The 57,671-nt window shown below is 72.0% G+C and carries 41 protein-coding genes (2 of these 41 running past the window's edge); 15 read left to right on the top strand and 26 right to left on the bottom strand.

Translation table 11 applies throughout. The features are described from left to right. Positions 1-630, top strand: the 3' portion of a protein-coding gene (locus BXU09_RS15010; protein ID WP_078305160.1) for a transposase. The gene continues 417 nt to the left of window position 1, outside the view; only the last 630 of its 1,047 coding nucleotides appear in the window; the start codon falls outside the window, past its left edge; its stop codon occupies positions 628-630. 85 nt (positions 631-715) lie between these two features. On the opposite strand, the gene BXU09_RS15005 is transcribed toward BXU09_RS15010, so the two are convergent. From BXU09_RS15005 to BXU09_RS20365, 6 genes are all read right to left on the bottom strand, one after another. Next, the gene (locus tag BXU09_RS15005; protein WP_078305159.1) at positions 716-1,582 is read right to left on the bottom strand and encodes a hypothetical protein; all 867 of its coding nucleotides are present in this window, start codon (positions 1,580-1,582) and stop codon (positions 716-718) included. Next, on the bottom strand, positions 1,579-4,422 hold the full coding sequence (locus BXU09_RS15000) for a hypothetical protein (protein WP_078305158.1): 2,844 nt from the start codon (positions 4,420-4,422) through the stop codon (positions 1,579-1,581). The genes BXU09_RS15005 and BXU09_RS15000 overlap by 4 nt, the downstream gene beginning before the upstream one ends. A gap of 154 nt (positions 4,423-4,576) precedes the next feature. Continuing rightward, positions 4,577-4,735, bottom strand: coding sequence for a hypothetical protein (locus BXU09_RS20990; RefSeq protein ID WP_158235810.1), 159 nt, complete (start codon positions 4,733-4,735; stop codon positions 4,577-4,579). 21 nt (positions 4,736-4,756) lie between these two features. Then, positions 4,757-5,314 (bottom strand): sulfocyanin-like copper-binding protein, encoded by a 558-nt coding sequence (locus BXU09_RS14995; RefSeq protein WP_168174628.1) that lies wholly within the window; start codon positions 5,312-5,314, stop codon positions 4,757-4,759. Positions 5,315-5,316: 2 nt separating this feature from the next. Continuing rightward, positions 5,317-6,819: a hypothetical protein gene (locus tag BXU09_RS14990; RefSeq protein ID WP_078305156.1), complete on the bottom strand. Its 1,503-nt coding sequence runs from the start codon at positions 6,817-6,819 to the stop codon at positions 5,317-5,319. A gap of 66 nt (positions 6,820-6,885) precedes the next feature. Next, complete coding sequence (locus BXU09_RS20365) at positions 6,886-7,359, bottom strand: cytochrome c (protein WP_144012268.1); 474 nt, start codon at positions 7,357-7,359, stop codon at positions 6,886-6,888. A gap of 91 nt (positions 7,360-7,450) precedes the next feature. Here BXU09_RS20365 and BXU09_RS14980 point away from each other — a divergent pair, with 91 nt between their 5' ends. Together BXU09_RS14980 and BXU09_RS14975 are read left to right on the top strand one after the other, a co-directional pair. Continuing rightward, a complete protein-coding gene (locus BXU09_RS14980; protein WP_078305154.1) occupies positions 7,451-8,128 on the top strand; it encodes a response regulator transcription factor in 678 nt (225 codons plus the stop codon). Further along, complete coding sequence (locus BXU09_RS14975) at positions 8,125-9,270, top strand: ATP-binding protein (protein ID WP_078305153.1); 1,146 nt, start codon at positions 8,125-8,127, stop codon at positions 9,268-9,270. Before BXU09_RS14980 ends, BXU09_RS14975 begins: the two co-directional genes overlap by 4 nt. Before the next feature lie 726 nt (positions 9,271-9,996). Here the strand turns inward: BXU09_RS14975 and BXU09_RS14970 are convergent. Next, positions 9,997-10,218, bottom strand: a complete 222-nt coding sequence (locus BXU09_RS14970; protein ID WP_144012267.1) for a hypothetical protein — start codon at positions 10,216-10,218, stop codon at positions 9,997-9,999. Between the two features lie 115 nt (positions 10,219-10,333). On the opposite strand from BXU09_RS14970, the gene BXU09_RS14965 reads away from it, so the two are divergent. Both BXU09_RS14965 and BXU09_RS14960 read left to right on the top strand, forming a co-directional pair. Next, positions 10,334-11,035 carry a CHAD domain-containing protein gene (locus BXU09_RS14965; RefSeq protein ID WP_078305151.1) on the top strand — a complete coding sequence of 234 codons (702 nt, stop codon included), beginning with the start codon at positions 10,334-10,336 and terminating at the stop codon, positions 11,033-11,035. Positions 11,036-11,353: 318 nt separating this feature from the next. Then, a complete protein-coding gene (locus tag BXU09_RS14960; protein WP_078305150.1) occupies positions 11,354-12,697 on the top strand; it encodes a hypothetical protein in 1,344 nt (447 codons plus the stop codon). Positions 12,698-12,717: 20 nt separating this feature from the next. Here BXU09_RS14960 and BXU09_RS14955 read toward each other — a convergent pair whose 3' ends face one another. From BXU09_RS14955 to BXU09_RS14900, 12 genes are all read right to left on the bottom strand, one after another. Next, positions 12,718-13,989: a hypothetical protein gene (locus tag BXU09_RS14955; RefSeq protein WP_144012266.1), complete on the bottom strand. Its 1,272-nt coding sequence runs from the start codon at positions 13,987-13,989 to the stop codon at positions 12,718-12,720. Next, positions 13,986-14,987, bottom strand: coding sequence for a hypothetical protein (locus BXU09_RS14950; RefSeq protein ID WP_144012265.1), 1,002 nt, complete (start codon positions 14,985-14,987; stop codon positions 13,986-13,988). The genes BXU09_RS14955 and BXU09_RS14950 overlap by 4 nt, the downstream gene beginning before the upstream one ends. Then, positions 14,984-18,160 (bottom strand): hypothetical protein, encoded by a 3,177-nt coding sequence (locus BXU09_RS14945; RefSeq protein ID WP_144012264.1) that lies wholly within the window; start codon positions 18,158-18,160, stop codon positions 14,984-14,986. Before BXU09_RS14945 ends, BXU09_RS14950 begins: the two co-directional genes overlap by 4 nt. A gap of 16 nt (positions 18,161-18,176) precedes the next feature. Beyond that, on the bottom strand, positions 18,177-18,587 hold the full coding sequence (locus BXU09_RS14940) for a response regulator (RefSeq protein WP_078305146.1): 411 nt from the start codon (positions 18,585-18,587) through the stop codon (positions 18,177-18,179). Next, positions 18,584-18,898 (bottom strand): STAS domain-containing protein, encoded by a 315-nt coding sequence (locus BXU09_RS14935; RefSeq protein ID WP_078305145.1) that lies wholly within the window; start codon positions 18,896-18,898, stop codon positions 18,584-18,586. Before BXU09_RS14935 ends, BXU09_RS14940 begins: the two co-directional genes overlap by 4 nt. Positions 18,899-18,945: 47 nt before the next feature. Beyond that, positions 18,946-20,535, bottom strand: coding sequence for an ATP-binding SpoIIE family protein phosphatase (locus BXU09_RS14930; RefSeq protein ID WP_078305144.1), 1,590 nt, complete (start codon positions 20,533-20,535; stop codon positions 18,946-18,948). A 9-nt stretch (positions 20,536-20,544) separates the two neighbouring features. After that, positions 20,545-20,862 carry an STAS domain-containing protein gene (locus BXU09_RS14925; RefSeq protein WP_078305143.1) on the bottom strand — a complete coding sequence of 106 codons (318 nt, stop codon included), beginning with the start codon at positions 20,860-20,862 and terminating at the stop codon, positions 20,545-20,547. Then, entirely contained in the window at positions 20,859-22,808 is a 1,950-nt protein-coding gene (locus BXU09_RS14920) for a glycosyltransferase (protein WP_078305142.1), read from the bottom strand. Before BXU09_RS14920 ends, BXU09_RS14925 begins: the two co-directional genes overlap by 4 nt. Then, positions 22,789-23,997 carry a hypothetical protein gene (locus BXU09_RS14915; RefSeq protein WP_144012263.1) on the bottom strand — a complete coding sequence of 403 codons (1,209 nt, stop codon included), beginning with the start codon at positions 23,995-23,997 and terminating at the stop codon, positions 22,789-22,791. The genes BXU09_RS14920 and BXU09_RS14915 overlap by 20 nt, the downstream gene beginning before the upstream one ends. A 113-nt stretch (positions 23,998-24,110) precedes the next feature. Continuing rightward, on the bottom strand, positions 24,111-25,154 hold the full coding sequence (locus BXU09_RS14910; RefSeq protein WP_078305140.1) for a GGDEF domain-containing protein: 1,044 nt from the start codon (positions 25,152-25,154) through the stop codon (positions 24,111-24,113). 90 nt (positions 25,155-25,244) lie between these two features. Beyond that, positions 25,245-26,636: an NAD-dependent succinate-semialdehyde dehydrogenase gene (locus BXU09_RS14905; protein WP_078305139.1), complete on the bottom strand. Its 1,392-nt coding sequence runs from the start codon at positions 26,634-26,636 to the stop codon at positions 25,245-25,247. Positions 26,637-26,699: 63 nt separating this feature from the next. Beyond that, positions 26,700-29,213, bottom strand: a complete 2,514-nt coding sequence (locus BXU09_RS14900; RefSeq protein WP_276205852.1) for a heavy metal translocating P-type ATPase — start codon at positions 29,211-29,213, stop codon at positions 26,700-26,702. A 464-nt stretch (positions 29,214-29,677) separates the two neighbouring features. On the opposite strand from BXU09_RS14900, the gene BXU09_RS14895 reads away from it, so the two are divergent. Beyond that, positions 29,678-29,887 (top strand): heavy metal-associated domain-containing protein, encoded by a 210-nt coding sequence (locus tag BXU09_RS14895; protein ID WP_078305138.1) that lies wholly within the window; start codon positions 29,678-29,680, stop codon positions 29,885-29,887. 97 nt (positions 29,888-29,984) lie between these two features. After that, on the top strand, positions 29,985-30,248 hold the full coding sequence (locus tag BXU09_RS14890) for a metal-sensitive transcriptional regulator (RefSeq protein WP_078305331.1): 264 nt from the start codon (positions 29,985-29,987) through the stop codon (positions 30,246-30,248). Positions 30,249-30,425: 177 nt separating this feature from the next. Here BXU09_RS14890 and BXU09_RS14885 read toward each other — a convergent pair whose 3' ends face one another. Next, entirely contained in the window at positions 30,426-33,392 is a 2,967-nt protein-coding gene (locus tag BXU09_RS14885; protein WP_078305137.1) for an EAL domain-containing protein, read from the bottom strand. Between the two features lie 40 nt (positions 33,393-33,432). Further along, positions 33,433-36,102, bottom strand: coding sequence for an HD domain-containing phosphohydrolase (locus tag BXU09_RS14880; RefSeq protein WP_078305136.1), 2,670 nt, complete (start codon positions 36,100-36,102; stop codon positions 33,433-33,435). Between the two features lie 318 nt (positions 36,103-36,420). On the opposite strand from BXU09_RS14880, the gene BXU09_RS14875 reads away from it, so the two are divergent. From BXU09_RS14875 to BXU09_RS14865, 3 genes are all read left to right on the top strand, one after another. Further along, positions 36,421-38,676 carry an EAL domain-containing protein gene (locus BXU09_RS14875; protein ID WP_078305135.1) on the top strand — a complete coding sequence of 752 codons (2,256 nt, stop codon included), beginning with the start codon at positions 36,421-36,423 and terminating at the stop codon, positions 38,674-38,676. A gap of 263 nt (positions 38,677-38,939) precedes the next feature. Continuing rightward, positions 38,940-40,085: a GGDEF domain-containing protein gene (locus BXU09_RS14870; RefSeq protein WP_078305134.1), complete on the top strand. Its 1,146-nt coding sequence runs from the start codon at positions 38,940-38,942 to the stop codon at positions 40,083-40,085. A gap of 323 nt (positions 40,086-40,408) precedes the next feature. Then, on the top strand, positions 40,409-42,754 hold the full coding sequence (locus BXU09_RS14865) for an EAL domain-containing protein (protein WP_078305133.1): 2,346 nt from the start codon (positions 40,409-40,411) through the stop codon (positions 42,752-42,754). A 96-nt stretch (positions 42,755-42,850) separates the two neighbouring features. Here BXU09_RS14865 and BXU09_RS14860 read toward each other — a convergent pair whose 3' ends face one another. Beyond that, positions 42,851-44,011: an acyl-CoA dehydrogenase family protein gene (locus tag BXU09_RS14860; protein ID WP_078305132.1), complete on the bottom strand. Its 1,161-nt coding sequence runs from the start codon at positions 44,009-44,011 to the stop codon at positions 42,851-42,853. Between the two features lie 301 nt (positions 44,012-44,312). Here BXU09_RS14860 and BXU09_RS14855 point away from each other — a divergent pair, with 301 nt between their 5' ends. Then, on the top strand, positions 44,313-45,113 hold the full coding sequence (locus tag BXU09_RS14855) for a hypothetical protein (RefSeq protein ID WP_078305131.1): 801 nt from the start codon (positions 44,313-44,315) through the stop codon (positions 45,111-45,113). 162 nt (positions 45,114-45,275) lie between these two features. Further along, positions 45,276-46,364: a hypothetical protein gene (locus BXU09_RS14850; RefSeq protein ID WP_078305130.1), complete on the top strand. Its 1,089-nt coding sequence runs from the start codon at positions 45,276-45,278 to the stop codon at positions 46,362-46,364. Here BXU09_RS14850 and BXU09_RS14845 read toward each other — a convergent pair whose 3' ends face one another. Beyond that, a complete protein-coding gene (locus tag BXU09_RS14845; RefSeq protein WP_078305129.1) occupies positions 46,365-47,711 on the bottom strand; it encodes a tetratricopeptide repeat protein in 1,347 nt (448 codons plus the stop codon). It abuts the gene before it with no gap. Positions 47,712-47,956: 245 nt separating this feature from the next. On the opposite strand from BXU09_RS14845, the gene BXU09_RS14840 reads away from it, so the two are divergent. Continuing rightward, complete coding sequence (locus BXU09_RS14840; protein ID WP_078305128.1) at positions 47,957-48,577, top strand: hypothetical protein; 621 nt, start codon at positions 47,957-47,959, stop codon at positions 48,575-48,577. Next, positions 48,574-49,086, top strand: a complete 513-nt coding sequence (locus BXU09_RS14835; RefSeq protein ID WP_078305127.1) for a hypothetical protein — start codon at positions 48,574-48,576, stop codon at positions 49,084-49,086. The genes BXU09_RS14840 and BXU09_RS14835 overlap by 4 nt, the downstream gene beginning before the upstream one ends. Before the next feature lie 21 nt (positions 49,087-49,107). Here the strand turns inward: BXU09_RS14835 and BXU09_RS14830 are convergent, their stop codons facing one another. The 3 genes from BXU09_RS14830 to BXU09_RS14820 all read right to left on the bottom strand — a co-directional run bounded on the left by BXU09_RS14830 (position 49,108) and on the right by BXU09_RS14820 (position 54,122). Next, positions 49,108-51,171: an HD domain-containing phosphohydrolase gene (locus BXU09_RS14830; protein ID WP_240501434.1), complete on the bottom strand. Its 2,064-nt coding sequence runs from the start codon at positions 51,169-51,171 to the stop codon at positions 49,108-49,110. Positions 51,172-51,691: 520 nt separating this feature from the next. After that, on the bottom strand, positions 51,692-52,966 hold the full coding sequence (locus tag BXU09_RS14825; RefSeq protein ID WP_078305125.1) for a S8 family serine peptidase: 1,275 nt from the start codon (positions 52,964-52,966) through the stop codon (positions 51,692-51,694). A 376-nt stretch (positions 52,967-53,342) separates the two neighbouring features. Then, positions 53,343-54,122, bottom strand: coding sequence for an EAL domain-containing protein (locus BXU09_RS14820; protein ID WP_078305124.1), 780 nt, complete (start codon positions 54,120-54,122; stop codon positions 53,343-53,345). A 171-nt stretch (positions 54,123-54,293) separates the two neighbouring features. On the opposite strand from BXU09_RS14820, the gene BXU09_RS14815 reads away from it, so the two are divergent. Further along, positions 54,294-57,671, top strand: the 5' portion of a protein-coding gene (locus BXU09_RS14815) for an EAL domain-containing protein (RefSeq protein ID WP_144012261.1). 726 nt of this gene lie beyond the right edge of the window; 3,378 of the gene's 4,104 nt are visible here — the first part of the coding sequence; its start codon is at positions 54,294-54,296; the stop codon falls past the right edge of the window.

Below are 57,671 nucleotides of genomic sequence, written 5' to 3'. Positions count from 1 at the left end.
GTCCAGGATTGCCTCACGGCCGGCATCCCCATGGCGGGTCTTCTGTTGGATGGAGAGTTCGGGAGGGATGCAGCCATGACCTTCAGTCGCCAGCATCAGATTCCGGTCCTGATCCGTGCCAAAGCCAATATGACGGTGCAGTTCGAGGGTGAGTCCCTCACCCTCAATGCGCTGAGCAAACAATTCCCTCCGGACCGCTGCCACCTGTACGCGGAGTTCGGATGGCGTGTCCGCCGCTTGCCGGTCGCCCGTGAGGTCGGTGGGTTCGATGTCCTGATCGTGTGGCGCAAAGTGCACGGTGAGTGGACGCGCTTTTTCCTGTTCAGCACGTTTGGTGGTGACGTCACGGTTCGCTCGCTGCTGCGGGCCTGGAAGGCCCGCTGGGGAATCGAGGTGATTCACCGGTTCTTCAAGCAGAACCTGGGGCTGGGACGTTGTCATTGCCGGACGATCCAGGCGCAGGAGAACTGGGTGTGGTGCGTGGTGGAGGCCTTTCACGCGGTGTTACGGGTGCGTCGGGAAGTACCAGGAGTGACGTGGAGGGCCGCACAACAGCAGGCGGCTCTGAATGCAGAAAAGTACGTCCTGACCGGCCTTGAGCAGGATGGACCCCTGCCTGAGGCCGCGTGACACGTCATCGGCAGTGAAATGGAAACTCTTGGTTGACCAAATCATATACATAAAAATATTCTGGCGAATGCAGCACTGCCCCTACTCAGCGCTCCCCGAACGGCAGCTCCTCGGCCTCCGGGCTCTCCGCTCCCGGCCACCCGACCGCCGCCTCCCCCGCCACGGGCGTGAGCGGCACCTGCACGTTCCAGCCGTCCTCCTGACCGGTCAGCACGGCCGCCTCGTTCTCGACCACGCGGTTCCCGAGGCGGTCGCGCAACTCCGACCAGCGCGCCACGCCCCCCAACGGCCCGGCCCCCCGCTGCCCGCCCTCCGGCCGCAGCTGGCTCAGGGGGCCGGGCAGCAGGTCCACCTCGCCGGACTCTCCGGCCGCGCCGCCCGTCACGGCGGTCACGGACATCAGGCCCGTCACGCGGCCCGGCGGCAGGAACACCCACGCGGTCAGGTGCTCGACCGGCACGACCCGGCGCAGCGTCACGCCGTCCGGACGCTCCATGCGGACCGTGACCGGAAGCCGCGTGACGTTCCCGTGCCGGTCCGTGGGGTGCAGCACCAGCGCCGGCGGGCGCGGCTGCGTGACCCGTACCGCCCGCCCCCCCACCTTCAGGGTCAGCGGCGACACCGGCTCGCCGGGCTCGCGGCGCACCTGCCCCGTGAACCGGTGCGGACCGACCCGGACCTCGAACGGCGTGACCCCGGCCCGCACGAACGGCACGCGCAGCGTCACCTGCCCCGCCTGCGTGCGGGCGCGGGTGACGGTCTCCCCGGCCGGGCCGAACAGGGACGCCTCGACCGGCTCGCCCGCTGGCAGGTCCGGCCCGGCCAGCGTGAAACGCAGGTCGTCCGGCTGCACGCTGACCGTCAGGGACGGCCGCGCGAACGGGCGGGGCGTCCCGGCGCAGGCGGCCAGCAGAACCAGCAGCGCCGGGACGCCCAGGAGGGCGCGCCTCACGGCGCCTCCGGTGACGCGGCGTCCGGCAGGACCTGGAACGTCAGTGTGTACGACCCGCCGGGCAGCACCGCATCCGGCAGCGGGAACGACCCCGGCGCCGTCCGGGCGGCCCGTACCGTCCCCGCGTCCGGCGGGCCGGTGATCTTCTGCACGCGGACGCGGGCGTTAGCGGGGGGCGCGGCAGGCAGACTGAAGCTCCAGACCGCGCCGGGCGGCAGGGCCGGACCGACCGCGCCGCGCACCCACGCGACCCCGCGCGCGTCGGACACCGCGAGCAGCGCCTGCGGGACCGCCAGGGTCCGGGTGGACACGTTGCGGGCCTCGACGATCACCCGGCCCCCCTGCACGCGGCTGCGGGCGGCGATGGGCCGCTCGAGGCTGCGGCCGGTCACCACGGCCCGCGCGGCGACCTCCAGCGTCAGGGTGTCCGGGTCCGTGCCGGGCGGCAGGGGCGGCAGGCGCACCAGCCACGGGGTCCGCTCGCCGGGACGGAGTTTGTGCAGGACGCTCAGGCCGGCGTTCTCGCTGAGCAGCACCTCGCCGTCCGGGCCGCGCAGCGTGGCGCTCAGGGTCAGGTCGGCGGGGCGGGCGTCGGCGTTCAGCAGCGACCCGACCGCCACCACGCGCCCGGCGAGCGTGACCGTCCGGGCCGACAGGACCTGCACGACCGGCCGGTCGAGGACGTCGGCGGGCGCGGTGGCGTTCGTGGTGATGCGGCGCGGCGCGCGGTCGTACGCGACACCCGCCTGCAGGGACGGCACGGCGCGCCGCAGGGCCAGCGCCTCCGCGTCTGGCGGCGTGACCACCCAGCGGCCCCCGCTGAAGTGCAGGCCCTGGGTGATCACGGTGCGCCGCTCGCCCAGCGGCGTCCACCAACGGGCCGTGACCTGCGCCTGCCTCGCCCCGAACGGCAACGCCCCGGGCGCGCCGCCGGCGGTCTGCGGGAGGCGGGTGAGGCGGTACTGCACCTCCTCGAGGCGCGCGAACTCGCCACGCAGGCCGCCGCCCGTCGTGCCCGCGCGGGCCTGCGCGGCCCAGGCGCGCTCCAGCGCCCAGCCCGGCGACAGGCGTAGCGCCAGCCCACCGGCCAGCACCAGCAGCGTGACGCCCGCCACCACCCGGACCGGCCCCCACGGCGCGCCGACTCCCGCGCCGGTGAGGTCCTCACCGGTCACGGCCCCGGTTGCCGCCCGTTCGCGCGGGGCCGCCCGGACGATCACCAGTCCCGCCGCCAGGAACGCCGCGAGCGGCCCCACGCCCCACAGCGCGGCCGCCCACAGCGGCAGGGCGCTGCGCGGCAGTCTCGCCGGGACGGGCGGCACGTCCTCGCGCTCCCACACGACCACGCCGTTCTCCAGCGTGCCGATGGAATGCCAGCCGTGCAGGAACAGCAGCGGATCGAGCGCCGGACTGGCCGCATACACGAACTTCAGGTGCGCGCGTTCCGGGTGGGTCAGCAGCTCCGACCACGACCCGGCGCCCGGCAGGTCCGCGCGTTCCGCCAGGGCCGCGAACGCGCCGGGAGACGCGATCGGTTGCGGCAGGTCCGGCGGCAGGTGCCACAGGCCCGCCGGGGTCGCCGCGCGCGTCTGCGCGCCCAGCAGGCCCAGCTGCCGCCCGAACCCGACCGTCAGGAACCGGTACCGCCAGTGTTCGTCCTTCTCGATGAAACTCAGCAGGGGCGCGAGGTTCAGGGCCGGTCCCTCCAGCGGACGGGTGCGCGGCAGGGCGTTCAGGCCGACCGTGACGATCAGCGTCAGCGCCGCCGCGAGCGCCAGCGGCAGCGGCCCCCGCCCGGACGGGGCGTGCGCGGCGTCCCAGGCGCGCAGCGCGACCCGCGCGGCGAACGGAATCAGCAGCAGCGACGCGGCGAACACCAGCGTCTCCGGGGCGGGCAGCCGCAGCGTCCTGGCTTCAGAAGCCGCGCCGACCGGCACCCACAGCAGCCCCGCTGCGGCCGGCAGCAGCGCCGCCCCGGCCAGCGCCAGCCGCCCCGCCGCTCCCCAGGCGCGCGGGCCGCGCCGCAGCAGTCCCGGCAGGGCCGGCAGCACCCACTGCACGCTCCAGAGCGGCAGCAGCAGGCACAGCCAGACGCTGCGGCCCACGCCGGGCGGCGGCGCGGCCGGCGGGCCCAGCCACGGGGACCACAGCCACCCGGCCCAGCCGGACAGGGCCGCCTGCGCCAGCAGCAGCGTCCCGCCCGCCGCGCGCCGGCGTCCGCGCCCGCCCGGCGCGGCCAGCAGCAGCGCGCCGCCCAGCAGCAGGGTCGTCACGGGGTCCGCCGGGCCCGCCGCGAGCAGCGGCAGCAGCGCCCGGCGGCCCGCGCGGGCCTCGCCGCGCAACCACGCCCACAGCGGCGGCGCGGCGTGCAGGGCCAGCCCGGCCGCGAACACCGAGCCCAGGTGTCCGAACACGTTCAGTTGCAGGGTCAGGGCGCTGCCCAGCGTGACGAGCAGCGTCGCCACGCCCGCCTCCCGCGCGGACGAGCAGGCCAGCGTCGCCCGGTACGCGCCCCAGGCCAGCAGCGCCGCCGCCAGGAACTGCGCCGCGCCGTACGCGCCCTCCAGGCCCAGCGCTCCGGACAGCAGCGCGATCAGCTGCGCGGCCAGCGGAGGCTCGCCGGTCAGGGGCACGCCGCCGTACCAGCGGTCGTCCCAGGGGTCCAGCGGGTGACGGGCGTACGCGCTCGCCAGGAACTGCAGCGCGCCGGCGCCGTCCGCGCCCCGGTACGCGCGGGTCAGGACCAGCGTGCCGTGGTACGACCCGGTCAGCAGCAGCGCCAGCAGCAGCAGGCGCGGCGCGCCCCGGCGCGCTGCGGGTTCCTCCTGGTGGTCCGGCACGCGCCCAGCGTAGCGCAGCGCGCCAGAAAGGGATGGGGGCGCCCGCCACAGGCACCTCCAGCGTGGCCGGCCGGTCCGCCAGGACTCCCCTGCACACCCGGTTCGCCCGCGGCGCGGTGAGGCGCCGGATGAGCCGCGCGGCTTACACGGCAGTTCATGATTCCGCCGGGTGCAGGATCTGCGCAGTCAGCTGCACCGCCCAGGGATCGAATTGCTGCCCGCTGAGCCGCTGCACCTCCGCCCAGGCGGCCTGGGGCGTCCAGGCCGCGCGGTAGGGGCGATCACTGGTCAGGGCGTCATACGTGTCGATCACGGCGTACAGGCGCGGGTGTTCCTACAACTTCGTGACGGGTACTTCCGTTAGGGTCGCCACCCGCGCCTGTACGTTCACGTGCAGTTTGAGGTACTGGCCCCCCATGGCGTGGCCGGTCACTCCACACGCGATCAGGTAGTCGCCTGCCTTGTTGGCGGTGAATCTCACCATTTCAGTGGGAACTGTGCGCCCCATACCCCCCGTCACGTTCTTGCTGTGGGCACCTGTGAAAGCGGCAGACGCTTCACTGAATTTCAGGGGCAGCTTCTGGGCCATCCCCTTGCTGGGCGCTTCCACCACCACCACGCTGTGAGGCATGGTTCCGGCGTTGCGGTAGTGCAGCTCTACCGTCCAGCCCAGCGGCACGGTGAGCGTACTCTGCTCACCGTGCTTGCCGTTGAAATTCAGGCCTGCGTTGCTCTGGTCGCTGCCTGCGACGAGGGACAGGGATGCCGTCTTCTTCGCGGCGTCGCTCCTGAGCAGTGGGGCGTGGGAGGTGGGCGGGTGGTTCACATGCGCGGCCCCAGTACCCAATCCCACCGCCGTCAGCAGGATCAGCGTGTTCACGGTTTTATTCATGATCATTCTCTGGGGGCGGGCATCAGCGTGAGGCCGCCCAGGCACATCTCGTCCCTGGTGCCCTCTCCCCAGACGATGTAGCGAGGTTCAGGGTTGAGGGTGGTGTCCCAGGTGCAGGTGATGCGTACCGTGTCCCCCTTCTTCAGCGTGATGGGCTCACGGTAGAAATAACTGCCCTGCCAGTGGAAGTCCCAGTTCGGGATCTCCAGCAGCACCTGTTCCCGGTTCGTACCAGGGTTGAGCTCCAGCAGCCCGCTGGTGCCCAGCGTATGCATGTGGAAGTTCACGCCCACCGCCAGGGCGTCCTCGCGTACCCGCATGTCACAGGTGCTCACAACCTGTTTCGGGTTCTGCCTGGCGTAGTCTTCCGGCTTCTTCTGACACAGGGCCAGCAGCGCGGCGGGCGTCATGGCCGCGCGGGGGCCGTCCTCGGCCGTGTTCTTGCGAATCAGGGCGTCGCGGTTGCACAGCTCGCCCGTGGCTCCTGCCGGGCAGGGAATCTCGACCGGCGCGACCAGACTCATGCCGGTCAGCGGCTGGAGCTGCGAACCTGCCGGGGCGAGTTGAAGCTGCACGCTGGTGCGGTCAGGCTCGCGGCCCGCCAGGGTGTTGTAGTGGACCTGCATCACCAGCAAGGTGCCTTTTTTCAGCAGTCTCCCGGTGCTCTCGGGGAAATGGGTGGGCACGCTGCCCGGCACCCATGACCCCACGCCGAACACGTCACCCAGCCCAGACGTGATCACCGTCATCGCGTCACCGCTTCCCGCATGTGCCCCGTCGCCCAGGCCGCCTGCGCCCAGCAGTCCCTCTGCCTGAAGGGCGCTCAGCAGTGCGGTCAGGTCACCGCCCGCCTGCTGGTACGCGGCCAGGGCTACCGGCACGTTCCCCCTGTGCTCTTGCAGGGCCTTGATCAACGCGTTCACGTTCACGCCGCGTTCCTGCAACTTCATCAGCGCGCCGAAACTGGCCGCTCCGCTCCCTAACTTCAGGCCGCCGCCCGGGCTGCCCATGCCGCCAATTCCGCCCCCCGGACCCGCCTGTAATCCGGTACCGCCGAAGCATGACCAGCCGTCCTGGCCGTCCTGGCCGTCCAGCTCGCGGATCTGACTGATCGCCTCGGGAGGCACGGCATTCAGGATGACGTGATGCACGACCTCCGGGTTGCCGGGCTTGACCTCGAAGCCGGTAAAGAAACGGTCTTCCGTGAGACCTGGGTCAAGCACGAAGCAGCGGTAGTCGTCGCTGAGCTTCTCGCTGGGAACGTAGGGTTGACGCATGGTCAACTCCAGATCCACCCGCAGGGGAGGTGCCGTCTCACGGACACGCGGTGACTGCTGTCCGAGCTGGCTGGCGGGATGGGGCCGTTCCGTGGCGGCCTGACTGGAGCCGCCATGGTCGTGCTGGGTGTGAGTGCTGTGCGTGGGTGGAGTCTGGGCTGGGGCGTTCTGGGCGAGGACCAGCCCCGCGCCGATGCTGACGCAGAGGGCCGCGCTCAGGAGAAGCATTCTGTTCATGGTGTTGCCTCGTGGGGTTGAACGGGTGGGGTCGAACGGGTGGGACTGGCCGGGTGTTCAGGGCTGACCGGGGGTCTGGGGGGTGCTGGGCGTCATGTCTCGCTCCTGCGGGGCTCCGGCTTCTGCCCAGGCGACGATCACACCGATCTCCTGGTCGGTGAGTTTGCGTTCGTAGCGCAGGGGTGGGGTGCGCCCGCCCGGCATCCAGGGGGGCATCTGGCCGCTGCGCACGGCTTCCGCCATGGCGGCCGCCATCGGGCGGGCCTGCTCGTAACTTTCCAGTGCAAAAGGCGCGATGCCGCCCGCCCGGTGGCACGAGGCGCAACTGGCCTCCACGGTGGGCGCCACGTCTGCCCAGCCGGGCGTGAAGTCCAGCGGCGCGGGTGTGCGCTCCGTCCCCGGACTGCTCTGTGCTGACCTGCTCTGTACCGGATCCTGCGGCGCCGGGGGGGAAACCGGAGTGCTCTGTGCCAGCACCAGGTTACCCGCGGCGGCGCTCAGCAGGGCGAAAGCGAGAATGGTTGGCTTCATGAGATCACCTCGGTGTCCAGCGTAGGCAAGCGCTGTGGAGAAGCTGTGGAGGTCCGGGGGGCCGGACGTGAGGCTGACCTATAGTGACCTCATGGCCCAGGACGCGAGCATTCTGATCGTGGAGGACGACGACGAGATCGCCGCCGCCCTGGTTGCCTACCTGGCGCGGGCAGGTTACCGGCCCCGGCGGGCAGCGGACGGCCCCGAGGCGCTGGCCGCCTATCACCGCGAGCGACCCGACCTGCTGCTGCTGGACGTGATGCTCCCGGGCCTCTCGGGATTCGAAGTGCTGCAACTGGTGCGTGAAGACGCCAGCACGCCCGTGATCATCCTGACCGCCCGCACGTACGAAGCCGACCTGCTGCACGGCTTCCGGCTGGGCGCCGACGACTACGTGACCAAACCCTTCCGCCCGCTGGAGGTGGTGGCGCGCGTGGACGCCGTGCTGCGCCGCGCCGCCCCTCACGCGGGGGTGCTGCGCGGTCACGGGGGCCTGTGCCTGGATCCCCAGCGCCATGACGCCCGGCTGAACGGCGCAGCCCTGGACCTCACTCCCAGTGAATTCATCCTGCTGCGCACCCTGCTGCGAGACCCCGGCCGGACCTTCAACCGTGACCGGCTCGCCGCTCATCTGACAGGAGAGGGCGCCTCGGAGCGGGCGGTGGACAGTCACATCAAGAACCTGCGCCGCAAATTGGGGCCTGTTCACGGCATTGAAACGGTGCACGGGATCGGCTACCGCTACGCTGAAGACATCAAGGACCGTTGAGCACTCCGCCCCTGCCCCCGCTGCGCCGCCTGTGGGCGCGGCTGGCACTGCTCCTCACGGTGACCGTGCTGCTGACGGCGGTTCTTCAGATCACGCTGCTGAGTGTGACGGCACTGCAACTGAGCAGGAGCCTGCCACCAGAGGCGCAGCGGGCGCTGCGGGCCGTCGTGTCGGCGGAACTCACCACCGTCCGGCTGCCCCTGGCCCGCTACTTCCGGCCCGCCGTGCTGACGGCGCTGACCCTCTCGACCCTGTTCTCGCTGCTGCTCGCCTTCACGGTCGCGCGGCGCTTCTCGCGGCCACTGGAAGACGTGGCGGCGACGGCCCGGCGCATCGCCTCCGGAGACCTGGCGGCGCGGGTTTCGCTCGCGCCCCGCGCGGCCGGAGCAGGCGTGAGCGAGTTGGGCCGCCTGATCTGCGACGTGAACAGCATGGCCGAGCAGCTTCAGCGGGCCGAGCGTGAACGCCGTTTTGAGAGTGCCGCCGTCGCGCACGAGTTACGCACACCCATCACCGCCCTGCACGCCCGGGTGGACTGCCTGGTCGACGGCGTGTACCCCCTCACGCCACAGGAAGTGGCCCGGCTTCGTGCGCCTCTCGCCCTGCTCGGCCGCCTGGCCGAGGACCTCCAGACCCTCACGGTCGCCGACGCCGGGGAACTCCGACTGCTGCGTGCCCATGGTGACCTCGCCGCGCTGGTGCGCGAGGTCGTGACTGATTTCCAGCCGCTGGCCACGGCCCGGTCTCTGACGCTGGAAACCCGACTGCCCCTGGAGGCCCCTGTGTTCCTTGATGCGGCCCGCGCACGTCAGGTTCTGAACAACCTGCTCGACAATGCCCTGCGGTACGCACGCACGCGGGTGACGGTCTGGCTGACCTGGGAAGGCGACTGGCGCCTGGAGGTCGGTGATGACGGCCCCGGCGTCACTCCTGGCAGCGAGGAGCAACTGTTCGGACGCTTCTACCGCGCTGAGGAATCCCGTGCCCGGCACCTGGGCGGCAGTGGCCTGGGCCTGGCGGTCGCCCGCGCCCTGACCGAAGCGCACGGGGGTCACATCAGCGCGGAGCCGGGAGAGTCGGGTGGACTGCGGGTGATCACGCGGTGGCCTGCCGGACAGCAGGTCCACAACCGGGAATGCTGAAGTTCTGGTGTGTTCACAGGACACTCCTTCAAGACAGACCAGCAGGTCAGCATTTCCATGCTGGCGGGCCGTCTGGTGCTGCCTTACGAGTAATACGGACTCCGATTGAATGGGCTGCAAAGCCCGTTCAATCCGAGCGAAGCGAGTGGGAGCAAAACGGGTTCCGGACGTGGAGCTGGCAATCCGGTGAAGTCCCGGATTGTCGGCGAAACAAACGGAATCCGTATAAGAGTTTCCACGTCTGCTGGAGTCCTGTGCCACATGACGTCATGACGGCACAGGGAAGGGGGAACGTCGGTCAGCACGTCATTTTTCCCGTTGCCCTTTGGAGGGGATTTCTGGCCGTGACAGGCTCTTCTCCGCCTGAACAGCCCGGAAACGAGCGCCTGGCGATCGAAGAACGAGAAGGCGGGAGCAGCTGGATGTCGCGTGGTGCGGGGCGGAGGGAACAGAAACGCGCAGACTGCTGTACTGACCGATGGAAACCTGTGTACGGCCATGGTCGTCAGCGTCCTGGCGCGCAGCTCGTGCCGCGTGGGAACTCCTGTTCCCACAGCTCTGCTCGGCTCACAAACATGTGATACGGGTTCCGTTTGTTTCGCCGACAATCCGGGACTCCACCGGATTGCCAGCTCCACGTCCGGAACCCGTTTTGCTCCCACTCGCTTCGCTCGGACCCAGCGGGCTTTGCAGCCCATTCAATCGGAGTCCGTATGAGTCGACCGATCAGGCGTCGGAATGCGCCAGCAGGGAGGCGCGAAGGTCAGCGCCGAAACCGGGTCGTTCCCGCCGCAGAATCTCCAGCACGCGCCAGTGGCCCAGCGTGTCGAGATGGACTAGGTCACCGGGCGCGGGGGTTCGGGTGTGCCAGCGTAGCGTTATGATGACGGTGGAGCCGTCTGCGATCAGGTCCGCGAGGTGCTCGTCCGGTAACCGCAGGATGCGCATGGGGACCACTATGCCGGACCAAATCCAACAATGTGTCAGCTGCGGCCTGGCGATCTGAATCTCCTGCCTGCGCAGGCCGTGAGGACACCGCAGTCTCTGCACTAGGATGGGTCGCATGGGGTCTGTACCAGCACACCGTCAGTACCGTGACCTGCGCGCCCTGGCGCTGCAGGGCGACGAAAAAGCCGTTCACCAGTTGCGTAAGCTGGCGCGCACGGCTGAAACGCACGCCCGGGTCGGAGAACTGCGGAAACGGGAACGGCGCGCCTGGCAGGAAGTGCGCCGCGCAGCGTCGGCGCTGCGCGACCATGACGTCACGGGTCCGTTGGTCCAGCAGGCGCTGCGGACTATGGACGTTCCGGAAGAGGAGGTGCAGGCCTTCGCCCAAGCCTGGTCTGCGCGGCGCGTCAAGCTGCTGGGGGAACTCACCCTCCCCGAACGGGTGCCCAGGTTGCCGGAAGCTCCGGGCCGCAAGCGCTGGGAGCGGTTCCTGGCGGTCGAGGCGGCCCGCGTTCAGGCGACGGTGCCGCCCCGCGACGGTCGGGTGCGGGCAGAGGAGTGGCATGACTGGCGCAAAGCCCTGAAACGGTACCGGGCGGTGCTGGGATTACGCCAGCGGTCGCCGGAGGCGCTGGTGACGTTGCTGAATTTGCTGGGCGAGGCGCAGGACGCGCAGACACTCTTGGAGTTGGCCGGGCGTGAACCGCTGCTGGCGGCGTACCGGCCCGGATTGGTCCGCGCCGCGCAGGTGCAGCGGCGGCTGGCACGTCAAGCAGCGTGGCAGCAATGGGGAAGCCTGGCCGAGGAACTGCCCTAAGGTGCCTGGGGCGGGCTCACCTGGCGACTCCAGGGTGGTGCGGTCGGGCGGCGCTCCCGCCTCTGCCGCGGGCAGACCGGCTGACTTCAGCGCTATGAAATGGTGCCTGCCCGCCTTGTCCGGTCAGGCTGTCGCTCCTGAATGGGAATGAGCTTCTGCCCGCAGGTGCCGGACGGTGAGGGGATGGCGCGCCGGCCGTGGCCTCTTCTGCGGGCGCGCCGCGCGGCCCTGGTCAGCTGCGCTGTCCTGCTCATGGGGGCGGTCCTGGGTGGGTGCGCACCGCTCCCCGGCACGGGCGGAAGTCCGGACGGTGGAGGAGTGGACGCCGCGACGGGCGCCGGGCCGCTCGGGGACGGCGCGCGGCTGCTGGCGTGGCAGGCGCCGGAGCGGGAGCCGGGACCGCGCGTCCTGACCACCGCTGAACGCGAGGCGATCACGGACGCGTACCTGCGCGGCCCGCGCGAGATGGCGTTCGCGGCCGGCACCGGGCAGCCGGGCGGGCTGCGGGACCTGTTTCAGGGCGCGGCGCTGCTGGACGCGCAGGACGTCGCGCGGGGCGGGGCCGCGCCAGTCGGCTGGGCGCACGCGCCGACACTGCACTTCTACGCGCCGGACGGAGCGACCGTGTCGTTCACGGACCGCTTCACGTACGCCACGCCCCGGCCCGACCCGGACGCCGCGCCGCGCGTCGCCCGGCGGGAACTGGACGTCGTGATGGAACTCGGAGACGGCAACTGGCGCGTGCATCACTGGCGGGTCCTGCGGGACGAACCGCTGCCGGCCGCGCCGCCCCCCGAGCAGCCCGCCCCATACCGCGCCGCGCGGGCCGCGCCGGACTGGCTGCAGCGCCCGGCCGACACGCTGCGGCGCGACGTGTCGGCCGTGACGGAACTGGGGCTGGACACCCTGATCGTGCCGCTGGCGGGCGGCGCGGCCGGGCCGCTGAACACCGGCCGCGCCGGGCAGACCGGACGGGCACTGAACGTCCTGCTGGAGGCCGCCGCCGCCCGGAACGTGACGGTCCTGCTCGACCTTCAGGTCGCGGCGCTGGACCCGGCGGGCCTGCGGGACCTGCACGCCGCGCTCGGCGCGGAAGCCGAGGGAAATCCCGCCTCGGTTGGGGCGCGGCTGGGCGGCGTGATCCTCTCCCCTGCCCGCTCGCCGTCGGCGGCGCAGCTGGGCGCGTGGCGGCAGACGGTCCGGGCGCGCTTCCCGGCGCTGCCGGTCGGGTACCGCGCGCCCGGCGGCTCGGCCGACGCGACCGTGACCCGGCAGGTGGATTTCGTGGCGGGCAGCGCGGACGCCCCGGTCTTCCGCGAGCGCCGCGCGCCGCTGGGCCGCCTGGGGGACGCGCGGCGCGGCTGGCAGCTGCGGGCGTTCCTGACCCGCCCCGGTCCGCTGGAGGCCGGCGTGCTCGGCCCGGACGGCGGCCGCGAGGGGCGGGGCGCGCTGCTCACGGCGGACGGGTCGTTCACGCCGCTCGCCCGCTGGGCGGACCCGGCCCGCCCGCCCCCCGGTCCCGGCGCGTGGCTGCTGGGCTGGGCGGCGGACCTGTGGACCCTCCCGGCGGGACTGCTGCTCGGGCACGCACTGCGGCTGGCCCTCTTGAGATCGGGCCTCTGGCGATCGGGCCTGCGCCGGGTGCGCGCACGGCGCGGGTAAGGACGAGCCGGACGGCCGTATCAGCGTCCCGGTGCGAGCAGGCGTTGCGCGGCGGGGGTGGGCTGGTCGTCCGGGCCGAACAGGTCGTCCAGGGGCAGCAGCCAGCCGCCCTGCCACGCGGCCAGGGTCAGGGCCGGTCCGCGCCGGTCCGGGCGGCCCGGCAGCGGCAGGCGCGGCGCGGGGGGCGCGGTCAGGAGCACCTGCGGCGCGGCGGGACCGGGGGCGGGCGCACGCAACTGCGCGGACAGCAGGGCGTTCAGGTCGGGCAGGTCCGGCAGGGCGGCCTCGCTGCCGGTCGTCTGGGCCAGCAGCGGGAGGGTCGGGTGGGTCAGGCGCAGGGCCAGCAGCGCGGCGCGGCTGCCGGGATCGTCCGCGCGGACCGGCCCGGTGAGCAGGGCGGCGGCGCCGCGGGCGTGTTCTGCGACGGCCGCGCGGACCGGCACGCTCTCCAGGGTCAACGGCGCGCTGAAGGCGACGGCGGCGGGCCGGGCGGCGGCGCGCAGGCGGGTCAGGGCGGCGCGCAGCGCGCCGAGTTGCTCGCGGGTGGGTTGCGCGGCGAGCGGCAGCACCAGCGGGCGCAGGTCGTGGCGCGCCGCGAGCGTCAGGGTGGCCTGCCAGCGGGCCGGGGTCCAGTCGGTCCAGTCGGCGGGGAGGGTCACGGCCCGCCAGGACCGCACGGGCAGCGCCGGGGGGGCGCGCAGGTCGGGGCGGGTGTCGGCGAGCAGCGTGACGTCGGTGGTGCGCCACACGCCGCTCTGTTCGCGCAGCGTGACCTGCGCGTCGCGCCGCGTGACGCGCAGGTCCGTCCAGCCGTCCGGGCCGGGCAGCGCGCGGGCGGTCCAGTACCGGACCTGCAACCGCCAGCCGCCGGCCGGGTCCGGGCCGAGCAGGCGGGCGCGGTGGTTCCAGTCGAGCAGCAGCGGGTGGCGTTCCTGGCGGGTCACGGCGAGCGCGCCGCTCAGGGCGTTCCCGGCGAGGCGTCCGCCCAGGCCGCTGGGGTCGCCGGAGCGGGCGGCGTACGTGAGTTCCGAGTGACCCAGCAGGTACGCCTGCCGCAGGTCCTCGAGGGTCACGCCGTCCGGGCGGGGCGTGCCGGGCGCGGCGGGCAGCCAGCGCAGCGGCGGGGCCGCCTCGGGCCGCCGGGCGAGGTTCAGGGCGCTCGCCTGACTGGAGGCGCGGCTGGCGCGTTCCAGCCCGCGGGCCGCGACGACCAGCGCCAGCAGTCCGCCCAGCAGCGCGCCCAGCAGCAGCGTCACGAACGCCGCGCGTTTCAGGACGGTCAGGCGGCTCACGGCCACGGCAGCCTCTCCTCGGCGCCCGCCACGCTCAGGCGCAGCGTGACCGCGCCGGTCAGGGCGGGAACGCGGGCGCGGGCCACGCCCTGGGCGGTCGTGACCTGCGCGGTCCACAGGACCCGGCCGCTGCGGTTCAGGGCCTGCAGGGTGACGGGCGTGCCGTCGTCCGGGTACGCACCGGTCGTCCAGCGCAGAGGCCCGACCTGCAGGTCCGGCCCGGCCCACAGGACCGGCGGGCGGCGGCCGAGCAGCGCGGGCCGGACAGCGGCGTCCGTGGCGGCCTGCCAGTTGCCGGCGCGGGCCTGCAGGCGGTACGGGCCGGGGACGTCCGGCGTGAGCTGCCAGGACGCCTCGCCGTTCACGGTGACGCGCGTGGCGCTCAGGCGCGCGCCGTCCGGGCCGGCGGCGCTCAGGAGGACGGGAGTGCCGTCCGGGGCGGGCGTGCCGTCGGCGCGGCGCAGCGTGACCTGCACGGCCCAGGGTTCCCGCAGGCCCAGGCGGACCGTGGCGGGCGTGACGCTCAGGCGGCCGGTCAGTGGGGCGGGGGCAGTGGCGGTAGCGGGCGTGGTCGCCGTGGTGGTGGCCGGGCGGGAGGCGGGCAGGGTCAGGGCCGCGCGGGCCAGGGTGGTCGGGTTGCCGGCGCCGGGCGGGGCGTGCAGGGTCGCCTCGCAGCGGCGGGCGTCCGGGCGGGGCCAGCGGGTCACGGCGGCAGCCTCCGGTCCGGACGCCGGGGGCAGGGTGCCCTCCCAGACGAGCGGTCCGGCGAAGGTGTCGCACACGACCTGCCAGCGCGCGCCGGCCGGGCCGCTGGCGCGCAGCTGCACGGCGGCTCCGTCGGCGTGCAGGGTCAGCGAGGCGGGCACAAGTGAGGCGGGCACAGAGGCAGCCTGGGCGGCGGACGCCGGCGGGTCGCTGGCCGGGCGGCAGGCGACGAACGCCAGCGCCACGAGCGGGACGCACAGTGGGACGCACCGCCGCCGGGCGGGGGGGGTCACGGTTCCTCCCGGCGGAAGGCGTCGGCGTACAGCGCCGAGCCGGTCAGCGGCCCTGACCGGCCGCCGGGCAGCAGCACGCGGTACCCGGCGGGCAGGACGCGGCCCAGCGGGGCGCTGCGGGACTGGTTGGGCGGCACGGCCTCCATCAGGAAGGTCTGCGTGACCCACGCGACGCCGGCCGGGTCGTTCAGGGCGCGCAGGACGTTCGTGATGGTCGCCTCGGCCGCGCCGCCGTTCTCGACGCGCACCGCGTCGCCCTGCGACCACACGTTCAGGCTGCGGTCCAGGCCGCGCGCCGTCACCCAGCCCTGCGCGCGGACCGTGAACGACCGGACCTCGCCGGGGCGGACGGTCATGCCGGGGCCGTCGAAGGTCACGCGGAACGGCGTGCGTTCCCCCGGCAGCAGCCAGTGCAGGGCGTGCGTGCCGGCGGTGTTGCGGGCCAGTTCGGTGCCGGCGGAGTCCAGCACGCCGGCGGTGATGTCCACGGCGGCGGGTTGCGTCCCGGCGTTCACGGCCTCCCCGACGACCGCCAGCCGCTCCGGTTCGCCGCTCTGCGGGCGGAACGCGACCAGCCGGGCGCCCAGGACCTGCACGGGGACCGGCATGTCGGCCGGGGTGGCGGCGCGGGTCAGGGTGGGCACCGGCCGGAAACGGCGCGGCGGGCGGACCGTCAGTTGCGGCTGGGCGCTCAGGCGCCACCCGGCGTCGGTGAGGCGCAGGTCCTGCCAGAGGGTTTCCTCGATGTTCCCGAAGGCCGTGAACCACGTCAGGTGCACCTGCGCGGTCGCGGTCGTGCCGGGGCGGTCGCGGTCGCCGGGCGGGGCGCTGTACGTGACGGACCGCACGTCCAGCCGGTCGAGTTTCGCGTACCCGGTGCGCAGGCCGCCCACGACGGACAGGTCCAGCTGCCAACGTTCCTCGGTCAGGCCGGCCTGCGGGTCGATCAGGCGGTAGGCGTCCCCGAAGCGTTTGAAGTCCACGGCGTCCCAGTAGGCCAGCACGGTCGCTTCCGGGCTGGGCGCGGGGCGCAGGCGCGCGGCGGTCACGGCCGCCCCGGCCAGCAGGGCCGCGAGCAGCAGCGCGCTGTTCAGCAGTCGCCGGGAGCGGCGCTGGCGGGGGGCGCGCAGGCGGGCGGTGCGCCACGCCCGGAACGGCAGTCGCCGCACCCAGCTGTCCCACCAGTGCCCGGCGCTGGGGGGCGGATCCAGACTGTCCTCGGCCAGCGCCCTGACCCACGGCCAGCGGGAACGGCGGGGCCGGGGGGGCGCGGCGGGCAGCGGGACCAGCAGGGTCAGGAGCGCCCCGGCGGCGGCGCCGCTGGGCAGCAGCGCCCACATCAGCCGCTGCCAGACCGGCAGTTCCCGGCGTGGCAGTCTCGGTTGCAGCGGCGGGATGCCCGGCTGTTCCCACACGACGATGCCGCCTTTCAGGGTGCCCAGGCGCGACCAGCCCAGGGCGTGCAGGGCCGGGTCGTAGAAGGCGTCGTTGGACAGCACGAAGCGCAGGTTGTAGCGGGCGGGGGTGGTCAGGAACTGCGTGAGGCTGCCCAGGCCCGGCACGCCGGTGTACTTGGCGCCCTCGAGCCGCTCGACGGGTGTGGCGGTCAGTTCCGGCAGGCGCCGCGCCGAGTGGTAGTTCCCGTCGGGCGTGGTGACGCGGGTGTTCGCGCTGAGCCACGCCATCTGATCCCCGAAGCCCAGCACCATGTAGCGGTAGCGGTCCCGGCCGCCGGATTCCAGGAACCGGACGATGGGGGCCACGTCGATGAACGCCGGCTGGAAGCGCCGGTAGTACGTCAGGGCGCTCACCAGGCACGAGAGGGTCACGGCGGCCGTGACGAGCCCCAGGCCCAGCAGGTGATGCACGCGCGCGCCCAGGCGGGCCTGCACGAACACCCGCCACGCGCCGTGCCGCCAGGATTCGATGACCAGTCCGGCCAGCGGCATCATGAGCATCACGGCCCAGAACGTGAAGCGGTCCAGGGTGAGGATGTCGAACGCGCCGCGCAGCAGCAGTTTCGGCAGGGGCGTGGTGCCGCCCGTGCCCAGCAGCGACAGCAGCAGGATGCTCGCCAGGATCGGCCAGCGCGGCAGGCCCCGGTGGCTGTTCAGGCCGCGCCGGGCGGCGTCCCAGTACAGCGGCAGCAGCGTCGCCCACGGCACCAGCCAGAACATGAACCCGAAGTCGGTGCGGATCAGGAAGTTCGCGCGGCTGCCGTGCGGGATGGACACCTGCGTGATCGGGTCGCTGCGGCTCCACAGCCAGTACGGCAGCACGACCATGACGAGCGCCGTGATGGCCAGCGCGCCGTACAGCGCGCCGCGGTACACGCGCGGCAGCACGCGGTACACGCGGCGGCGCAGGTGCTGCCAGCCGCCCCGCCCGGCGTTCTCGCCCGCGCGGGGGCGGCTGGCGCCCTGAAGCACCACGGCCAGCAGGACCGGCGCGATGAAGAACACGCTGCCGAACAGCGTGGTGACGTGGTGCGCGGCGGTCGTGGCGGCCGTGAACGCCGCGGCGCGCAGCAGCAGGGTCCGCTGGCCGGTCTGCACGTACCGCGCGGCGTACGGGATGGCGTTCAGCAGCAGGCCCAGGCTGAGGGTGGTGGGCAGCTGCCCGAAGACGTGCACGGTCTCGGCGATGGCGCTCGAGAGGGTCAGGAGGACCGCGCCGTACCCGGCGGCGCGCGCCGTGACGAACACCTTCCCGAAGCGGTACATGCCGACCGTCAGGCCGATCAGGGCCAGCAGCTGCGTGAGGGCGAAAGCACCCATCAGGCCGAACACCAGGCTCAGCAGCGCGATCAGGTAGTGGCTGAGCGGCGGGTACGACGTGAGCGAGAAGCCGGTGTACCAGCCGCTCTCCCAGGGGTCGAAGAACGACCGCGCGTAGTGCGCGCCGAAGTACACGTGGATCAGCGCGTCGTAGGTGCGCGTGAACGAGCCGCTGATCAGCTGCGCGCCGTGCAGGACGATCACGATCAGCAGCGCGAAGGCCAGCAGGCGGCCGCCGGCGCGGTCGTCGTCCGCGCCGTCCAGGGTCGCGCCGGGAATCACCAGGGATGGCGGGCGGGCCGGGTCGGGCGGGGCAGCGGGGCGGACATGGGGGCGGGCATGGGCGTCCGGGCGGGGGGGGCGCCGGGGCCAGAGGAACGGGCGGGCGCGGGTCACCGGGCGGGGCTCCGGGTCAGGAGGGCTGCCCGGCCATGAACACGGCGTCCAGCAGCTCGTAGCGGCTGAAGGGTTTGCTGAGGAACGAGCGCGCGCCGAGCGTCATGGCCCGCTCGCGCAGGCGGTCCTCGCCGGAGCTCGTCAGGACGATCACGGGCGGCGCGTCCGGCACGCCGTGCAGCACGCGCAGCAGTTCCAGGCCGCTGTCGCCGGGCAGGAACAGGTCCGTGACGATCACGTCCACGCTGCCCAGGTCGAGTTCCTCCAGGGCTTCCTCGACGCTGCCGACCTCGATGGGTTTGTGGCCGCCCTGCTGCAGGATGTGCCGGATCAGCAGGCGCATGCCCGGCGCGTCCTCGACGATCAGGACGTGCTTGGACGGCACCTGACCGAACAGCGTGACGTTGGCCGGCTGGTGCGAGGTCACCGGGCCGCTCCGTCCGGCGGCAGCGCGAAGGCCCGGTCGAGCATCGTCAGGGACAGCAGTTCGCGCACGGAGGGACTCGCGGCGCTCAGGCGCAGGGCGCGGCCCTCGCGGCGGCGGTCCTTGAGAGCGCCGACCAGGGCGGCCAGGGCGCTGGAGTCCATGAACGGCACGCCGCTCAGGTCCAGGCTCAGGTCGCCGGGCGTGTCGGCGGCGTGCTGGGCGAGCACGGCGCGCAGCTCGGCGGAGTTCTGGGCGTCCAGGCGGCCGGCGAGGTTCAGGTGGGGGCCATCGGCGTTGTGACTGAGTGACATGACAGGCAGGGGATCCTTTGAGGGCGAGGAGGAAGCGGGGTCGGGCGTCAGGAACTGGACGCCGGTGGTGAGGCGGGCGCCGGGGCGCGCAGGCGCAGGGTCTGGCGGTTGCAGCCTCCCTTTCTCGCATAATGCCACTCGCGCGCGCAGCGGCGCACGATCAGCAGCCCGTAGCCGTGTTCGCGCAGTTCGCCCGCCTCGCGCTCGTCGGCGCGGGTGGGGTCGAAGGGCGCGCCGTCGTCGGTGAGGGTCAGCAGCAGGTCGTCGCCGCTGGCGTGCAGGCGCAGGTCCACGCGGGTGGCGCCGCCGTGGCGCACGGCGTTCACGACGAGTTCCGTGACGGCCAGCTCGGCCGGCATGAGCGCCGGGTGGTCAGGCGGGAGCGCCTCGCGCAGCGCCTCGCCCACCTGCGGCAGCGCGGCCAGGTCGCCGGGCAGCCGGCGGTGGACGCCCGGCGCGGCCGGGTCGCGGTGCAGGGTCAGCAGGGTCAGGTCGTCCGTGACGGTGTAGTCGCCCAGGGCGCGCAGGGCCCCGGCGTTGAAGTCGCCGGGCGCGGCGGTGGACGCCAGGGCGTTCAGGCGGTCCAGGCCGAAGGGCGCGCCGCTGGCGTCCTCGGCCTCGAACAGGCCGTCGCTGTACATCAGCAGCGCGTCGCCCGGATGCAGCCACACCCGTTCGAGGTCCACGTGCAGCAGCGGGAACGTCCCGATGGGCGGGGCGGTCGCGCGGATCTCCTCGAGGCTGCCGTCGGCGCGGCGCACCAGCACCGGCGGGTGCCCGACGTTCAGGACGCGCAGCGCGCCGTCCGGGCGGACCTGCACGGCCGCCAGGGTGCAGAACGCCCCGGAGCGTTCCAGGTGGTCGTGCAGCGCCTCGATCAGCGCGTCGTTCAGGGCGGCGCTGCGGACCGCGACCGTGAAGGACGTGGCGAACATCGCGGTGATGATCGCGGCCGGCAGGCCCTTGCCGCTCACGTCGCCCACCACCACCCAGTCGCGTTCCTGGAACTGGAAGTCCCCGCCGAAGTCACTGGCGGGCTGGCTGTGCAGGTTCAGCTGGTAGCCGGCGGGGCTGACCAGCGTCTCGGGCGCCACGGCCCGCCAGACCGCCTGCGCCTGCTGCCGGTCACGCTGCTGCAGCGCGTGCCGCTCGGCCTCGCGGCGGGCGCGCTGCGCCTCGAGGGCCGCGTCGAGCAGCCGGGCGAGCGTCTCGATCAGGCTGCGTTCCCCCGCCTGGAACTGCCGTTTGCCCCACATGGCCACGTGTCCGTCCACGCAGGGGATCAGCAGGACGGCGGTGGGCCGCCAGGCGTCCACGAAGGGCGCGCCGGTGTGCATCGCGCCGGTCGGGAGGACCGTCGGGCGGCGCGGGGCGGGCCGGTCGCGCAGCCAGCCGGGCACGCCGCCGATCCACTGCCCGCCGAGTTTCAGGGCGGCGCGCGGCGTGTTGATCAGCGTGGCGGCCTCCTGCACGAGTTCGGCGGCCTGCGCCTCGCTGGCCAGCGCCAGCGCCTGCGGGATCAGGCGGTGCAGGAACACCAGCTGATCGCTGAGGTCCGCGACCTGCTCGAGCAGTTCCGTGAACAGCGCGGCCTGCGGGTCGTCCTGACCGCCGGCCGTGAGGGCAGGCACGCTCACCGCCGGGCCTCAGGCGGTCCGGATGGGCAGCACGGCGTACAGGCCCGTGATTTCCATGGCCAGACGCACGGCGTCCTGCACGTTCACGATCTCCACGCTGGCCGCCTGCTCGCGCGCCGAGCGCACCAGTTTCACCAGGGCCGCCAGGCCGCTGGAGTCCATGAAGGTCACGCCCGCGAGGTCCAGGGTGGTGTGCGGCGCGAGCGGCTGCGCGGCGCCCAGAAACGCCGGGACCTGATGCGCGTCTAGCCGGCCGCTGAGGTGGATGGAGCGGGCGGCGTCGGTGCCGCGCTGTTCGATGTTCAGGTCGACGGGGGGACGGTTCATGCCTGGGCCTCCTGGGCGGTGGGGATGGGCGCGCGGCCCGTGAGTTCCTCGAGGTGAAGCAGGTACCAGTCTGCCACGTCCGCGAGCGGAAGTCCGGCGGCGACGCGCCAGTTCGACTCGCCGAGCGCGGCGGCCTGCCGGGGGTCGCCCAGCACGCGCCACAGGGCGTCCGCGAGGCTGTCCGGGTCCTCGGGCGTGAAGAACTCGGCGCGGTAGCCTTCCTCCTCGATCAGGTCCGCGAGGTCCCCGATGCGGGGCATGACGGCGGCCCGGCCGAACTCGCCGGCCTGGTGCAGCACGCCGCTGCTGCCGGTCGTGGCGCTGTACGGGAACGCGACGACCGTGCAGTCGCTGAACACGTTCGGGACGTCCTCCTCGGCGACGTACCCGGTGAAAGTCACGTTCGGGACGTCCGCGCAGGCGCGGCGCACGCCGTCGAGGTAGCCGGGCGCGTTGGGCGTGTCGCTCCCGGCTATGATCAGGCGGGTGCGGGGGTCACGCAGCAGCAGGCGGCGGTGCGCGTCGATCAGGACTTCCACGCGTTTGTACGTGCCGAACTTCCCGAAGGTCATGACGGTCGGCACGTCCGGGAACGGCCGGGGCGGCTGCGGCACCTGGAAGGTCCCGTGCGGCGCGAGGAACACGTTGCGGGCGCCGTAGCTGGCGCGCAGCAGTTTCACGTAGCGGGGCATGGTGGTCGCCACGAGGTTCGAGCCGAGCAGCGCCCGCGTGAACACCCGCCCGAACGCGCGGGTGACGGCCGTCTTGACGGGGTTCCCGCCGAAGCCGGCGCGGTCGAGATCCACCGTCTCGAACAGGTTGTGCAGCAGCGTGACGCTGGGCGTGCCGGTCAGGCGTGCGAGCAGCGGGGTCAGCAGGCCGAGCGCGGCGGGCACGCGGCGGTCCCCGAAGCTGGCCATCTGCAGGTTGAAGATCACGGCGTCCGGGCGGGCGCGGCGCAGCGCCAGCAGGATGCGCGCGGCACTCAGCGGGTCGTTGAACTCCCAGATGCGCTGGACGTTCGGGGCGTCCTGCGCAGCCAGTTCCGGGCTGAGGCGGTCGGCCAGGACGGTCACGCGGCGCACCTCGCCCTTCTCGCCCAGCACCCGCGCGAGGTGCAGGCCGTACTCGTTCAGGCTGCGGCGGCCCGGCGGGTACGCGGTCACCATGGCCAGGTGCATGGGGTCGCCCGGCGCGCGCCGGGGGCGGGCGTGCAGGCGGCGCAGGGCCAGCATGTCGCGCAGGAACTTCACGGAGTCGCGCAGCGGGTCGACCTTGCTGTCCGGGGCGTCCACCCAGCGGACCGGGACTTCCGTGACGCGCAGCCCGTCGCGCGCGGCGAGGTACAGCAGTTCGAGGTCGAAGGAGAACCCGTCCAGGCGGCTGCGGCTGAACAGGTCGCGGGCGACCTCGCCGCGCAGCAGTTTGAACCCGCACTGGGTGTCCTCGGCCTTCACGCCGGTCAGGGCGCGCGTGACGCGGCGCAGGCCTCCGGACACCGCGCGCCGGACCGGGCTCTTGCCGCTCTCCTCGGCGCCCTCGGCGGCGCGCGATCCGATGGCGATGTGCGCGCCGGCCCGCACGGCCGCGATCAGGCGCGGCAGTTCCTCGATGGGCGTGCTGTTGTCGGCGTCCGCGAACAGCACCAGTTCCCCGCGCGAGGCGCGCACGCCCCGCCGGACCGCGCCGCCCTTGCCGGTGTTCGCGTGCCGGATGACCCGCAGGTTCGCCCAGCCGAGGCTCTCGACGAGGTCGGCGGTGCCGTCGCGGCTGCCGTCGTCACTGACGATCAGTTCCCAGGGTTCCCCGGCGCCGCTGACGGTCACGGCGAAGGCCGCCAGGGTCGGCAGGATCCGTTCGGATTCGTTGTAGGCGGGAATGACGATGCTCAGCGTGACCCGGTCGAGGGTCTGGGCGCGCCACTGTTCAAAGGCGGGGTAGGACATGAGGGAACCTCCGTGTGGTGGGGCGAAGAACGAGAGCGGCCGTGAGGATCAGGGTGGCCTTGCCCGCCAGGGCGGCCAGGGCGAGGTGGGAGGGTTCGGGCGTCACGAGGAGCGCGCAGGCGAGCGTCGCGAGGTTGGCCATGAGGTACGCGCCGCCCACGCGCCACAGCGCGCCGCTCCCGGCGGACGCCAGGACGTGGTTCAGGGCGGTCCCGGCGAGCGCGAGGACCAGCGCGCCCGCCGCGGTCAGCGGCAGCAGTGGGGCCGCGCCGGCCAGCCCGGACCCGAAGGCCAGCTGCGCGCTCCAGGCGGGCGCCAGGGCCAGCAGCGCCGCCGGGAGGCCCGCGACGACCAGCGTGGCGGCCAGCGCCGCGCCCAGCAGCGGCCCCGTGCGCTCCCCGGCCGCCACGCGGCGCGCCACGACCGGGAACGCCGCGACCTGCACGGCCCACCCGGCGAAGAACACCACGCGCGCCAGCGTGGCGGCCCCCGCGTACGCGCCGGCCGGGTCGGGGCTCAGGAGCGCGCCGGCCAGCAGCACGTCCCCGTACAGCAGGGCGCTCTGGGCGGCCGCGACGACCGTCAGGGCGACCGTGCCGCCGGACTGGCGGCCCGCTGGGACCTGCCCCGCCGCAGGGGGTTCGGCCCGCGGGGGCCGCACGACCGGCAGCGCCAGCAGCAGTCCGGCGAGCGTGGCGATCACCGGGGCGGCCGGGCCGGGCAGCGCGGCCAGCAGCGGCAGGGTCAGGGCGACCTTCGCGCCGTGCTCGACCATCAGGCTCCAGCCGAACGCGGCGGCCCGGCCGTCCCGCTGGGCCGCGCCGCGCCACGCGCCCAGCAGCACCAGGGCCGGGACGGTCAGCGCGAAGCCCGCCACCCACACGGCCGGAATGCCGGTGCGCGGCCCGATCAGCGGCGCGAGCAGCAGCAGCGCCGCCCCGCCGATCAGGCCGGTGCGCAGCGCGGCGCGGGTGTTCGCGCCGTGCGCGTGGCGGGCCGTGGCCTGCTGGAACGCGACGGGCAGCGCGGCCGTCAGCATGAACAGGGACGTGAACGCCGCGAACGCCGCGTAGTCCGGCAGGTTCAGCCACCGCCCGAGCAGCAGGGTGAACGCGTAGTTCAGGGCGCTGCTGCCCAGCACGGCCAGCAGGCTCAACGCACCCTGAACAGATTCAGTCCGGCTCCTCATGAGCTTCATGCTGACCGGGTGAACCTTACGCGCCTCTTTCAGTCGGGGCGGGTGGTGCCAGGATTCTCACGGGCAGGGCGCGCAGGCGACCTTCATGAAGACAGTGCGGACGCTCAGCTGGCGGTGCGGGGGCGGTCCATGACACGGTCACGGCCGGCGTCCTTGGCGGCGTACAGGCGCTCGTCGGCCAGCGCCAGCAGCTCCGGCACGCTGCGCACCTCGGACGCCAGGGCCAGTCCGGCACTGACGGTCACGGGCGGCAGGCCCAGCACCCGGTACTCCCGGACCGCGTCCACGATCCGGTGCACGGCCGCGCGGGCGTCCGGCGGGTCACGTCCGGTCAGGATCAGCAGGAATTCCTCGCCGCCCCAGCGCACGGCGGCGTCCTGCGGGGCGAGATGCGACTGCAGCAGCTCCGCGAGCGCGGTCAGCACCTCGTCGCCCCGGTGGTGGCCCAGGCTGTCGTTCACGCGTTTGAAGTGGTCGATGTCCACCAGCACCGCCGCCAGCTGCCCGGGGCGGGTGCCGGTGGCGCCGAACAGGACGTCGAGCTTCTCGCGGCCCGAACGGCGGTTGAGCAGGCCCGTCAGCGGGTCCGTGAACGCCAGGGCGGCCAGGGCGTCGCTGCGCAGGTGGGCGCGGTACAGCGTCTGCCCGTGCGCGCTGAGAAACCAGATCAGCACGGCGGCGAACCCGGTCATCAGCAGGCCCGGCACGTCCACGCTCCGCTCGCCGCTCACCGGACCCCACAGCAGCAGGTAGCCGACCAGGGTCAGCAGGGCCGCCCAGACGGCACGCAACCACGCAAACGAGAACAGCGTGACCATCAGGAACCCCACCAGCAGGGTGGCGGACAGCGTCTCGCCACGCAGGTACAGCGCCACGGAGCTCAGCAGCCACAGCTGACCGGACCCGATCAGGATCAGCTGAAAGTGGTGCGTGGACACGCGCGGCCACAGGGCCAGCCCCACCAGCAGCACGTTGAAGGCCGTGCCCAGGCGGGCCTGCACGGTCAGACCCGGCAGTCCGGCCGTCTGGGCGTACCCGGCGACGCCGGCCTGCACCAGCGCGGCCAGCAGCGCCATGCCGACGTACAACCGCCGCAGGTGCTGCTCGCGTTCCCGGTGTGGCGCCGCAGTGACCTGAGGTCCGAACACTCCATTAAGGTACGTTCATTTCCCACGAGGCTTCTTGACCTGACGTTCATTTACCGGGCGCAGGACACCTCCCCCAGCGGACGCCCCGCTTCACTCGGTCTTGCTGTGATGGGCCCCCTCGGGAGCGCCGATGGACACCGACTTCACGTTCACGAACTGCAGGATGCCGTGCCGGCCGAGTTCCCGCCCGAAGCCGCTGTTCTTCACGCCGCCGAACGGAAGGCGCGGGTCGCTCGCCACCATCGAGTTGATGAACACCGACCCGGCCTCCAGGTCGGCGATGAAGCGCCCGCGCTCGGCGGGGTCGTTCGTCCAGGCGCTGCTGCCCAGCCCGAAGGACGTGCTGTTCGCCAGTTCCACTGCCCCGTCGAGGCTGTCCACCCGGAAGATCAGCGCGACCGGCCCGAAGGTCTCCTGCGTCCAGACGTCCATGTCGGGGGTCAGCCGGTCGAGCGCGGTGACCGGGTAGTAGTTCCCGGCGCCGTCCGGGACCTGCCCGCCCGTGCGGACGCGCGCGCCCTTGCTCACGGCGTCCTGCACCTGCGCGTGGATGTCCTCACGGATCTGCGGCGTGGCAAGCGGGCCAACGTCGGTGCCCTCCAGTTCCGGGTTCCCGACCTTCAGGGCGCTCAGGCCCGCGACGAACGCGTCCGTGAAGGCGTCGTACACGTCCGCATGCACGATGAACCGCTTGGCGGCGATGCAGCTCTGGCCGTTGTTGATGGTACGGGCCGTCACGGCCGTCTTCGCCGCGAGTTCGATGTCGGCGCTCGGCATCACGATGAACGGGTCCGAGCCGCCCAGTTCCATCACGGCGGGCTTGAGTTCCCCACCGGCGGTGGCGGACACGGCCCGCCCGGCCCCCTCGGACCCGGTCAGGCTCACGGCGGTCACGCGCGGGTCCTTCAGGACGGCCTCCACGTCGCGGCTGCCGATCAGCAGGGTCGTGAACACGCCCGCCGGGAAGCCCGCCTCGCGCAGCACGTCCTCGATCGCCAGGGCGCAGCCCGGCACGTTGCTGGCGTGCTTGAGCAGCCCGGTGTTCCCGGCCATCAGGGTCGGCGCGATGAACCGGAACGCCTGCCAGTACGGGAAGTTCCACGGCATCACGGCCAGCACCACGCCGAGGGGCTGGTACGTCACGAACGCCTCGTCCGCCCCGGTCTTCACGGGTTCGGACGCCAGGAACGCCCCGGCGTGCTCGGCGTAGTACCGGCAGGCCGAGGCGCACTTCAGGACTTCCTGCCGCGCGGCTTCCAGGGTCTTGCCCATCTCGCGCGTGGCGAGCAGGGCCAGTTCGTCGACGCGGCGTTCCAGGATGTCGGCGGCGGCGTTCATCCACTCGCTGCGCTGCTCGAAGCTGGTCCGGCGGTACGTCCCGTAGGCGGCGTGGGCGGCCGCGACCGCCGCCTGCACCTGCTCGGTGGTGTGGTCCTCGTAGGTGGCGAAAGTCTCGCCGGTGGCCGGATTGACGCTCTGCATACCTGTTGTTCTAGTCCGCGCGGCCCGCCCGTCACTGTGAGCCACGCGGTGATGAGCAGGGTCTTAAGGTCCGGTGACGGTGACAGCCCCGGTGGGTGCCGGACTGTCCGGGGCGGCGGGGCCGGTACTGATCAGCGGCGGCCGGAACCCGCGCAGGCGCAGGGCGTTGCTCAGGACGAACACGCTGGACAGGCCCATGGCGGCCGCCGCCAGGACCGGGTTCAGGCGCAGGCCCAGGGCGGGTTCGAGCACGCCGGCGGCGACCGGGATCAGCAGGACGTTGTACGCGAAGGCCCAGAACAGGTTCCCGCGGATGTTGTTCAGGGTGGCGCGGCTCAGGGCGACGGCGTTCGGGACACCGCGCAGGTCGCCGGACATCAGGATCACGCCGGCCGTCTCGGCGGCGACGTCGGTGCCGGTGCCGATGGCGACGCCCACGTCCGCCTGCGCCAGGGCGGGGGCGTCGTTGATGCCGTCCCCGACGAACGCGACGCGACGCCCGCCCGCCTGGAGTTCCTTCACGGCGGCACTTTTCTGGGCGGGGTGCACCTCGGCGCGGACGTCGGTGATGCCGAGTTGCCGGGCGACGGCCTGCGCGGTGCGGGCGTGGTCGCCGGTCACCATCACGACCTGCTGGCCGCTGGCCTGCATGAACTGCACCGCTTCGAGGCTGCCGGGTTTGATGGGGTCGGCCACGGCGAGCGCGGCGATGAGGTGGCCGTCCACGGCGGCGTACAGCGGCGTGCGGCCCAGGTCGGCCAGGGCGCCGGCCTGTTCGCTCAGCGGCGTGACGTCCAGGCCCAGGCGGGTCATCAGGCGGTCGCTGCCGACCTGCACGCGCCGCCCGTCCACGGTCGCCTCGATGCCCTCGCCGGGCAGGGCGCGGAAGTCCTGGGCGTCGGGGAGGGTCAGGCCGTCGGCGCGCGCGGCGTTCACGATGGCCTGCGCGACCGGGTGTTCGCTGCCGCGTTCGGCGGCGGCGACCAGGGTCAGGGTGGCGGCGCGGTCCTGCGGGCCGGTCAGGATCAGGTCCGTCAGTTCCGGGCGGCCCAGGGTGAGGGTGCCGGTCTTGTCGAGGGCGATCACGTCGGCGCGGTGCAGGGCCTCGAGGGCCGCGCCGCTCCTGAACAGCACGCCCAGGCTGGCGGCGCGGCCGGTGCCGACCATGACGCTGGTGGGCGTGGCGAGGCCCATGGCGCACGGGCAGGCGATGATCAGCACGGCGACCGTGTTCACGAGCGCGTGGCTTAGTCCCTGCGGGCCGCCCAGGATCAGCCAGGTCAGGAAGGTGAGCGCCGCGACGACCAGCACGGCCGGGACGAACACGGCGACCACGCGGTCCGCGAGGCCCTGGATGGGCGGCCGGCTGGCCTGCGCGTCCTCGACCAGCCGGGTGATGCGGGCCAGGGCGGTGTCCGCGCCGACGTGCGTGGCGCGGAAGGTCAGGGCGCCCGTGCCGTTCACGGTGCCGCCGGTCACGGCCGCGCCCGCCGCCTTGCGCACGGGGATGCTCTCGCCGGTCAGCATGCTCTCGTCCACCCAGGAGTCCCCGCTCTGCACCTCTCCGTCCACCGGGACGCGCTCGCCGGGCCGCACGAGGATCAGGTCGCCGGGCTGCACGTCGGCGGTGGGAATGTCGGTGTCCTGCCCGCCCCGGATCACGCGGGCGGTGGTGGGTTGCAGGCGCAGCAGGGCGGTCATGGCGGCGCTGCTGCGGCCCTTGGCGCGGGCCTCGAGGACCTTGCCGAGCAGGATCAGGGTGATGACGACGGCGCTCGCCTCGAAGTACACGTGCGCGGTCCCGGCGGGGAACAGGCCCGGCGCGAGCGTGACGAGCAGCGAGTACAGGTACGCGGCGCCCGTGCCGATCATGACCAGGGTGTTCATGTCGGGACTGCGGTGGCGCAGCGCGGCCCAGCCCAGGCGCAGGAAGCGGCGGCCGGGGCCGAACTGCACGGGCGTGGCGAGCAGCAGCATCAGGACGTTCAGGCCGCGTTCGCCGATCAGGCCGGTCAGGGTCATGTGCAGCGGCATCCAGAGCATGGGGACCATGGCGATCAGCATCAGCGGCGCGGCGAAGGCGGCGCTGACGCGCAGATCGCGTTCCAGGGTGCGTTCGTGTTCGTCGCGGGCGGCCTGTTCCAGCGCGGCGCGGTCGGCCGTGCCGGTCGTGCCGGCGGACGGGACGGTCAGGACACTGTACCCGGCCTGTTCGACGGCGGCCCTGAGGTCGGCGGGCGTGGCGGCGCCGGGCAGGTACGTGACGTGGGCGCGTTCGGTGGCGAGGTTTACGCTGGCGTCCAGCACGCCGGGCAGGCGGTTCAGGGCGCGTTCGACGCGGGCGGTGCAGGCGGCGCAGGTCATGCCCTGCACGCTGAGTTCCGCGCGGGCGCTCAGGGGTTCGTAGCCCAGGTCGCGGACGCGGGCGCTGAGGTCGCGCAGGTTGGTACGGGCCGGGTCGAAGGTGATGTGGGCGCGTTCGGTGGCGAGGTTCACGTCGGCGCGTGCCACGCCGGGCGTGGCGTTCAGGCCCCGTTCGACGCGGGCCGAGCAGTTCGCGCAGGTCATGCCCTGCACAGTGAATTCGGCCGTCTGCGTGCTGGTGGGGTTGGGCGCGGTGGGGGGTACGGGCTGACTCACGGAAGGCTCCTCGGAAGCGGGCGGGTAGGGGGGGGGTTCGGAGGCGACCTGCGGGCCACGCGGATACCCTCCCCAGGGGGGTATGACGCCAGCATAGTCCGACCCGTCCGGGCCTGCAAGCCGGAACGGGCGGGGCGTCCAGCGCGCGCGACCGACCGTCCACCATGAAGCCCGTCGGCGCGCGAACTGACCGTGTCGGTTTTTTCACGTCTGGGCGTGCACGGATGAGCGTTTCCTGAACAGTCCGACCTCCGCTGCCAGCGCCTGCCGCCTGAACGCCAGTGGTCCGGAAGGCGGCCCGGCGGGAAAGCGGACAACCCCGTTGCGCCCCCCCACCGGGCCGCAGTCAGTCACGGTCAAAACAATTTGACAGGCCCCCAGGGGGGGGATACCATCAGGCCATGAAGACCGAACTGACTGTCACCGGCATGACCTGCGGGCACTGCCAGAAAGCCGTCCAGCAGGCCCTGGCCCAGGTTCCCGGCGTGGAGCAAGCCGAGGTGGACCTCGCGCGCGGCCTCGCCACCGTGACCGGCACCGCCGAACTGCCGGCCCTGATCGCCGCCGTCACCGAGGAAGGGTACGCCGCCAGCCCCACGCACGGCGCCTGAGATGACCGTCCGCGCCGCCCGCCGCAAACCGGCCGCCGACAGCGCGCCCGCCGCCGCGCAGGAAGGGGCGTGCCACACGGCCCCCAACCACCTGTGCATGCCGGAAGACGCCCGGAAACGCGCCTCCCGGCGCCTGAGCATCGCGCGCGGTCACCTCGACTCGATCGTGCGGATGCTCGACGATCCGGACGCGTACTGCGTGGACGTGCTGCGGCAGATCAAGGCGGTGCAGGGCGCACTGTCCGGCGCGGGCGAGGTGGTGCTGCGCGGGCACCTCGAGGCGCACGTCGCGACGGCCAGCACGCGCGGCGACAGCGTGGAGATCGTCGAGGAACTCATGGAAGCCCTCAAGTACACCTGAGCCGGACTCCGATTGAAGGGGCTGCAAAGACCCTTTAATCCGAGCGAAGCGACTCGTAGAGCTGCCCTGCAGAGAAGGAGAGAAACGCCCCCCGGACGTGGAGCTGGCAATCCGGTGAAGTTCCGGATTGTCAGCGAAACAGACGGAATCCGTATGATCCATTCCCGGACCTCCGCATCAGTCCGGCAGCCGGAACTGCGAGGCCGGGACGGGCCGTCCCAGCAGGTAGCCCTGCAGGATGTCACCGCCGACCTCCTCGATGAACGCGGCCTGTTCGGGCGTCTCGATGCCTTCGGTCGTGACGTGCAGGTCCAGGGCGTGCGCGAGCAGCATGACGGCCTGGATGACCTTCTCGGGCGTGCCGTGCGGGTCGCCGGTCACGCCCTGCAGGAAGGACCGGTCGATCTTCAGCGAGGTGAGCGGAAAGCGGTTGAGGTAACTGAGGCTGCTGTAGCCGGTGCCGAAGTCGTCCAGGGACAGCCGGACACCCAGCGCCCGCAGGTGGCGCAGGGTCGCCTCGGCGTCCGGGACGTTCATCAGGACGCTTTCCGTGATCTCCAGGACCACGCAGGAGCCCGGCAGGCCGTGGGTGATCAGGGCCGCCTGGACGGACTGCACCAGCTGCGGATTCCAGAACTGACGGGGGCTGAGGTTCACGCCCATCTGCAGGTCCGGGTGAAGGGTGCGCCACTGCGCCAGTTGACGGCACGCCTCGTTCAGGACCCACGCGCCGATGGGGAGGATCAACCCGGTGTTCTCGGCCAGCGGAATGAACTCGGCGGGCGATACCAGGCCGAGGCGCGGGTGACGCCAGCGGCACAGCGCTTCCGCGCCGACCAGTTCGCGGGTGCCGGCGCGGAACAGCGGCTGGTAATGCAGTTCGAGTTCACCGCGGTCCAGCGCGTGGTGAAGGTCCGTTTCGAGGCTAACCCGGCCGGGTTGCAGGGCAGCGGCGGCCGGATCGAACGCCGCCACGCCGCCGCCGGTGCGTTTGGCGCGGTACATGGCGAGGTCCGCGGCGCTGAGGAGCGTCTCGGCGTCCGTGCCGTGTTCGGGCGTGAGCGCCAGGCCCAGGCTGGCCGTGACGAACAGTTCCTGTTCCCTGACCCGGAAGGGCGCCTGGAAGCAGGTGTTCAGGAGTTTCTCCATGCCTCTGCGGAACACGCCTGCCTCACTGGTGAACGGGAGGATCAGCGTGAATTCGTCGCCGCCCATGCGGGCGATCACATCGGACGGACGGAAGGTGCGGCGCAGGCGCTGCGCCACCTGTCGCAGCAACTCGTCACCGGCGCTGTGGCCCAGCGTATCGTTGATGATCTTGAAGCGGTTGAGGTCCAGCAGACCCACCGCGAGCCGCTCGCCGGTGTGACTGCTGCGGTTCAGGGCCTGCGTCAGGTACTCGAGGTACAGCGCCCGGTTCGGAAGGCCCGTGAGACTGTCGTACATGGCGAGCCGCTGCATCCGGGTCTGCGCCAGCGCGCGTTCGATCAGCAGCGAGGCCAGTCCGGTCAGGTCCTGCAGGGCCGCGAGTTCCGCCGCGGTGGGCGTGCGGGCCTCGCGGCTGAACACCGTGAACACGCCCAGCGGCTGCTCGTCCGCGCGGCTGGACAGGACCGGCAGGGTCCACATGGCGTGCACGCCGCTGGCCAGGAGTGCGGCCCGCGCGCCGCGGTGCAGGGTGACCTCCTCACTGCGGATGTCGCCCACCATCAGGGGTTGCCGGGTGCGGATGACGGTGGCGGACACACCGTCGTCCCGGCGCAGGTCCACCTGCGCGACGCCCTCGTGCGCGGAGGCTCTGACGGCGTCCGTGTCGGAGTTCACGCTGGCGCGCATGCTCAGCAGGTGTCCGTCACGCAGCCACGCCGTGACGATCAGGTCACCGAGATCCAGTCGGATCAGGCGGCACAGGCCGTTGAGCAGGTCGTCCACGGGGCGGCCGGCGGCGGCCATCTCGAGCAGTTCGCGCCGCGTGCGGTCACGGCGTTCGCGCTGCACCTCCTGCGTCACGTCGCGCTGAACGCTGACCCAGTGGGTGAACCACCCGCGGGCGTCCGCGACCGGCACGATGCTCAGGTGCACCCAGATGGGCGTGCCGTCCTTGCGGTAGTTCTGCACCATCTCGTCGACCGGAGTCCATGACAGCAGGTTCGCGCGGATGCGGTCCAGCACGGCCCGGTCGGAGTCCGGCCCCTGCAGGATGCGGGGCGTGCGTCCGAGGATGTCCTCCGGGGCGTAGCCGGTCATGCGGGTGAAGGCGGCGTTCACGTAGACCACGCGCGGCCCGTCCCCGGTCACCGGTTCGGCGTCGGAGATCATCACGGCCTCGCGGGCGTGCACGGCCACCGATTCGAGCAGGCGCAGGCGTTCCTCTTCCTGTCGGCGTTGCGTCACGTCGCGCAGAGTGACGGTCAGGCCGCCCGGCCCGGGGTAGAGGCGCGCGTCGAGCCACGCTCCCTGCGGGGCGTTCAGCTCCGCGCCCTGTCGCTCGCCGGAGTTCAGTGCGGCACGCAGGACGGTCAGGAATGCCCCGCCGAACATCCACGCGGCCTGCTCGGTCAGTTCCGCGTGGGTCCGTTGACCTTCCGGCAGTCCCAGCAGGCGCTGCGCGGCCGGGTTCAGGTACAGCAGATTCAGGTCGTGATCCAGGCTGAGCAGGGCGTCGTCGACGCTGCCGAGCGCCGCCTGCATCCGCTCGCGCGAGACGGTCAGTTCCCGTTGCAGGCGGTACTTCTCGATGGCGCGTTCCAGGTCGCGCAGCAGCCCCGGGCCGCTCAGGGTGGATTTCACCACGTAGTCCTGCGCGCCGGCGTTCAGGGCCTGCACCGCCACCTGTTCGTCCCCGACGCCGGTCAGCATGACGACCGCGCAGGCGGGCCGGGCTTCGGTCAGGACTTCCAGGCCGGTCATGTCCGGCAGGTTGAAGTCCAGCAGCACGCAGTCCGGCGGGTCGCGCCGCAGGCGTTCGACGGCGTCCGCTCCGACGCTCACGACCTCACACTGCACCTGCGGAGCCGCGCGCCGCAGCAGGTGCTGGTACGTCCAGGCGTCCTCCTCGCTGTCCTCGACGATCAGGACCCGCAACGGGCGCGCAGCGGGAAGAGGCGCAGCGGGAGAGGTCGCGGCGCGCAGGTGCTCCGTCATGCACCCATCATTCAACCCGAACTCTCACACTTCCGTCACTTCACGGCCGGGAGGCGGGCACCTCCGGCCGGTTGCCCGGCTGGCTGTGCACGCGGCTCAGGAACACCTCGACTACCTCCGGGTCCAGGCCCTGTCCGGCCTGCCGGGTCAGTTCACCGACGGCGTCCTGAACACTCCAGGCGGGCTTGTAGGGCCGGGCGCTGGTCAGGGCGTCGAACACGTCGCAGACGCTGAAGATGCGGGCCAGCAGCGGGATGGCCGATCCGCTCAGTCCGTCCGGGTAGCCGCGGCCGTCCCAGCGTTCGTGGTGGTGGCGGATCAGGGTCAGCGCCTGCGGACTGAGGCCCGGAATGTGCCGGGCGAGGTCCTCGCCGGCGACCGAGTGCGAGCGCATCAGCTTCCATTCCCGGTCGTCCAGCGGGCCGGGTTTGAGCAGCACCGCGTCCGGGATCTGCACCTTGCCCAGGTCATGCAGGTACGCCCCGTCCCGCAGCGCGGCGAGGTGCGCGTCGCTCAGACCCAGTTCGTGGCCGACAGCCAGGGCGAGATTCACGACCCGTTCGGTGTGGCCGTGCGTCTCGAAATCCCTCGCTTCCAGGGCGCGGCCCAGGGCGAGCAGGATGCCTTCGCGTCCGTCCTGGATGGACTGGATACGCTCGGCCCGTTCGATGGCCGTGACGCTCTGCGCGGTGAGGGTGCGCGCCAGTTGTGCGTCGTGCTCGCCGAAGGGCGGGTCGCGGATGACGACCAGCACGCCCAGCAGGCGGTCGTCGCTGAACATCGGGGCGAACAGCCCGGCCCGCCCACGGGTTTCGTGCCTGTACACCGCGCGGGGGTCCTGCCGGACGTCGTTGACGCGCATGACGTCCCGCGCGGTCAGGGCCAGCCACGTCAGGCCCTGACCGCGCGCGAGCCGCACGTGACGGACCGTTTCGGCAAAACCGTACGGGCTGCTGGCGATCAGGCTGTCGGTGCCGGGGTCGTAGCGCATGTACACGGCCTGCCGGGCTTCGAGCAGCACGTGCGACATGGAGTTCATGGCGGCGATGACGGCCGGCATGTCCCGCGCGTCGCGCAGGGCGCCGGTGATCTGCACGAGCGCTTCGAGTTCACGGGTGCGGCGGCTCTCGCGGGCGCGGCGGGCGCGGCCGGCCAGCAGCCGGGCAATCTGCGCGGCGACCTCCACGGCCAGTTCCTGCGCGGCCGCGTCGAAGGCCACGCCGGACGTGAAGCGGTCCAGGTTCAGGAATGCGATGACGTGCCCGTCGTCGGTGATGGGCACGCCCAGCGTCTCGCGGATGTCCCGGAGACGCCAGGCGTCGGGGTGGCGTTCGAGGTCGCTGTTCATGGCGACCTCGGTGGCGTGCTGCGCGGCCGTCTCGATCGCGTATCCGCGCAGGACGCGCGGCTGCCCGCTGACCCAGGCGACGTCGCTGAGAAGGTACCAGGCGCGCTGCGCGGCGGGGGGGCAGCGGTCGCCGAGCAGCGCGTCGTCGAAGCCGATCTGGGCGCGCATCACGAAGTCCCCCTCCTCGGCGACGTACAGGCTGCCGCCCTGCACGTCCGGCACGCTGTCGCAGGCGGCGCGCAGCAGCGCGGCCCATTCGTTCGGTCCGAAGTCCTGATCCTGCAGGAGGCCCAGGGTGCCGCGCAGCGCCTGCCAGGGGTCGCGGGACGCGGCCGGGGACGCGGCGGCCGGGGCCGGCGGGGCGGTCACGACGCGGTCGCGGCCGGCCTCCTTGGCGGCGTACAGGGCGTCGTCGGCGCGGCGGTGGGTGGCAGCGGGGTCGTCGCGCAGGCCGTGGCGGGCCAGTCCGCCGGAGAGGGTCAGTGGCGGGTGGGGGGGGTGCTGCCGGGCCGCGTCGCGGCAGCGGTCGGCGATCAGGCGGGCCTCGTCGGGCGAGGTGCGGGGCAGCAGCGCCGCGAATTCCTCACCGCCGATGCGGTACGCGGTGTCCTGGGGGCGCAGGGTGGCGCGCAGCGCGGCGGCCACGCGCTTGAGGGCGGCGTCCCCCTCGGCGTGCCCGTACTGGTCGTTCACGCGTTTGAAGTGGTCGAGGTCGAGGATCAGCAGGTGGTCGCCGTGCCCGACGCGGTCCAGGTCGTCGGTGAACTGCCGGCGGTTGTTCAGGCCGGTCAGGGCGTCGGTGTATGCCTGTTCACGGAAGGTGTACGAGGCGCTCAGGATCTTCAGGCGGCTGTGCAGGGCGACCATGATCAGGGTCAGGGCGCTGCACTGCAGCGCGACGGTCAGCAGCAGGTCCGCTGCGCCGGGCAGGGTGCCGTACACGGCGCCGGCCAGGTGCCCGCCCAGGAAGATCAGCGGCAGGGTCCACACCAACCGCGCGCCGGGCGGCAGGTCCACCCGGATGACGGGCCTCAGGAGGGTCGACACGAGCAGCACGCCGGCCGTCTGGAGGGCCACCTGGGTGGGATTCATGCCCGGCAGCAACGCCACGAGCAGGCACGGCAGGCCGTACAGCGGGCCGTAGCGCAGGGTCACGAGCGCGACGGCCACCAGGGACAGGCCGTACGCCTGACCGCTGGCCTGCGCGTGCAGCGCCAGGACCAGGGCGGCGCACAGCGCGAGGGTGGCGCGCAGCAGCCGGTCCGGCAGGGCGTGCGTGGGAGGCCAGACCTGATAGGTCTGACTGAGCGCGAATGCGAACAGCGCTGTGAGTCCGAGGTCGCTCAGCAGGGTGATCAGCACAGTGGGAGGGTCCTGCGGTTCAGTGGGAGAGGGTGCGGAGTGACGGGCAGGAGCGGTGGCCGTGGAGCGTCAGGGACTCTTGCAGGGTGATCAGCCGTGCGGCTGCGGGTGGTCGACGCCACGCCCGGGCGCGGTGTTCTTCCGGGGCTGGCTTCCGGGGCTGGTTCACTCGGAATGAACGGTGGAGCCGGGAGATTCAATCTGAGTCCGTTTCAGAATACGCTCCGGTGACTGGCGACCGGGCCCGCGGGGGAAGGCGCGCCCCACCGTAGATGAAGCTTTCCTTCAGGTCGTGCCGGCGGCAGGTATACTCGCCGTATGCCCCCCAGTTCACGTGCGGAGCCCGAGCTCCTGGAGGTCCTTCAGCCGCTGCTGCAGGCAGCCGGTCTGACGGCCGGCCTGCCAGCCACCACGAACGGCGACGCGCTCCGGGCAGCGGTGCAGAGTGCGCAGGCGACGCTGCTCGCGGCGCGGCGCGAACGGGACGAGCGGCGCGCCGTGTGGAATCACAGCACGCAGTTTCAGGCGCTGCTGGCGGCAGACGGCACGCTGCTCGACCTGAATGCGCGGACCCTGCGCGCGGCGCGGCAGCCGGCCGCCCTGCTGCTGGGACGGCCCGCGTGGGAGGCCCCCTGGTGGCCGTCCGGCAGCCCGGAGGCGAGTCAGGTGCGGGACGCGGCGCTGCGCGCGGGGTCCGGCGAGGCCACCCGACTCGACGTGCGGGCCGCCGCGGCGGACGGACGGCTGGTGAACCTGGACCTGAGTTTCACGCCGGTGCGCGCCGCTCCACGCGCGGCGTGGCGGGTCCTGGTCGAGGGCCGGGAGGCGAGCGGCGACGCGACCGCCCTGCATGAAGTCCACCTGGCGCGCGTGGCGCTCGAATCGCTGCTGGAGAACGTTCAGGACGGCATCGTCGCCTGCGACAGCGCGGGGCAGCTGACGGTCTTCAACCGCATGAGCCGCGAGATGCACGGGCTGGGCAGCGCACCGATCCCGCCGGCCGAATGGAGCCGCCATTACGACCTGTACGACACGGACGGCGTGACCCCGCTCGCGCAGGAACGCATTCCGCTGTTCCGGGCGTTGCAGGGCGAGCAGGTGCGGGACGTGGAGATGGTGATCGCGCCGCGCGGCCTGCCGCGCCGGACGGTGCGCGCCTCGGGCGGGCCGCTGGTCGGGCCGGACGGCGAGGCGCTGGGCGCCGTGGTCGCCATGCACGACGTGACCGCGCAGAAGCACGCCGAGAGTCGCCTGCGGCACGACGCGCTGCACGACCGCCTGACGGGCCTGCCGAACCGGGCGCTGCTGGGCAGCCTGCTGGACAAGACCATGCAGCGTTTCGAGCGGGATCCGGGGCACCCGTACGCGGTGATGTTCCTGGACCTGGACGACTTCAAGAACGTGAACGACGCGTACGGGCACCTGACCGGGGACCGGCTGCTGCTGGAGGCGGCCGCGCGCCTGAAAGACGCCGTGCGGCGCACCGACACGGTCGCCCGCATGGGCGGCGACGAGTTCGCGGTGCTGCTCGACGCGCCCTGCGACGAGGTGAATGCCCGCCGGGTGGCCGAGAGGCTTCAGCGGTCGATGCTGCGGCCCTTCCGCCTGCAGGGGCAGGACGTGCGGGTCACCACGTCCATCGGTCTGGCGGTCGCGTCCCGCGAGTACACCCGCCTGGAGGAGCCGCTGCGGGACGCGGACACGGCCATGTACGCCGCCAAACGCGGTGGCCGCAACCGGACGGTGCTGTTCGAGCCGCACATGCGTGAGCAGGCGCTCGCGCGGGTGGATACCGAGCGGCAGTTGCGCGGGGCGCTGCGCGAGGGGCAGTTCGAACTGCACTACCAGCCGGTCATGCACCTGGCGTCCGGGCGCTGCGTGGGCTTCGAGGCGCTCGTGCGCTGGCAGCACCCGCAGCGGGGCCTGCTCGCGCCGGGCGCGTTCCTGGACGTCGCGGAACGCAGCGGCCTGATCGTGCCGCTGGGCGCCTGGGTGGTGCAGGAGGCCGCAAGGCAGCTGCGCGGGTGGCAGGCGGAGGCGGACCTCGCGGGGCTGTTCGTGTCCGTGAACCTCAGCGGTCAGCAGTTGCAGGTGCCGGCCGGGACGCCGGACGACCTGCTGACCATGACCTTCCCGGAGGGTCTGCACCTGGAGATCACCGAGACGAGTCTGGCCGACACGCCCGAGGCGCTGCGGGCCATGCGGGCGCTGCACCGCCGGGGCGTGCCGCTGATGCTGGACGATTTCGGCACGGGGTTCGCGTCCCTGTCGGCCGCGCAGCGCTTCCCGGTGGGCACCCTGAAGGTGGACCGGAGTTTCGTCTCTCCCCTGCCCGGCGACGCCCGGCAGACGGCGATCGTGGCGAGCGTGGTGACGCTCGCGCGGCACATGCAGCTGAACGTGGTGGCCGAGGGCATCGAGACGGCGGCGCAGGCGCAGGCCGTGACGGAACTGGGCTGCGGGTTCGGGCAGGGGTTCCTGTTCAGCCGGCCGCTGCCGCCGGTCGCTGCGGCCGCCTTCGCACGCGCTCATCCGCTCGGCACGCACCGCCCGTTCGGGGGTAACGGCACCTGAGGCAGCGCCGCGGGCAGCGGTATGACAGAGTGATGAGGACTCCGTCTGTCTTGTGGGCAACCCGGTAGAGCGCCCGGTTGCGGTCGTCGACACCCGGAACCCGCCTCTCCCGCTGTGATCCGCCGCCACTCCCCGATGCCACCGCCCCGTCAGCGGGCCGAAGTCAGGGTGCGCTGCGGGCCGGCCCGGAACGGGAGGGGCATCACCGCCTGCCTGTCCGCTGTGGCCCCGCCACGTCTCCCATCCGAACGGAGTTGCGCGCCTTGTTCCTGTCCCTGCTTCAGAGTCTGTTCGTGAACTTCAGCGTGCTGGTCACGCTGTCCTTCGTGATGAGCCTGACGTACCGCTCCTGGCCCCCGCCGCGCCACTGGCACCTCAAGGCGCTGCGACTGGCCCTCACGGTCGTGACCGCCATGGCGCTGGTCATGCTGGGCGCCCTGGACCCCAGCGGCCTGCACGTGAGCCTGTGGCTGGTCCCGCCGGCCGTGATGATCCTGCGTTACGGCGTCGGCAGCGGGCTGCTCGCGGGACTGCCGGCGGCGCTGCTGCCGCTGATCCTGCCGGCCAGCGGACCACTGGGCGCCGAGGCGGCCGCCGCGCTGGCGCTGGTGAATCTGCTGCTGGTCAGCGGCCTGGCCCACCTGTTCCGCTGGACGCTGAACATGAACGACCCGCACGGGTCGCTGCAACGGCACGCCTGGATCGCGGCGCTGATCTTCCTGCCGACCAACCTCGGCCTGGTGCTGTTGCCGGGCGGACTGGACGCCCTGCAACGCACGTACCTGCCCGGCTGGGCGTTCAGCGTGCTGGGCTTCTGGGCCGTGGCGAGCATGATCACGGGACGGGTGGCGCTGCTGCAGAGCACCGACACCTACCGCGAGCAGGCGCACCGGGACGCGCTGTCGGGCCTGCCGAACCGGCGGCAGTTCGAGCTGGACCTGCCGTTCACCGCGCCGGGCGACGCGCTGCTGCTGATCGACGTGGATCACTTCAAGCTGGTGAACGACCGTCACGGGCACCCGGCGGGTGATCAGGTCCTCGCGCGGATCGGGCGGCTGCTGTCCGACGCGCTGCGCGGCCGGGACCGCGCGTACCGCTACGGCGGCGAGGAGTTCGCCGTGATTCTGCGCCGGGTGCAGCCGGGCCGCATCGAGGAGATCGCGCACCGCCTGCGTGAACTGGTCGCCGCCACCGACTTCGGCGAGCCGCTGGGTCAGGTGACGGTGTCGGTCGGCGGCGCGCCGTTCGGGCTGTGGTCCCGCACGCGAACCCTGTGGGATGCCGACGAGGCGCTGTACCGCGTCAAGCACGGCGGGCGTAACGGGGTGCAGATCTTCACGTTCGATCCGTCCCGCCCGCAGCGGGCTGACGGGCCACCGGGCGGGGGCCTCGACCCGACCCCCTCCTGATCAGGGTGCAGACGTGCGGGCTCCGCAGGCTGCCGGGCACCCGCGCCCCGTGGCACTCAAAACCGCCGGGCCGGCCGGCTGCGCTCCGCTGGCCCCCTGCCCGGCGCCGGGGGGAGCCCCCGGAACATGAATGCCGCCGGCACACAACTCATGAAGCGGCGTGAAGATCAGCACAAGATGAGACGGACTCCCGGTCAGTCCATGTCTTCTGCCTGTGCTGTCTGCAGGTCCGGACGGGCCCTCTGCCCGCCCCGCGGTTCCCTCTCACCCGGACGCCACACCGGTTCCCCCTGAAGGAAGGCCTCACCTCTGAAACGCGCCGAATGCCGAAACCTGCGAGCCTGCCCGACCGCCACCGGGGTCAGGACTCGACGCCCGCCGGGGGCGCGGGGACACGCATGACTCAGGGGGGGCGGCGACGCTGGTGGTGGACGGGCCCGGACGGGCCCGGCGAGTCGCTGCGGGTGCAGGTCCTGATCCTGCTGGGTGTGCTGGCCCTGCCGACGCTGCTGGCCCTGCTGGTGGTCATTCCGGCGCTGATGGACACCCGCTTCCGTCAGATCGAGCGGGAGCAGGTCGCGCAGTACTCCCAGATTGCCCGTGAGGACCTGATCACCGAGGAGGAACGCGTCAGTCTGTTCACGCTGAACTTCAGTCAGTGGACGTCCACGTTCGACTTCTCGGTCGGACGCAATCCGGGGTTCGAGGCGGACGCGTTCGGCATGAGCACCTTCATGGGAGGCCGGGTCGATTACGCCGGGGTGACGGCGCCGGACGGGCGGATCGTCACGGCGCTGCGCCGCGACGGTTCACAGGTCCTCCCTGCCGGGCCGACGGTCCGCGCGCTGCTGGCACAACTGCCGTCCCCGCTGCCGGGCGAGGGCGCGCAGGGCATCGTGCTGGTGGGGGCGCGGCCGTACCTGATGGCAGCCCGTCCCATCACCCGTGACGACGGAAGCGGGCGCGGCGGCGTGATGCTGTTCGCGCGCATGCTGTCCCAGACGGCGCTGGGGCAGCTGATGCACTCGTCGGGCACGTTCACCGCGCAACTCGCGCAGCTGCCCGCCGAGGGACAGTCCGCCCTGACGTTCCGGCCGCGCGAGGTGATCGGCATCTCCGCGCTGGAGGCGCCGGTCGGCCCGCCGCAACTGGGCCTGCAACTCACCATTCCCCGGGCCGTTCATCTGGCCGGGCAGGACACGCTGTGGCAGCTGCGGGGAGTGATCCTGCTGGTGACCCTGACGGCGCTGCTGGCGTTCATGCTGTTCCTGAACCGCCGGGTACTGCGGGTCCTGACGCGGTACGTCGCGGACACGCAGCGCATCGCCCGGGACCCCACGCACCGTCTGGAATCGTCGAACCGCACGGAACTCGGCGTCCTGGCCCGGACCATCAACGACCTGCTCGATCACCTGCAGGGCCGGGAGGCGCAGCTGCGGGAACGGGTCCTGCGGGACGAACTGACCGGCGCGTACTCCCGCGCGGGCCTCGCGGAACTGCTGCAGGAGGACACCTCGGTCCGCAGCGCCCTGCTGATCGAGGTGCCCAGACTGCAGGAACTCAGCGGACTGTACGGCAACGCCTTCGTGGACCGTCTGATCCGGGAACTCGCGGACCGTCTCGGGAATGACGATCAGCACGTGGTCGGGCGGATCAGTTCGAGCGGTCTGGCACTCATCACCCGCGCGCCCGCACAGATCGACCCGGCGCAGATGCTCACGCGGCTGGAAGAACCGTTCGCGCTGCGTGAGGGCGAGGTGACCCTGAAGCTGGTGGCCGGGTACTCGGAGTCCATCTACCCGGTGCCGTTCTCGGCGCTGCTGCGGCAGGCGAGTCTGGCCCTGCAGCACGCCATCGACCAGCGCGAACACCTGGGTGTCTTCGACGAGCGGATGCTGCGGCGCAGCCAGTACGGGCACACCCTGGAAACGCAGTTGCAGGGCGCCGCGCAGCGGCAGGAACTGTCCCTGATGTACCAGCCGATCAGCGACGTGGACACCGGCCGCTGGGTGGCGGTCGAGGCGCTGCTGCGCTGGCAGCACCCGCTGCTGGGGGCCGTGCCGCCCGGCACGTTCATCCCGGTCGCGGAGCGCAGCGGTCAGATCTATCAGCTGGGCGACTGGGCGCTGCAGACGGCGCTGCGTGAAACGGAGGCGGCCCGCGCCCTGTGGCCCGAAGCGCACGTGAACGTGAACGTCAGCCCGGTGCAGTTGCTGATGCCGGACTACGCCGAGCGGGTCCTGCAGACCCTCACGGACCTGCAGGTGAGCGCGCACCTCCTGACCGTGGAAGTCACGGAAAGTACCGTCATGCAGGACGTGGACCTCGCCTGCCGGCACCTGCGGAAACTGCGGGAGGCCGGCGTGCGGGTCGCCCTGGACGATTTCGGGAGCGGGCACTCCAGCCTGTCGCTCCTGACGGACCTGCCGCTCGACATCGTGAAACTCGACCGGTCGTTCCTGCGGGAAGGCGCGCAGGAAACCGCGCGGGGCGCGCTGCTGCGCAACACCATCCGCCTCGCGCGGGACCTTCAGCTGTCCACGGTGGCCGAAGGCGTCGAGGACGCCGGGATGCTCAGATTACTGCGCGACCTGGGCTGCGACTACGCCCAGGGGTACCACATCTCCCGCCCGGACCACCTCGAAGACCTGCTCTCGCTGCGCCGCTGACCGGCCACGCGTCCGGGTTCCGGACGTTCAGCGGACCGTCCGGAACCTTCCTCTCTGCTCCCCGCTCTGCTACGCGGCTCGGCGGGTCCGTCCGGTTCAGTCCAGCGCGCCCTGCCCGGTCAGGTGACGGCCCACGATCAGGGTGTGGATGTCGTGCGTGCCCTCGTAGGTGTCCACCGTTTCGAGGTTCAGCATGTGCCGGATGACCGGGTACTCGGTGGTGATGCCGTTCCCGCCGTGCAGTTCACGCGCCAGCCGCGCGCCCTGCAACGCCACGCGGACGTTGTTACGTTTGGCGTAACTGACCTGCGCGAAGTTCATGCGGCCCGCGTCCTTCAGGGTGCCGAGCCTCCAGGCGAGCAGCGTCCCGAGGCTGTGGTCGGTCGCCATGCGCACCAGTTTGTCCTGCACGAGCTGGCGCGCCGCGATGGGACGCCCGAAGGTCGTGCGGCTCCCGGTGTAGTCCAGGGTGGCCTGCAACACGGCCTCCAGCGCGCCCATCGCGCCCCACGCGATCCCGAACCGCGCCGAGGTCAGGCACGACAGCGGGCTTTTCAGGCCGGCGCTGCCCGGCAGCAGGTTCGAGGCCGGAATGCGGCAGGCCTGCAGCACGATCTCGCCGGTCACGCTGGCGCGCAGGCTCATCTTGCGGTGAATGGGCGGCGCACTGAAGCCCGGCGTGTCGGTCGGCACGATGAACCCCCGCACCACGCCCCCGTCGTCCTTGGCCCACACGACCGCCACGTCCGCCTCGGGGCTGTTGGTGATCCACATCTTGTTCCCGTTCAGGACGTAATGGTCACCGTCGAGCCGCGCGCGGGTGCGCATGGCGCCGGGATCGCTGCCGCCGTCCGGTTCGGTCAGGCCGAAGCAGCCGATCAGCTCACCGGACGCGAGGCCCGGCAGCCAGCGGCGGCGCTGCTCGTCACTGCCGAACGCGTGAATGGGAAACATGACGAGGCTGCCCTGCACGCTCGCGGCGCTGCGCAGCCCGCTGTCCACCCGTTCCAGTTCGTACATCATCGCGCCGTACGCGCTGTACGACGCGCCCGCCCCGCCGAATTCCTCCGGCACGGTCGGCCCCAGCAGGCCCATCTCACCGAAGCGGCGCATGACCGAACGCACCGGCAGGGAACCGTCGTCCCACCAGGCGGCGACCTCCGGCAGCAACTCCGCGTCGCAGAACCCGCGCACACTCTCGCGAATCAGTCGTTCTTCAGGGGACAGCAGCTCATGCACAGCGAATTCATCGAACATACGTACCTCAGACGAGACGCCGCGCCATCCTGCCCCGCGCCGCCCGTTTCACCAGCAGAAGTTGAGGCCCACAGTCTACGACGCCCGCTCCGGAAAACGGCCGCGCACAGCCCTGGATGGGATCTTGCGCTCTCCGGGGAACTCCTGGTGTGATACGGATTCCGTTTGTTTCGCCGACAATCCGGAACTTCACCGGATTGCCGACTCCACGTCCGGAACCCGTTTTGCTCCCACTCGCTTCGCTCGGATTGAATGGGCTGCAAAGCCCATTCAATCGGAGTCCGTATGCGACAGTGTCCGCATGTCCTTGCCGCGTCACGTCACGCCCGCCGCCCTGCTGCGCCGCCTGGACGGCATTGCCGCCTCTCTGGAAGGCCAGCCCGGCACGCTGCTGCTCCTGGGGCTGGGGTCCGTGGGCGCGGATCTGCGCCGCCTGGACGATCATTCCGATCTGGATTTCTTTGTCGTGGTCGAACCGGCGTGGAAGGCCGCGTACGTGCAGGGGGTGCACTGGCTGGAGCAGGCCGCTCCGCTCGCCTTTCACTTCCAGAACACGCCGGACGGCCGCAAGGCCCTGTTCGAGGACGGCATCCTGGCCGAGTACGCCGTGTTCACGCCCGACGAACTCGGTGCCGCGACGTACGCGGCCGGCCGGGTCGTGTGGGCGCGCGCCGGGCAGTCTCCGCTCCCCCTGCGTGAGCCTCCGGTGCCGGCGCCCGCCTCACTGGACTGGCAGGTGAACGAGGCCCTGACGAACCTCCTGGTGGGCCTGCACCGGGAAGCGCGGGGCGAAACACTCAGCGCCCTGCGGTTCGTGCAGGGGTACGCGGTCGACCGCGTGCTGAACATTGCCGCCCTGCTGTCCGGGCCGGAGTCCGACCAGCGGGATCCGTTCGCGCCCGAGCGCCGCGCGGAGGTGCGGTTCCCGGCGCTGGCGCCGGAGTTCGCGGCCATGATGCCCGGGTACGGACACACGCGGGCGGCGGCGCGCGCCATCCTGAACTGGCTGCGGACCCATGTGGCCGTCCCGGCCGGACTGGCGCGGGAACTCGACCGGTTGCTGGCCGGTCCGGAAGGGGAAGACATTCCGGCCCGCCCCTGATACGGGTTCCGCCGCTGATACCGCTGCCGCCCGGATCGGCGTCCGGGGCCGGATGCAGGGCGGGGTCCGGACACTCTATGCTCAGGCGGATGCAGGCGAGGCGACACTGATGGGCGGGCGGTTGGTTCGACGGGTCTGGCTACCGGCGGTCAGGGTGGGCGCGTGACGCCCCTGCCGCCGCCGCTGGGCCGCTGGGCGCTGGGCACGCCGCTGGACCCGGCCGGGCGGTGGTCGTGGCGTCGGCCGCCCCCCGCGTGGTTGACGCTGCTGGCCGACGGTGGGCGGGGCGTGCCGCAGCGCGCTGCGATCCTGCATGACCTCGGGTGGGCGGCGCTGCTCAGCGGGGAGGTCGCGGCAGCGGCGCAGCAGTTCGAGGAGGGCATGGGGCTGGTGCGCGCGCAACGATCGGCACGGCCGTGGCGGGGGGCGCTGCTGGTGGGTCTGGCGACCGTGGACCGAGTGCAGGGGGCGTTCGAGGCGTCCCTGAGCCGCGCGCGGGAAGCGCTGGGTGGGCAGGTGGACGCGGGGGTGGCGTTCGGGGCGCACCTGACGCTGGCGACCACGACGCGCGTGATGGGGGATCCGCTGGTGTCGGTCCGGCATCATTACGCGGCGCTGCGGTACGCGCCGTCAGCGGAGGCGGCGGCGGACGTGCAGGCGCTGCTGGATCTGGTGCATCCGGGGTCGGGGCGGCCGGACGAGGCGCGGCTGTCGCCGGGCGTGCAGCTCCGGCTGGCGCTGCAGGACGCCGAGTCGGTGCTGCGTTCGGGCCTGCCGGTGGAGCTGCTGCCGGACGTGTCGGGGTTTGGGTTCGAGGTGCTGGACGAGTCCCGCAGCGTGCCGCATGTGCGCGCGGCGCTGGGCTGGCCGGAACCGCCGGCCGCGCCGGATGAGGCGCGGCTGGTCACGCGCGGGCGGCTGGGCGTGCAGCGCGGGCTGACGTTCGTGCCGATGCGCGGCGAGGGCCGGAGTCTGGCGCTGCTGGCGTACCTGATCGAGCGGGGCGGCGCGCCGTGGCCGCGGGTGGCGGACGCGGTGCTGGGCGAGGGCACCGAGAAGGCGCTGTACGGGCAGGTGCGGTATCACGTGTCGCGCCTGCGGAGCCTGCTGGGGGATTCGGAGGCGGTGCGCCTGCGGGGCGGGCGGCTGTCGCTGGGGCCGCAGTGGGTGTGGTCGACGGACCTGCGGGGCGGTCAGGGCCCGTGCCTGCTGGACGGCCCGCTGGACTGGCTGGAGGCCGGGGAGGATTGATCAGCGGCCGAGCTGCGTGACCCACTCGCCGTAGAGGTCCGTGAACGGGTCGGGACCGGGGAGGTTCAGGTCGGTGCTGACCACCCAGTCGGGGTTGAGGGTGACGGTGCGCCGCCGGGTGCGGGTCAGGGTGTCGGTGCCGATCAGGTCGTGCAGGTCGTTCAGGGCGGCGCGGATGCGGTTGGGGCCGCGCGGGTCGCCGGCGGGCAGGTCGAGCAGCGCCCCGGCGAGCGTGTCGAGCGTGGCGGGGCCCTCGTGGTGGAGGTACGCGACGGCGGCGAGGGCCAGGGGCCGCACGCCGGGGAGTGGTCGGCCGCACAGGCGGGCGGTGGGCGCCCCGCGCGCGGTGACGTGCAGGGCGGCCGGTTGCCGCGCCGCAGGGGCCGGGAGCGGCAGGCCGGCGGCCCGTCCGAGGTCGTACAGGTCGGTGAGGGCGGGGGCCTCGTCGAGCAGGACGTAGGGTTCGTTCGCGTCGGTGGCCGCCTGGAGGACCGTCAGGGCCTCGTCGGGCTGACCGGCTTGCAGGTGCGCCTGCGCGAGGTGCAGGCGGGCACGCCAGGCGTCGTAGGGCGCGGTGAGCGGTGCGAGGCGCCGCAGGGTGTCCCGGGCCGCCCCGCCTTCCGGGCCTCGGAGGTCGATCAGGGCAAGGTACAGGGCCTCGGTGTCGCGGGCGGCGCCGTCCCCGGCGAGGTTCAGGGCGCGCTGCTGGGCGTCCCTGGCGGCGTCGGTCTGTCCGTCGAGGCGCAGGGTGGTGGCCAGCACGTTCCAGGCGTACACGCCGGCGCGGTCGTCCCCGGCCAGTCGGGTGGCCTGCCGGGCGCGTCCGAGCGCGAGGTCGAACTGGCCGCACGCGCGGGCGTGCAGGGCGAGGGCGCAGCGGAAGAGGTGGCCGCGCCAGCGCAGGCTCTCCTGCCGGGCGCCGCGCGTCAGGGCGTGGCCTTCTTGCAGCGCGTCGAGGGCGTGGTCGAGGTGCCCGCGGCGCAGGTACGTCCAGCCGAGGTTGTAGAGGGTCGCGGCGCGCTCCTCGGGGTCGGTGGCGTGGGCGAGCGCCTGATGGTAGAGCCGGAAGCCTTCCTCGAAGCGCTGGTCGCGCATCAGCATGACGGCCCAGTCGATGTAGACGACACTCCGCTGGAGCGGGCGTTCCGTCTCGGCGATGTGGGCGGCCTGTTCGATGTCGGCGTATGCCTCGTCCACGCGGCCCAGGTGGTGCAGGGCGTAGGCCCGCTGCCGGGCGTGATGCAGGGCGTCCACGACCGGCCGGGCGTCCAGGAGGTCCAGGGCCGCCTGGTACTGCCCGGCGATGGACAGCGCGTACGCGTCGAGATACTGCTGAAAGTCACTCATGCCCGCAGCATCATGCCGCTTCCGGGGGCAGGCCGGGCGCGCACAGTCCAGTGCCCCCGGATGGGTGGTGACCGGCAGCCGTGACGGCGTCACCGGGTGTCGTCGCGGCCATGGGCCTGGGCGGTCAGGGTGAATGCCCGGACGGATCCGGTGTCTGGTCGTCGGCCGGGCCTACCGTCTGACTGGACTTGCAATAATTCCCAAATTTCAGGTGCCTCTCCGTACCTTCAGGTGGTGAGGCCCGCATGATCCACTCCAGCTCTCCCCCACCCACCACCACCGAAATCACCGTCACCGCGCCAGACCGCCCCGCCGCCCTCCACTCCCTCCTGCAGACCGGCCTTCACGCCCTCGCGCAGCGGACCGCGCCAGACGACCCCACCCTGACCACCCGCATTCCCGCCCACCTGCTCCAGGTCACCCGCGTCCTCCACGACAACGCCGGCCCGGACGGTCACACGATCCGCGCGCACGTCGCACTGCCCTACGGCGTCCTCGAACGGGCCGCCCTGCACCACCGACCCGACCTCCTGAGCAGACCGCTCCACCTCACCGGTACGCCCGGCGCCGCCCATCACGCGCTCCGGCACGCCCTGACCGACGTCGGCTTCACCGTCACGCCCACCCATCGCCCCGGTACGACGGCCCTTCACGGTGAGGCGTTCGTCCAGGCGCGCGCCACGGTCACCGACACCACCTGCGTCGCGGCCGCGCAGGTTCACTTCACGCTGGACGGTCAGCCGTCCGTGACCGGCAACGCCACCGGCAGCGGACCGACACCGCACCTGGCCGCCCACGCAGCCCTGACGCTCGCCGCGAACCTCTGCGCACACCCGCTCATCCTGGCCCTGCTGGAGACCCCATGACCTACCGCCCCCTGACCATCGCGGATCTGCCCGCCGTCCCGGACGGCACCCTCGTCCTCGTCACCGGCACCTACGCGCGCAGCGTCACCGGCGCCACGCTGCGCGACGCACACGCATGCATCGAACTGTCCGGCGAGCCGTTCGACTGGAGCCCCCGGCACGACACCCGCCTGGACGTCTGGGGACAGCTCTGGAACGGCCCCGCGCCGCGCCTGATCGTCCATAACGCCCGGCTGCCCGGCGACGTCCGGCGGCACCCGCTCAGCTCCCCGACCGCGCCCGCCGGCACGACCCTGACCGTCACGGCCCGCGTGCAGCGCGTCGGCGCGGACCTGCTGGCCGTGACCCCGGACCGGCACACGTACCTGCTGCGCGGCCACGACCTGCCCGAGGGCTACCACCGCCTGACCGGCACCCTGATCCGCGAAGCGCCGCCCCTGTTGCAGGTCACCGGCCACCACGACCTGAGCCGCGCCATGCTCCCCCCCACCGAGATCCCCGAGGAGTAGGCGCCCGCAGCTCCTGGCAGGTCAGTCCAGCGGCTGGGCTGGCCGCTGCTGCCGCCTGAGCACCTTGTCGCGGTACATGCGCTGGTCACTGATGCGCAGCAGGTCACCGGCGCTGCCGGAATCGGCCGGGTAGTCCGCCGCGCCGGTACTGAACGGCCGGTCCGGGTACCCGGCCTGCTGGAGGTGCTGCGCCATGGCTGTCAGGCACCGGGTCTGTTCGGCGGCCGTCATGACCGCCTGGCCGATCACGGCGAATTCGTCACCACCGATCCGGTACGCCTGACCGTGACCGGCGAACGCGGCTGTCAGGGCCGCCGCGACGGCGCTCAGCAGGTCGTCACCCGCGCTGTGACCGTGCGTGTCGTTGAGGCGTTTGAGGCCATCGACATCCAGCGACAGCACCGTGAACGGCGTGTTCCCCAGCGGCGCCGCGCGGCCCTCGAGATCCTGCTCGAACGCCCGGCGGTTCCGCAGGTCCGTGAGGCTGTCGGTCAGCGCCATGCGCTCCATCCTCCTGGCACTGCGTTCCGCCTCACGCCTCGCCAGTTCGAGTTCACGGGTGCGTTCCACGAGCAGCTGCTCGAACACGGCCAGCACGTGCGACGCCTCCCCCTCGGCCAGCGGTTCGCTCTGCTGACCGTCGTACAGGTTGAGAAACAGGCTGTCCTCCTGGTGCAGGCTCGCCAGCACGTCGGCCGCCACGGCCACCAGTTCGGGATCGAAATGCCGGCCCGCCTGCGCCTGAATCTCCCGCAGGGCCTCGGCGGTCGTCCAGGCGGCCTTGTAGGGCCGCGCCTGAATCAACGCGTCGAACACGTCCGCGATCGCCACGATCCGGCCGGTCAGCGGAATGTCGTTCCCGGCCAGTCCGTGCGGGTACCCGCTGCCGTCCCAGCGTTCATGGTGAGAGCGGGCGATCTCCTCGGCCATCGTCAGCAGCGCCGACCGGCTGCCGGACAGGATGCGGCTCCCGATCACCGTGTGAGACTGCATCTGCCGGAACTCGTCCGGTGTCAGGCGACCGCGTTTCAGCAGGATCGCGTCGGGAATGGCGATCTTGCCCACGTCATGCAGGCGCGCCGCGACTCCCAGCACACTGGCCTGCGTTTCGGACCAGCCGAGCGCGCGGGCGATGCGGGCCGCCGCCTGCCCGACCCGGCGGGTGTGCTCGCCCGTGGTGTCGTCCCGGTACTCGGCCGCGATGGCCAGCCGCGCGACGACTTCATGCTGCGCGCGCGCCAGTTCCGCCGTGCGTTCCAGCACCTGCTGCTCGGCCGCCTCCCGCGCTTCCTGCTCGACCTCGGAACGCAGTCGGTACAGCCGCGCCTCCTGCTGCGCGCGTTCCACCTCGAACAGCACCGTCAGGTTCCGGATCTGCCGGTCGCGGTCCGTGTCGAAGATGCTCCGCTCGAGGGTCCGCAGCAGATCCGCGTGCTCCAGCGCCAGTTCCAGTCGGCTGGAACGCCGGTACACCTGCACCAGCTGCTCGTGCGCCAGCACCTGCTCCTTGGGTGTTTCGCGGGTGCGGGCCAGTTCCAGCGCCTGCAACAACTGCTGCTCGGCCTGCGCCAGATCCCCGGCCTGCATGAACAGACGTCCCAGCGCAATGCGGGCCTCGATCTCACCCTCTGCGGAACCGACCTCCAGGGCGAGGGCCAGCGCCTGCTGCGCCTCATCGGCGGCGCGGTCGTACTGCCCAAGTTCCTCATGGAGCGTGCACAGTGAACCCAGGACACTGATCTTGATCGTCCGGAAATCATGCTCGTCACTGAGCGTGAATGCACGGGTGAGGTGAGTGACGGCCTCTGCCGGACGCCCGGCAGACAGAAGGAATTCGCCTAGGTTCATGTTGGCAAAGGCGAGTTTGTGGGGGTCACCCAGATGCTCAGCACTCTCACGGGCTTGGTGTGCAACGTCAATGGCGCCCTCGTACTCGCCAGACAGCGACTTAACACGAGCTAAATTTACAAGAACCGCAAATTCCAATGCCAATCTTTCGGGCAAACCTTGAATCTTCTTGTATGCTTCCAGAAGATATCCAACAGAGTCTTCAAATTTCCCAAGGTCAGCGTACAAGCCTCCCATATTTACAAAACACCTTGCCAAATCAGGCACTTCCGAAGAGCTTTTCAAACTCAACAGCAGTCCATGATATATTTTTAAAGATTCGGCAATTTCGCCGCGCTCATATTTGATGCGAGCCATAAGAAAGTCGATCTGGGTTTTTAGTTCCCTCCATGTCGCAGTGGTACTTTCAAGCCCGACGATGATTTCCAGAGCTTGTTCAGCATCGTCAATTCTGCCAGTTTCCAAGAATATCCGTCCCAGAAACAATGCAACTCGCGCAGCACAATCTAGCGCCTGACACGCCATTAGATACTCGATAGATTTCTGCAGGCTTCGAATACCCGTTTCAGAGTCGATACCCGAGATTTGAAGTTGTCCCAACAGATACAGTTTGACGCCCCAGTCCTGGGGTGTCAGGGCCGGGGCGTCCGCCACCTGGGCCAGCAGACTGTCGTCTTCCAGGGTGAACCGGCTGTCCAGATCCCGGAGCAGCGGGCTCACCGTCAGGTGGGTCGGCAGGTGGTCTACCAGTGACATGTCATTGCTGTGTGGTGTCTTTCAGGAATTCCACCAGATCGACGCGGCCCTTGACGCCCAGCATGTCCTTGTAGGCCTCGTTGGCGCCATTGTTGTACACGTCGAAGGCACTTTCGGCCATCTTCTTGGTAAGGTCCTTACCAGAGACCTTCAGCCTCTGCCCGAGTGCCAGGGCAAGACCGCCAGCCATCATCGGCGCGGCCATGGAGGTACCGCTCCAGGCGGCCACCCTGCCGTCAGGGTACGGGGAGTACACGTTCTCACCGGGACCGACGATCTCCAGGCTCCTGGCGTAGTTCGAGAAGCTGGATTTCAGGTCGCTCAGGTCGGTGCTGCCCACGCTCAGCAGGTACTCGCCGAAAGACCCTTTCTTGGTGGCCAGTGCCGCAGGGTAAGAGATGCTGTTCTGGTTGGCGTTCCCGGCGGACGCCACGACGTACACGCCGCGTGAAGTTACCTGACGGATGACGTCTTCCACGATGCTGGAGTTCTCCAGGCTGCCCAGGCTGAGGTTGATGACCTTCGCGCCCTGGTCGGCGGCGTACAGGATGGCCTGCGCCACGCCTGCCACGTCACCGGAACCGTCGGGGCCGAGCACCCGCAGGGGCATGATCTTCGCGGCCGGCGCAACTTGCAGGACGATGCCTGCCACGTTCGTGCCGTGCCCGTAGGCGCCGACGCCAACCTCGCCTTCCTCCTGCGGCAGGTTGTCTGCGCCATAGAAGTCCTTCCAACTACTCGCGTCCGTCAGGGAATCCTGGAAAGCCGGGTGGGTCAGGTCGATCCCCGAATCGATGACGGCCACCGTGACACCTGCGCCCAGTTTGGGGGCCATGCTGTGGGCCTGCTCCAGACCGATCTTCTGCCACAGCGGTGCATTTTCAGGAATGGCATGCTCACCGCTGGAGCTCCACGGTGTCTGGGAATCTCCAAAAATGTAAGCGCGGCTCCCCCCCATCACGGCTGTGATCGCACCGCCACCGCTGAACACGTCGCGGTTGGCCTCGACAGTGCTGGCGCTCTGGGCACCCAGGCTCGCGGCGGGACGCTCGGCCAGTCCGACCAGGGCGGTGCAGCTGCCGGTGCAGTCGGTCGGCCAGGAGAGGATGGTGCCTCCCAGACGCTGCGCCACGGAGGCGGGGGTATCGGTGGCGGTGACCTGAACGGCGCTGACGAAGGCGGGACGCGCGGCCTGCGTGACCGGGGTGACGGGGTTGCTGGAGCAGGCGGCGAGGAGGGAGGCGGTCAGGAGTGCGGTGGGGATGAGTGGCTTCATGGGGTTGTTCCTTTGAGTGGTGCGTGAGGGGAGAGGAAAAACTGAGCCTACGATCCCCTCAGTGATCTCATAAAATGAAGATCAGATCAACCCTCTGTGCATGAAGAAATGCGCGTGAGACATGTTAAATTTTATACAGCGAGATTCGCTGCCTGTGAGGGTTCGGTGTGCAGGGAGATAATTGATCGCCCTGAGCGCTGTTTTTCAGGAATGGGTTGTCGGGTCAGCACGGTGTAGCGCCGCTGGCGGGACACGCTGGTGGTTGCAACCTCGGCCTCATCCCCCCCATCAGGGGGAGTCGTCCCGCAGGCGCATGGGCCGATGCGTGCCGGGCCACGGCGCATGACGGTCGCATCCGGGGCTCGCGGCTTCCGGGTCAGGAGTGGCAGGCGCGGATGCGGTCACGGGCCACGGTGGGCAGGGCGCCCAGGCCCGGCCGCGCGAAGTAGTAGCCCTGCATGAGCGTGACCCCGAGCTGCAGCAGAGTGCGGGCTTCCTGCACGGTTTCGATGCCCTCGGCGATGACGTGCAGGCTGGACTGCCGGGCGTAGCGCACCATGTCCCGGATGCGCAGGGCGGTCCCCGCGTCCTGCGGCGCGGCCTGGACGAGGTGACGGTCGAGTTTCACCACGTCGGGCCGCAGGGCCATCAGCAGGGCGGGGGTGGCGTGACCGGCGCCGTAGTCGTCGAGTGCCGTCAGGAAACCGTGGGCGCGGTAGGTGTCGATGATGGCCCGGACATGCGGCGGGTCCGGCACCTGCTCGTGCTCGACGACCTCGAACATCAGGCGGTGGAGTGGGAAGGCGCTGTCGCGGGCGGCGTGCAGGGTCGGCTGGAGGCACGCGCGGGGTTCGTACACCGCGCCGGGCAGGAAGTTGATGGACAGCTGGCCCCTCAGGTGGAGCCGCGCGGCCGTGCGGATGGCCAGGGTCCGGCAGGCCTGGTCGAGGGCGTACTCCTGGCCGGGCACGATCTGCCGGAAGACCCAGGCGGCGTCCTGTCCCTGCGGGCCGCGCACGAGGGCCTCGTACCCGAGGGTCCGGCCGGTGTGCACGTTGACGATCGGCTGGAAGGCCATGGTCAGCTCCGGCAGGGCCGCCGGGAAGGACCGGCAGGGGCAGCGGTGGTGGGGCGGCGCCGGGTTCGCCTGGGGCATGCGTCCATGCTACGCCCGTGGGGGGTATGGGCGGGCGGAGCTTCCCTCGCCGGGACCGAGCGATCATGATGGGGGCATGCTGTTGTTCCTGTTCCGGTGGCCGCGCCGGTCTGCGGTTCCACCGGTGCGTCGCTCCGGCGGGTGTGGACGTTCCTGTCATGGCCGGGCGCCGTGACGGGTGACGCGCCGCCGGTGGTGGCGGGTGCGTTGCTGCTGGACGCGGCGGGGCGGGTGATCGGCCGTTCCGGACCGGACAGCGGGTGGGTGCCGGGCGTGGGGCCGGGACCGGTAACCCTGGGTGAGCGGTTCGAGCCGCTGAATCCGCTGTCCGCAGCGGCGGCGCAGGCACTGTCGGCGGGGCTGGCGCGGGTGCTGTCCGGTCAGGTTCCCTCGTACCGGCAGGTGTGGCAGGAGCCGGGCTGGGCGGGGTCGGTGCAGGTGGACCGCTGGGAGGGTCTCCCGGGCGCGCTGGTGTCCTGGGTGGATGGCGGGGCGGGAGAGCCGCTGCGGGCGCTGTTCGATCATTTCGAGCAGGCGGTGCTGCTGATCGACCGGGAGTGGCGGCTGACGTACCTGAACCCGGCGGCGCAGCGGTACGTGCGGCCGGAAGTGACGACCCGGCCGCTCGGTTCGGTGCTCTGGGAAGTCTTCCCGCGCCTCCTGGCGGCGGGTGTGGAAGGTGACCTGCGGCGGGCCATGGCGGACGGTCGGCCGTTCCGGCGGGACGTTCACCTGGCGGCGGTGGACCAGTGGTTCGAGGTGAGTGTTCACGCGCACCGGGAGGGGCTGCAGGTGTCGTTCGTGGATGTGACGGCGCGGCGCTGGGCGCAGCAGGGGCAGCAGGCGCACACGGAGGTGCTGGAGGCCGCGCTGCGGGGCGTGCCGCTCGGCGAACTGCTGGACACGGTCGCCCGGAACCTGGAGGCCGCCTGTCCGGGGTACCTGAGTCTGGTGATGCTGGTGGACGCGGCGGACGGCCGGTTGCGGGCGGCGGCGGCGCCGGGACTGCCCGCGTCGGTCTGGCCGTCGCTGGACGTGCCGGTGAGGGTGGGCGAGGGGGCGTGTGGAACGGCGGCGGCCCTGAACCGGCAGGTGGTGCTGACGGACATGTTCAACGATCCGTCGTGCGCGGTGTACCGGGACCTCGTGGTGGGGCATGACCTGCGGGCGGTGGTGTCGTGGCCGCTGCATGACCGGGCGGGGCGGGTGACGGGAACGCTGGCGTTGTTCGCCCGGCAGCCGGGGGCGTTTCCGACGCTGGTGCTGGAGACGCTGGAGCGCACGCGGCACGCGGCGGCGATGGTCGTGAGTCACGCGCGGGCGCTGGAGACGCTGGCGCATCAGGCGACGCTGGACGTCGTGACGGGCGCCGCGAACCGCGTGCGGCTGGAGCAGGTGCTGGCCGGGCGGCTGCAGTCGGGGCCGTTCCCGCTGGGGGTGCTAGCGGTGAATACCGGGAATCTCGAGGCGATCAGTGAGCAGCTGGGTCACGACGCGGGCGACCTGCTGCTCGGGGAGACGGCGCGGCGACTCGCGGCGCGGTGCGGAGCGCAGGAACTGCTGGCGAAACTGTCGGCCGGGCAGTTCATCGTGGTGCTGCCCGGCGTGGGCCGCGAGGAGGCGCGCGCGCGGGCGCAGGTGCTGGCGGACGCGGTGCGGGCTCCGCTGACCGTGAAGGGGCGGCGGTTGTCGCTGAGTCCGAAGGTGGGTCTGCATGTGGTCGGGGGGGCCGGGGAGCCGCTGAGTGCCGCGCAGTGCGTGCAGTACGCGGATCTGGCGCTGCGGTCGCTGCGGCCGGGCGGGCCGGACGTGGCGGTGTTCGAGCCGGGCCTGCTGGAGTCGTCCCGGCAGCGGTTCGAGATCGCGACGGCGCTGCGGGACGCGCTGACCGAGGGGCAACTGAGCCTGCACTACCAGCCGAAGGTGCGGCTGGATTCGGGCGAGCTGTCCGGCGTGGAGGCGCTGCTGCGCTGGCGGCACCCGGAGCTGGGGAACGTGCGGCCGGACGTGTTCATTCCGGTCGCGGAGGACACGGGGCTGATCACGCGCATCGGCGCGTGGGTACTGCGCGAGGCGTGCCGGCAGGCGGCGACGTGGCGGGCGGCGGCGTACCCGTCGTTGCAGGTCGCGGTGAACGTCTCGGCGGTGCAGTTCGCGCAGGCGGACTTCGTGGGCGTGGTCGGCGCGGCGCTGCGGGAAGCGGGCCTGCCGCCCGCCGCGCTGGAACTGGAAGTGACGGAGAGCGTGGTCATGCAGGGCACGGACCGGGTGCTGGGGCAGTTGCGGGCGCTGCGGGATCTGGGCGTGTCGGTGTCCATCGACGATTTCGGAACGGGGTACTCCAGCCTGAGTTACCTGCCGTCCCTGCCGGTCAGCGCCCTGAAGATCGACCGGGCGTTCGTGACGCCCGCCCGGCCGGGCAGCGGCGCGGCGGCGGTGCTGGAGGCGATCACGGCCGTCGCGCAGCAGCTGGGCCTGGAAACGGTCGCGGAGGGCGTGGAGACGGCCGAGCAGTACCAGCTGGTGCGCTCGCTGGGCTGCCAGTACGCGCAGGGGTACCTGTTCGGGCGGCCCCGCCCGGCGCATGAGGGCCTGGGCCTGAGTTTCACGCCGCCGGGCGGGGTGGGCGCGGCGCGGGCCGTGCCGGGCGCGGCGTACCAGCGGGTGCTCGAGCAGTTGCTGCCCTGCCAGAGTCAGGAGGATTTCCGCTCGCGGCTGGCGGGGTCGGTCGGGGCGCTGCGCACGGAACTGGTGCAGGTGGACCCGCACGATCCGCTGGGCGTGACGTGGCAGGGCGGGCCGGAGCACGAGGGGTTCGGGGCGTTCCGGGCGTTTCAGGCGAACGTGGCGCACATCGCCAGTACGGTCGTGAACCTCGATCAGCACCGGCATCTGTACCGGCTGGCGGGGCAGGTGACCGGCGCGGGACAAAGAGGCGAGCCGCTGTCCAGCGTGGCACTGGCGTTCTGTCAGCTGTTTCACGCGCGCGGCCTGATGGGGCTGCGGGTCCGCCGTGGGCAGCTGGTGCGGGAACGGGCCTGGGACGCGGGCACGCCAGCCGAACGGACCTTCAGCGCCGGGGACCTGCGGCGCGTGCGGGCCGGTGAGGTGCTGATCGAACCGGACGGGGCGCTCGTGCCGGTCGCCGGGAAGTTCACGGCGCGGGTGGCGCTGTGGCTGTCGCTGCCGGGCGCCGCCTGGAACGCCAGCGAACTGGGGCTGCTGCGGCAGGCGTCGTTCCTGCTGGGCGCGGAGTACGAGCGGGTGCAGGCCGAGCGGTACCGGCAGGCGGTGCTGGACGTGCACCGGGAGTTGCTGAGCTGCCCGGTCGAGGAAGCGTACCGGCTGCTGCTGACCAAGGCGATCGAGTTGACACCCGGCGCGGAGAGCGGTTCGTTCCTGGTACGCGTGGACGGGCAGTTCCGGTACGCGGCGTCGGCCGGGTACGCCGAGCAGGAACTGCGGGACGTGCGGTTCGACGTGGCGGCCGTGCGGGACGCGTGGTACGGGCGGGGCGTGGACGCCTGGAACGCGGGTCTGCCCCGCGTG

The organism is Deinococcus sp. LM3, from assembly GCF_002017875.1.
Classification (GTDB): Bacteria; Deinococcota; Deinococci; order Deinococcales; family Deinococcaceae; genus Deinococcus.
This window is presented reverse-complemented; position numbering and strand designations above follow the sequence as displayed.

Bases quoted from the DNA above. Each gene is read 5' to 3' on its own strand.
- BXU09_RS14995 (WP_168174628.1), bottom strand. From the start codon at position 5,314: ATGAATAAAACCGTGAACACGCTGATCCTGCTGACGGCGGTGGGATTG.
- BXU09_RS14990 (WP_078305156.1), bottom strand. From the start codon at position 6,819: ATGCTTCTCCTGAGCGCGGCCCTCTGCGTCAGCATCGGCGCGGGGCTG.
- BXU09_RS20365 (WP_144012268.1), bottom strand. From the start codon at position 7,359: ATGAAGCCAACCATTCTCGCTTTCGCCCTGCTGAGCGCCGCCGCGGGT.
- BXU09_RS14980 (WP_078305154.1), top strand. From the start codon at position 7,451: ATGGCCCAGGACGCGAGCATTCTGATCGTGGAGGACGACGACGAGATC.
- BXU09_RS14970 (WP_144012267.1), bottom strand. From the start codon at position 10,218: ATGCGCATCCTGCGGTTACCGGACGAGCACCTCGCGGACCTGATCGCA.
- BXU09_RS14965 (WP_078305151.1), top strand. From the start codon at position 10,334: ATGGGGTCTGTACCAGCACACCGTCAGTACCGTGACCTGCGCGCCCTG.
- BXU09_RS14935 (WP_078305145.1), bottom strand. From the start codon at position 18,898: ATGTCACTCAGTCACAACGCCGATGGCCCCCACCTGAACCTCGCCGGC.
- BXU09_RS14925 (WP_078305143.1), bottom strand. From the start codon at position 20,862: ATGAACCGTCCCCCCGTCGACCTGAACATCGAACAGCGCGGCACCGAC.
- BXU09_RS14920 (WP_078305142.1), bottom strand. From the start codon at position 22,808: ATGTCCTACCCCGCCTTTGAACAGTGGCGCGCCCAGACCCTCGACCGG.
- BXU09_RS14915 (WP_144012263.1), bottom strand. From the start codon at position 23,997: ATGAGGAGCCGGACTGAATCTGTTCAGGGTGCGTTGAGCCTGCTGGCC.
- BXU09_RS14905 (WP_078305139.1), bottom strand. From the start codon at position 26,636: ATGCAGAGCGTCAATCCGGCCACCGGCGAGACTTTCGCCACCTACGAG.
- BXU09_RS14895 (WP_078305138.1), top strand. From the start codon at position 29,678: ATGAAGACCGAACTGACTGTCACCGGCATGACCTGCGGGCACTGCCAG.
- BXU09_RS14890 (WP_078305331.1), top strand. From the start codon at position 29,985: ATGCCGGAAGACGCCCGGAAACGCGCCTCCCGGCGCCTGAGCATCGCG.
- BXU09_RS14885 (WP_078305137.1), bottom strand. From the start codon at position 33,392: ATGACGGAGCACCTGCGCGCCGCGACCTCTCCCGCTGCGCCTCTTCCC.
- BXU09_RS14875 (WP_078305135.1), top strand. From the start codon at position 36,421: ATGCCCCCCAGTTCACGTGCGGAGCCCGAGCTCCTGGAGGTCCTTCAG.
- BXU09_RS14865 (WP_078305133.1), top strand. From the start codon at position 40,409: ATGCCGAAACCTGCGAGCCTGCCCGACCGCCACCGGGGTCAGGACTCG.
- BXU09_RS14860 (WP_078305132.1), bottom strand. From the start codon at position 44,011: ATGTTCGATGAATTCGCTGTGCATGAGCTGCTGTCCCCTGAAGAACGA.
- BXU09_RS14855 (WP_078305131.1), top strand. From the start codon at position 44,313: ATGTCCTTGCCGCGTCACGTCACGCCCGCCGCCCTGCTGCGCCGCCTG.
- BXU09_RS14845 (WP_078305129.1), bottom strand. From the start codon at position 47,711: ATGAGTGACTTTCAGCAGTATCTCGACGCGTACGCGCTGTCCATCGCC.
- BXU09_RS14840 (WP_078305128.1), top strand. From the start codon at position 47,957: ATGATCCACTCCAGCTCTCCCCCACCCACCACCACCGAAATCACCGTC.
- BXU09_RS14835 (WP_078305127.1), top strand. From the start codon at position 48,574: ATGACCTACCGCCCCCTGACCATCGCGGATCTGCCCGCCGTCCCGGAC.
- BXU09_RS14830 (WP_240501434.1), bottom strand. From the start codon at position 51,171: ATGGGAGGCTTGTACGCTGACCTTGGGAAATTTGAAGACTCTGTTGGA.
- BXU09_RS14825 (WP_078305125.1), bottom strand. From the start codon at position 52,966: ATGAAGCCACTCATCCCCACCGCACTCCTGACCGCCTCCCTCCTCGCC.
- BXU09_RS14820 (WP_078305124.1), bottom strand. From the start codon at position 54,122: ATGCCCCAGGCGAACCCGGCGCCGCCCCACCACCGCTGCCCCTGCCGG.